Raw genomic sequence first — 49,218 nt, 5'->3', positions numbered from 1 at the left:
TGCCGTGGGTGCGGCGGGGCCGGCGACGGCAGCGATGCGCAGCTGCATGCCGAGCGTCTCGCGGATCGCGAGCTGCAGGTTCTCCGCGTGCTTGCCGCCGTCGAGCATCGCGACCAGGTTCGGGTTGGACACGGCGAGCGACAGGGTGCCGTCCGCCACGGACGCGACCTGCGCGTTCTGGCTGACCAGCGTCCAGGTGACGCGCCACTTCTCGAGAGTGCCCAGCACCTCGGGCCAGCGGCGGCGCACCAGCTCGGTGTCCGCGGCGCCACCTGCGGACGGCGCCGGCTCGGGTGCGGAGGGCACCGACGGCGCGGGAGCGGCGGCTGGGGGTGTCGCAGGCGCGGCCGCGGGGGCCGCACGCGAGACCGTGGGGGCCGCAGGCGCGGGCGCGGGCTGCGCCTCAGGGACCGGCCGTGCGGTCGCGACGGGCTGGGCCGCGACGGGTGCAGGCGCCGCGGGCGCGGCCATGGGCGGGGTGCTCGCGGCAGGCGCAGCAGCCGCCGGAGCCGCCGCAGCCACCGGAGCCGCCGACACCGCCGGCGCGGCGCCGGGGTCCGAGGCGAGCAGCCGTGCGCACAGCAGTTCCAGGTGCAGGCGCGGGGACGTGGCGCCGATCATGTGGGTGAGGGCGTCGTTGACCAGGTCCGCGGCGCCCGAGGCGCGCGCGAGGCCGAGGCGGCGTGCCTGGTCGCGCATCCGGGTCGCCTGGTCCTCGGGCATCGCGCCCAGAGCGCGTGCGCCCGCCTCACCGGCGGCGCACAGGATCAGGAGGTCGCGGAGCCGCTCGAGCAGGTCCTCCACGAACCGGCGGGGCTCGTGACCGGTGGACATGACCCGCTCGACCACGTCGAAGAGCGAGGCGCCGTCCGCGGCCGCGATCGCGTCCACCGCGTCGTCGAGGAGCGTCGCGTCGGTGAAGCCCAGCAGCGCGATCGCGCGGTCGTAGGTCACCCCCGACTCATCGGAGCCCGCCATCAGCTGGTCGAGCACGGACAGGGTGTCGCGCACCGATCCGCCGCCGGCGCGGACCACCAGGTCGAGCACGCCTCCGGCGACGGTGACGTCCTCCGCCTTGCACAGCGTCTGCAGGTACGCGCTCAGGACGGGCGGCGGCACCAGCCGGAACGGGTAGTGGTGCGTCCGCGACCGGATGGTGCCGATCACCTTCTCCGGCTCCGTGGTCGCGAAGATGAAGCGCACGTGCGGCGGCGGCTCCTCGACCAGCTTGAGGAGCGCGTTGAAGCCCTGGGTGGTGACCATGTGGGCCTCGTCCAGGATGAAGATCTTGTAGCGGTCGCGCGCGGGGGCGAAAGCGGCGCGCTCGCGCAGCTCGCGAGCGTCGTCCACGCCGTTGTGCGACGCGGCGTCGATCTCGACCACGTCCACCGAGCCGGCGCCTCCGCGCGCGAGCTCGACGCAGGACGGGCAGGTGCCGCAGGGCGTGTCCGTGGGCCCCTGCTCGCAGTTGAGGCAGCGCGCGAGGATGCGCGCGGAGGTGGTCTTGCCGCAGCCGCGCGGCCCCGAGAACAGGTAGGCGTGGTTGACGCGGTCCGCGCGCAGCGCCTGCATGAGCGGCGTGGTGACGTGCTCCTGACCCACCACGTCCGCGAAGGCGTCGGGACGGTAGCGGCGGTACAGGGCGGTGGTCACGGGTACGACTCTAGTGGGGGGCTCCGACAGCGGGGACAGCGTTGTCCACAGGCCGGGCCCGGGCATGAAAGGACCCCCCACGCACCCGACAGAGCCCGCTTACCCTTGCTTCATTCCTGACCTGGGGGAGTTGGGCGAGGTATCGCCACGTGGAGGGTCGCCGACCAGTGTAGCCCGGCCCGCGCGCGGGCCCGTCCCGGGGGCGTTTCGACCCACCCGCTCGACACGTGTACCATTGCCGGGCCTGGAGGATTCGCCTAGTGGCCTATGGCGCACGCTTGGAAAGCGTGTTGGGTGCAAGCCCTCGGGGGTTCGAATCCCCCATCCTCCGCCAGCACCGCCCCCGGTGGACCGCAAGGTCCGCCGGGGGCGTTCTCGTACGGCGGTGCCGCCGTCGGGTCAGGCCACCGCCCGCAGGTAGAGGGGGCACGCCGCGTTGACGCAGCAGGCGCGGAGCGGTCCGTCGAGGACGGCCTGCCAGCGGCCGCCGTCGGGCCGGCTCTGCGAGACCCTCCGCACCTCGAGCGGCTGCGCGCAGGCGGGGCAGCTCGGCTGGGTGGCCACGTCGCTCCTCGGTCTCGGTCGATGAGGTCGGCGCTCGCCGCACAACTCTGGGGGGCAGACTCAGCGGCGAACGCCGACCGTTCCACCGTAACGACGTCATGCCTGATGGGCGCGCTCTCCGCGTGACGGATTTGTCACATGTCAACCAGGTGGACGCGGTCGCGGAGGCTCGCGCGCGCGATCCGGGGCGGCCGCGAAGGATAGCCGCGCCGCGGCGAGGCGTGCGATACTAGCAGTCGCCGTGCGGCCGGCTCTCGGGTATCCGGGCTGGTAGACGGCGATTGTCCTGGAGGTCGGGGCTGCCTCGTCGCGGTGCGGATCCCCTCCTCCGCCTGTTGACCCGATCCGTGACGGGATGGTGCCTGTGACCGAGCGACCGAACCCGCGTCCGGACGCCCGCCGCGCCAAGGTGCGCCGTCACCGCCGCGAGCGCCAGATCATCGTGTTCGGCGTGCTGCTGGTCCTGGTCGCCTTCGCGGGAGTGTTCGCGGCCGGCGTCTACAAGGGCGACGTCGACGGGCCCTTCTCGCAGGCCTTCGTCACCCCGGCCGGCGCGTTCGAGAGCGACGTCACGCTGGTGTGCCCGCCCAACGGCAAGACGGCCATGCAGCACCGCAAGGTGGGCGTGCGCGTGCTCAACGGCACCGACACCAACGGCCTCGCCGGCAGCGTCACCGACGAGCTCGAGTCCCGCAAGTACGTGGTGGTGAGCACCGAGAACTGGGGCCGCACCTACGGCGACTACGTCCGCCTCTACTTCGGTCCCGAGGGCATCCGCCAGGCCTACACTGTCGCGCTGAATTTCGACGGCGAGGTCGACATGGTGCTCGACACCCGCGAGGGCACGCTGGTCGACATCGTGCTCGGCGCCGGCTTCGCCGAGGACGGCACGCTGCGCTCCACCCTCGACCCCGAGCTCGACCCCGACGCGGTGCTCTCCGCCAACGCCGAGTGCCTGCCCGTCACGTTGGTCAACCCGGAGCCCGCGCCGCGCACGCTGCCGGACAACCCGCTCGACAAGAAGAAGAACAAGCAGAACGCGTAGCCGCGCCGCTCACAGCACGAACGTCGCCGCCAGGAACGCCGCGTACAGCGCCAGCGCGATCCACGCGAGCGCCCCGCTGAGCCGGTTCCACCCGCCCCGCGCCGCCGCGATCCCCAGCGACGCCGCGAGCACCACCCACACGGCAGTGTGGCCGTGATCCGTCACCAGCGCGACGCCGCCGGTGGCCTCGGACGCGGGCACCCCGTCGCCCACGGTCGCGAACACGAGCGCCACCGCGGCCGCCGCCGCCGCGCCCAGCGCGAACCACCCCTGCGTGCGCGTCACGGGACCTCCCGGAAAGAGCCGACCCCCGCATCGTGCCACGGGGGACGATGCGGGGGCCGGGTTGGCGCGGACGTTACGCGAGCGTGCCGTGGAAGGCGGTCCAGGACTCGGGCGCGAGGCGCAGCGTGATGCTCCCGTCGCCGTGCTCGACGGCGAGGGCGTCGACCATCCCGTAGGTCTCGGCCTCCTCACGCGACTCCCGGGCGCCCTCGTGGTCGGCGAGCACCGCGGAGCCGCCGTCGAGGCGTGCGGTCGCGCCGGGGTGGCGCAGGGTCACCGTCTGCTCGGCGTCGGTGCGGTTGGTGACGAACAGCGCCAAGGCGCCCGTCTCCCGGTCCACGGTCGCGGCGGCCGTGACCGCCGGCACGTCGCCGTGCTTGGCGGTGGCGAACGCGGGAGCGTCGACCTGGACCTGGAGCGCCTCGCCCCGCGCGAGGCGGGCGGCGGTGGCGAACGGGTGGAAGGTGGTCTGCCTCCACGCCGCGCCGCCTGGCTCGGTCATGATGGGCGCGATCACGTTGACCAGCTGCGCGAGGCAGCCCACCGCGACGCGGTCCGCGTGCGACAGCAGCGACACGATGAGGTCGCCCACCACCACGGCGTCGAGGCCCGAGTAGCGGTCCTCGATGATGCGGGGCGCGTCGCGCTGGACGGGCAGATTGGTCTCGCCGGGGAAGCGGGAGACCAGGTACCAGACGTTCCATTCGTCGAAGGAGATGGTGATCTCCTTGTCCGAGCGCCGCTGCGCCCCGATCGCGTCCGCCGAGGCCGCGACCCTCTCGATGAACGTCGACATCGCGGTGCCGGAGCCCAGGAAGGACGCGCGGTCCCCGTCGAGCTCCTCGTAGTACGCGTGCATGGAGATGTGGTCGACCACGTCGTAGCAGTAGGACAGCACGGTGCGCTCCCACTCGCCGAACGTGTCCATCATCATCGAGCTCGAGCCGCACGCGACCAGCTCGATGGTGGGGTCGACCTGGCGCATCGCGCGCCCGGTGGCCGCGGCGAGCTTGCCGTACTCGTGGGCGTCCTTGTGGCCGATCTGCCACGGACCGTCCATCTCGTTGCCCAGGCACCACAGCTTGACCCCGTACGGCTTCTCGCGGCCGTTGGCGATGCGCATGTCGGCCCACCTGGTGCCGGCCTCGCCGTTGCAGTACTCGAGCAGCGCGACCGCGGCGTCGACGCCGCGGGTGCCGAGGTTGACGGCCATCATCGGCTCGATCCCCTCACGCTCGCAGTACTGGAGGAACTCGTCGGTGCCCACGGTGTTGGGCTCGACGGTGCGCCACGCCAGGTCGAGGAACGGCTTGCGGTCCTCGACCGGCCCGACCCCGTCCTCCCACGTGTAGTTGGACACGAAGTTCCCGCCGGGGTAGCGCAGCATCGTGACCCCGAGCTCCTTCGTGAGGTCGGCGACGTCGCGGCGGAAGCCGTGATCGTCCGCGGTGTCATGGCCGGGCTCGTAGATGCCGGTGTACACGCACCGGCCCAGGTGCTCCACGAACGACCCGAACACGCGCCGGTCCACGGGACCGACGCGGAAGTCGGGGTGCAGGGTGATGGTGGTCATGCGGGTGTGCTCCTCGTTGAGTAGGGACGATGCGGGGTGTCGGGGGGTCTCAGCCGGCCAGCTCCTCGGCGGTCCAGGCGACGGGCCAGCCGTCCTCGGTCCAGCCGAGCTCGCGGATGGCGAGCTGGAAGTCTCCGCCCAGGTCGGCGTCGTAGTAGTGGAAGGCCAGGTAACCGTCCGAGTATGACTGCCCGCCGGGGCCGATCATGGCGCCGCGCGTGGACAGCAGCTCGTCGCCGCCGTCGTAGCGCATGTCGTTGCCGAGGCTGTCGAGGTACGGACCAGTGATCTCGGTGGAGCGGCCCACCGCGATCGAGTAGGTCGAGTCCGTGCCCTGGCAGCAGCTGTCGCGCGAGACGAACAGGTAGTAGTAGCCGTCGCGGTAGGCGAGGTAGGGCGCCTCGATGGCGTTGGTCGCGTTGTTCCGCGTCGCGACGGAGACGGGTTCGGCGCCGGCGGCCGGCAGGCCGCCGGGCCACTCGAGCTCGACCAGCTGGATGCCGCCCCAGAAGGATCCGAAGCTCATCCAGGGCGTGCCGTCCTGGTCCGTGAGGACGCCCGCGTCGATCGCGTTGTAGTTCGTCTCGCCCGGAGCCGAGCGCCACACCATGCCCTGGTCGGTCCACCCGTAGTCCGGGCTGTCGACGTCGAGCGTGGGGGAGGTCATGAGGCCGATCACGGAGCCGTTGGTGCCGAAGGTCGAGGCCGCGTAGTAGAGGTACCAGGTGCCCTCGTGCTCGACCAGCTCGGGCGCCCAGAAGTTCTGCACGCCGGTGACCTCGTCGTAGACCCAGGCGACGTCCTCGGGCTTGTCCCACGCGGTGCCCACGTACTCCCACGTCGCGCCCTGGTCGCTCGAGCGGCGGATCTGCGGGGATCCGAAGCCCTTCTGGATGTCGCCCGTCGAGTAGACGTACCAGTCCTCGCCGTCGTCGCCCACCACCAGCGCCGGGTCGTGCGTGCGGATGTCACCGTCGAGCTCGAGCGCGGTGGCCGCGACCACGTCCTCGCTCCACGGGCTCCACAGCGCCACGCCTACGGCGGCGGCGATCGCCGTGACGCTCGCGACCGCGCCGACGATCAGGGGCCTGCGCGTGGTCACGCGACCACGTCCAGCGCGACCCACGCGACGCCATGGGCAGGCACGGTCGCGACGAGCTGGTCGCCGTCGACCGCCGTCGACTGGCCCGGCCAGAGGTCCGTCGCCGCGACCCGGGCATGGCCGATCCCGAGGATCGATGCCAGCGCGACCCGCGCATCGTGCCCCTGCTCGCCCGTCCAGAAGATCGCGGCGTACGTGCGCGCGGAGGCGACCGCGCGTGCCGACCACACGATGAGCTCGCCGCCGTCGAGCGGCTCGCGCAGCAGCTCACGGCCGTCGGTGGAGCCCTGGAGCACCTCGGACACGGCGGGCGCGGCGAGCAGGTCGAGCGTCTCGGGGGTGCTGGTGGGGAGGTCGCCGCCCACCATGAGGGGCGAGCGGCCCATGCACCACAGGCTCAGCATGGTGCGCTGCTCGTCGAGCGTGAGGCGGCAGTCGCGGGGCTCGCCGCGCTCGGCGCGGATGCCGATGCGGCCGAGCGGGAGCATGTCCGCGTCGGCCCAGCCGCCGGGCCGCTGGAAAGGCGCCCAGCGCGCGAGGCGCGCGAACTGGGCATGCACGTCCTCCCAGCGGTCCCACAGGTCGTCGGAGATGCGCCACATCTGCGCGTGGTCGCGCAGGTGGTCGACGTGCGCGGTGGAGAGGTGGGTGCCCGGGGAGAGCGACAGCGCGATCGCGCGGCCCGAGCGCTCGATCGCGAGCGCGTAGGCGGCGATCTCGCGGTCGTAGTACGGCGCCTGCATGTCGTCGGCCTTGATGAAGTCGACGCCCCACGCGGCGAACTGCGCGACCTGCGCGTCGTAGTACGCCTGCGCGCCGGGGTGGTCGTGGTTCAGGCCGTAGTTGTCGGGGTTCCAGGCGCACACGTGGTCGAGGTCGGCGACCTGGGCGGCCGTGTAGCCGGTGCCGTGCACGGGCAGGTCGAGCTCGACCGCGCGGCGCGGGATCCCGCGCATGATGTGCAGCCCGAACTTGAGGCCGAGCGCGTGCACCTGCGCGGCGAGCGGCCCGAACCCGGCGCCGTCCGCGGCGGACGGGAAGCGGTTCGGGGCGGGCATCTGGCGCCCGTACGCGTCGAGCTCGAGCGGCGCGCCCTCGTTGTAGCCGTGCGAGCGGGCGGTCGGGTCGTACCACGCGATGTCCACCACCACGGTGTCCCATCCGGCCGGTAGCAGGCGTGATGCCATGACGCGCGCGTTGGCGAGGACCTCGTCCTCCGTCACCGTGGTGCCGTAGCTGTCCCAGCTGTTCCAGCCCATGGGGGGTGTGGTGGCAAGCATTCCGAGGCCTCTCATGTCTACATCGTTGTAACGCAATCGTGCCCATGCGGGCCCGTGCGAGTCAACTCGACCCTGCCATGGACCGGTCCCAGCCGCCTTCGCTGCCAGTCCCGGAAATGGCGCCAAAACGCCCACGCGAGCCGGCCTGCGCATCGTCCCTCCTGGTAAATGGCCTTTCAGGGGAGGTGTTTCGGAATTGTGACCTGACCGACTTGACCCGAGGGGCTGCCGCGTGTCATGGTTCCATCGTTGTAAAGAAGCCGGCACGGGGTCGGCTTCAGAACCTGGGGTCAAGGACGACCAGGATGCGACACTGAACCCCCGACAAGGGGAGACGTGTCTCATCGGGAGCGACCTCACTCTTCAACGACGAACAGGGAGGCAGGACGATGCGAAGGATGAAGACCGCGGCATTCGCGGCAACCGTGGTGGGCGCGCTGACGCTCGCCGCGTGCAGCTCGGGCGGGTCGAGCGACAACGCGAGCGAGGAGCCGGACACCTCCGGCGGTACCGCGGCCAACGAGCTCACGTTCATGTTCCGTGGCGGCGACTACGACAAGCTCGCCTACGAGACCGCGATCGAGGCCTTCGAGGCGGAGACCGGCGCCAAGGTGAAGATGATCATCACCGACGCGGACCAGTACGCGACCAAGCTGCAGGCGGCCATCGCCGGCAACAAGGTCCCCGACGTCTTCTACATCGAGCCCGGCAAGATGATGGGCTACGTGTACGCCGGCGTGCTCGCGGACCTGACCGACTACGTCGACCAGGCCACCATCGACAACATCTGGGACTTCGGTACCGACGCGTACCGCTTCAACACCGAGACCGGCGCGCGCGGCCAGGACGGCGACCCGCTGTACGGCCTTCCCAAGGACGTGGGCCCGTTCGGCTTCGGCTACAACACGGTCCTGTTCGAGAAGCTCGGCCTCGAGGCCCCGCCGGCCGACGAGCCGCTGACGTTCGACGAGTTCGTGGACCTCGCCAAGCAGCTCACGGTCGACATGGACGGCGACGGCGAGCTCGACCACTGGGGCACGGGCCTCAACGTCACCTGGAACTCGCAGGCCTTCATCTGGGGCGCGGGCGCGGACTGGATCTCCGAGGACCAGAAGACCGTCACGGTCGACACCCCGGAGTTCGCCGACGCGCTGCAGTGGTTCGCGGACCTCGGCCTGGTCGAGGGCGTCACCCCGTCCGCCGAGCAGGCGCAGACGCTCGACACCTACCAGCGCTGGATGGCCGGCGAGATCGGGTTCTTCCCCGTCGCCCCGTGGGACATCGCGACCTACAACGAGAAGGCCGCGTCCGACCCGGAGAACTTCGGCTACGACGTGATCCCCTACCCCGTCGCGAACGAGGGTGACGACTGGTCGACCTGGCTCGGCTCGCTCGGCATCGCCGTGTCGGAGAACTCCGCCAACAAGGAGCTCGCGGCCCAGCTCGCGACCTACCTCTCCACCGACCTCGAGGCGCAGAAGATCCTCGCCGAGAACAAGGTGCAGATCCCGAACCTGATCGACTACGCCACCGGCGAGTGGATCGAGACCGACGCGCCGGCCGCCGGCTGGCCGGCCAACACCAAGATCTTCCTCGAGATCGCGGAGGAGAAGGGTCGCCCGCTGCCCGGCATCTGGACCTACACGCCGGAGTGGTACGACAACTTCTGGATCGGCATCGAGAACGTCGTCGACAACGGCTCCCAGACCGCGGCGGACTTCCTCGCGGCCAAGCAGCCCGAGATGCAGATGCTCCTCGACCAGTCGTGGGTCAGCGCCGACCAGGCGAAGGCTCAGGGCTAACCAGCACGAAGCCGGGCGGGGGCCGGCGCTCAGGCGCCGGCCCCCTGCCCCGGTAGAGAGAGGAACCGATCATGGCGACCACGGCACCCCCCGCCGCACCGACCACGACCAGCTGGTCGAAGGAGGACGCGAAGGCGGCCCGCAAGGCCAACCGCAAGCGTCACCGCAACGAGAACGCCTGGGCCGCGGCCTTCATGGCGGCGCCCGTGATCGGGTGGGTGGCGTTCCTGCTGTTCCCGATGGGCTTCTCCATCTACGCGTCCATGACCAACTGGAACGGTCTGGGCAACATGACGTTCGTCGGCTTCGACAACTACGTCCGCCTGGTCCAGGACCCGTACTTCTGGAAGGCCCTGTGGAACACGGTCTTCTACATGATCGGCATCCCGATCGGCCTCGCGATCTCGCTCGCGCTCGCGCTCGCGCTGAGCCGCAAGATCCGCGGCCGCACGTTCTTCCGCACCGTCTACTACATCCCCGTCATCTCCTCGCTGGCCGCGGTCGCGATCCTGTGGCAGTGGGCCTACAACGGTGACTTCGGGCTGGTGAACCAGGCGCTCGCGCTGGTGGGCATCGAGGGTCCGAACTGGCTGATGGACCCGACGTGGTCCAAGCCCGCGCTGATCATCATGGCGGTGTGGAAGGGCCTCGGCTACTCCACGCTGCTGTACCTGGCCGCCGTCCAGGCGGTGCCGCGCTCGCTTTACGAGGCGGCCGCGCTCGACGGCGCCAGCGGCTGGAAGCGGTTCACCAAGATCACGTGGCCCATGGTGCAGCCGGTCACCTTCTTCCTGGTGGTGACCAACATCATCGGCGGCTCGATGATCTTCACCGAGATCAACATCATGACCCCGACGGGCGGCCCCTCGTGGAGCACCGCGTCCCTGGTCTGGTACGTGTGGAACCAGGCGTTCCGCAACCTCCAGATGGGCTATGCGACCGCGATGGCGCTGGTGCTGGGAATCCTGGTCCTGATCGTGACGATCATCCAGTTCCGCATCAACCGTGCCAACGACTTCTCGATCGACTGAGGCGAAGGAGAACGCTATGAGCCTCAACGCACAGACCGCCCGCGCCGCCTCCGGCGCGATCCGCGACACGGCGGCGGACACCGGTCGCCAGCTGCCCCAGCAGCGTCCGAACATCTTCCAGCGCCGCAAGGGCGCGACCCAGGAGAGCCCGGCCGTCAACGCGATCCTGACGATCGTCCTCTCGATCGGCGCGATAGTCATGGCCGCCCCGCTGGTGTGGATGGTGTCCACCTCGCTCAAGACCAAGGACGGCGTCTACGCCCTCCCCCCGGAGTGGATCCCCGACCCGTTCGTGTGGGACACCTACGCCCGCGTCTTCAACGACACGTACGTGCTGTCCGGCATCAAGAACTCGCTGATCGTGTCGCTGAGCGTCACCATCATCGGCACGGTGTTCTCGTCGCTCGCGGCCTTCGCCCTCGCGAAGCTCCGCCTGCCGGGCAAGAACGCGATCTTCATCATGCTGCTGTCCGGCATGATGGTGCCCTTCCCGACGCTGATGATCCCGCAGTTCGTGATGTTCTCGCGGATCGGCTGGGTGGACACCCTGCTGCCGCTGATCGTCCCGGTGATCCTGGGCAACGTCATCATGATCTTCTTCCTGCGCCAGTACCTGCAGAACGTGCCCGACTCCCTGGTCGAGGCCGCGCAGATCGACGGCGCCTCCTACTGGAAGATCTTCTGGACCATGATCCTGCCGCTCATCCGGCCGGCGATCGCGGCGCAGTTCATCCTGTGGTTCATGGCGGTGTGGAACGACTACCTCGCGCCCATCCTGTACCTCAACACCCCCGAGCGTCAGACGCTGCAGGTGGTGATCGCGAACATGAACGTGCAGTACGCCACGCAGCGCGACTACCCGCTGATCATGGCCGCGTCCGTCATCTCGGTGATCCCGATCCTGGTGGTGTTCCTGGTGTTCCAGCGCCAGATCATCGAGTCGATCGCGCTGACCGGATCGAAGACCTGACATGACCTCCTCCTCGCAAGCGGCCCCGGCGATCGCCGGGGCCGCGGTCCCAGCACGGCCGGAACCGTCCACCTGGGGCGCACGGAACTCGCACGACCCGACCGCGGTGCGCGACGACGACGGCGTCTACTGGCTGTTCTCCACCGACGCCGACGCGGACGGCCCGCTGCGCGCCTCCGGCGCCCAGATCCGCCGCTCGACGGACCTGGTGAGCTGGGAGTTCGTGGGCTGCGCGCTCGACGGCGTGCCCGGTCCGGCCCGCGCCCACTCCGGAGCGGACGGCCTGTGGGCACCCGACGTGGTCCGCGTCGACACCGTGGACGGCCCCGAGTGGCGGATGTACTACTCGGCCTCCACCTTCGGGTCCCGCACCTCGGCGATCGGTCTCGCCGTGGCCCCGCACCCGCGCGGCCCGTGGACCGACCGCGGGATCGTGGTCGCCACCGACCACGAGCGCGACGGCCACAACGCGATCGACGCGCAGCTCGTCGTCGACGGCGACCGCCACCACCTGGTCTACGGCTCCTTCTTCGGAGGCCTGCACCTGTTCGAGGTGGACCCGGCCACGGGCTTCGCCCTGGACGCGCCGACGCCCGGTGCCCCCGCATCGTCCCCCGGCACCCTGATCGCGCGGCGGCCACGGGCCGTCGACACCGCGATCGAGGGGCCGTTCCTCCTGCCGCGGCCCGGCGGCGGGTGGGCGCTGATCGTGTCCTACGACTCGCTGGTGAGCACGTACCACGTGCGCGTCGCGGTCGCGGACGACCTCTACGGGCCCTACGTGGACCCCGAGGGGCGCGTGATGACGGACCTCGACGCGGACCCGCTGGCGGTGGGGCTGACGGTGCTGGCGAGCCACCGGCTCGAGGGTGCGCGCGGCATCCTCGCGCCCGGCCACGCGTCGGTGCTCACCGAGGCCGACCACCAGGTGCTGGTCCACCACACGCGCTTCGAGGAGACCCCCCGCCAGCACGAGGTGCAGGTCCGCCGGCTGGTGTGGACCCACCAGGGCTGGCCGCTGGTGTCGGTGCAGCCGTGGGGCGGGCCTCGGGAGGGCTCCGACGAGTCCGCATGGCCGTCCACCGTGGGCGAGCTGGCCGGCGAGTGGGAGGTCGTGGACTACGCGGCGCCCACGGACGCCGTCGCGCCGTCCCGCCGGATCACGGTGGGGGACGATGCGCTGGCCGGGTTGGTCGCGCACGGCTCCGGCCGCTTCACCCGGGACGGCGACGCGCCGGTCGACGCTGTGGTGTTCCCCGCGTGGGACGCGGTGCGCGGGCGCGCGACCCTGAGCTTCGCCGCCAGGACCTCGGGACGGGTGGTCGTGGGGACCCGGGTGGGATGATGGCTGCTGTGGAGGCCAGGGACGAGCGGAGGGTCGAGCGCGACAAGGCGCGCATGCGGCTCGAGGGCTCGCCCACCGACGCCGGCGAGATGCCGGGCTGGTCGGGCCGCATCATGGTGTGGCTGCGCGTGCTCGCCCAGCTGATCGCCGTGCAGCTGCTCATGGTCCTCGGCACGGTGCTCGGGCTGTTCGTGGTGGGCCTCGGGCCCGCGGCGACGTCGGGATCCGCGCTGCTGCGCCGCATCGTCGACGGCGACCCGTCCGACGCGGTGTGGCGCGACTTCTGGCGCGGCTACGCGACGCACCTCCGCCGCGCGGCCCTGGTGGTCGCGCCGCTGGTGCTCGTGGTCGCGCTCGCGGTCTACGAGGTGCTGGTGCTGCTCGCGAACGCGTCGGGGCCGCTTGCGGCCGTGATGATCGGCGCGGTCGGCGCCATGGGCGCCTACGCGATCGCGGCGCTCGCCTACGCGCCGCACGTGCTCCGGCGCTACACGGACGGCCCGGGCGCCACCCTGCGCTTCGTGGCGGTCGCGCCGCTGCTGTCCCCGCTCACGGCGATCGGTTCCGTGGTCACCACGGTGACGCTGACGATCGTGGGGCTCAAGTGGCCGTTCGTGCTGGTGCTCGCCGGGCTGTCGATCCCGCTGCTCCTCGTGGGGCTGCTGGTCGACGCGTGGCTCGACAAGGTCGACCGCCGGGCGGACGCCTCCTAGACCGCGGTCGACTCCCGCGGCATCACCTCGAAGTCGGTGATGACGCGGCGGAACGGCTGCTCCTCGCCGGCGATGCGCGCGAGCAGCAGGTCCACCGCCATGGACGCGATCTGCTCGCGGCCGGGGGAGATCGACGAGAGGGTCGGGGAGGCGTACGCGGCGTCCTCGATGTCGTCGAACCCGATCACCGCGATGTCGCCCGGCACGTCCACGTCGCGCGCGTGGAGGACGTGCAGCGCGCCCAGCGCGAGAGCGTCGTTGAGCCCGAAGACCGCATCGACCTTCACGCCGGAGTCGAGCAGCCGGTTGGTGCAGTCCGCGCCGGTGGCGCGGTGCCACAGGCCGCCCTCGATCACCAGCTCGGGGTCGAACGGGATGCCGTTGGCGGCCAGCGCCGCCTGGTAGCCGAGCACGCGCAGCGCCGCGGAGCCCATGGTCTCGCCGGCGTGCGCGCCGATCACGGCGATCCGGCGGCGGCCCTGGTCGATCAGGTGCTGCGTCGCGGCGCGCGCGGCATCGACGTTGTTCATGGTGACGTGGTCCCACTCGCCGCCGAAGATGCGCTCGCCCAGCACCACCAGCGGGTAGTCGACCTTGAGCGCGTCCGCGTCGTCCGGGCCCAGCTCGAGCGGGGAGAAGATGAGGCCGTCCGTGAGCTGGCGGCGGTCGGAGGTGAGGACCTCGAGCTCGTGCTGGCGGTCGGCGCTGGTCTGCTCGATGAGCACCACCACGCCGCGCGCCTCCGCCGCACGGATCACGGAATCCGCGAGCTCCGCGAAGTACGGCAGGGAGAGCTCCGGCAGCGCGAGCCCGATGATGCCGGTGCGGCCCTGGCGCAGGCTGCGCGCGGACAGGTTCATGCGGTAGCCGAGCTCGTCGATCGCGCGCTGCACCTTCTCACGCGTGGCCGGCCGGATGTGCGGGTAGTCGTTGACCACGTTGGAGACGGTCTTGATCGACACCCCGGCGCGCGCCGCGACGTCATGCATGGTGACCGTGCCGCGCACGCCCGATCCGTTCACTCCGGCCCTCCTCATCGACGGCACCCTCGTGCGATCCTCCCAGGAAGCATGCCAGAACGGGCGTGAGCGCGCGAGGACCGGGATGCGCCGGCGCGGGTGCGGGACATTGGCGCGGCTCCTCCCCTGCGGGCGCGGCGATCGCGCTTCTGCAACGTTGTAAAGCCTAGCGCGCCGTGTCGGGGCCGCACCACCGTTGACCTGTCACCCATCCCGGGTGACGATGCGGGCATGGACACCTCCGACCTGCGCCTCGCCGTCATCCTCGCCAGCACCCGCCCGCGCCGCCGCGGCGCCTCCGTGGCCGCCTGGGTGATGGACCAGACCCGCACGCGCGACGCGCGCTACGAGCTGATCGACCTCAAGGACCATCCCCTCCCGATCCTCGACGAGCCCGCCGCGGCGAGCACCGGCGAGTACGCGCACGAGCACACCCGCGCCTGGGCCGCCGTCATCGAGCCCTACGACGGCTTCGTCTTCGTGACCCCCGAGTACAACCACTCGCTCCCCGCCGGGCTCAAGAACGCGATCGACTACCTGTGGGCCGAGTGGCTCGACAAGGCCGGCGCGCTCGTCACGTACGGCAACGGCGGCGGCCTGCGCTCCGGCGAGCAGCTCCGCACCGTCCTCAGCGCGGTGGGGATCGCGCACGTGCGCCCGCAGGTGGTCCTCATGAACCGCACCGACTTCGACGGCTACGCCGCCACCCCGAGCGTCCACCACGAGCACGGCCTGACCGGCATGCTCGCCGACCTCGAGCTGTGGGCGGCGGCCATGCGCGGGGTGCGCGCCGCCCGCTGACGCGCGGGACGATGCGGCGGTCGGGGGCCGCGCCTCACCTCCGCGGGCGGTGGATCAGCCCCGTCGCCGCGCCCAGCAGGGCTCCCACGACAGTGTCGAGCACCCGTTCCATCACCACCACCGAGGTCGGCTCGGTGCCTCGTGCCGCCCCGGCCAGGATCAGCACCATCGGGGTGATGCAGACGAGCGCCAGCGCGTAGTGCCGGACCACCAGCATCTGCGCCCCGAACTGGAGCGTCCCGAGGATGAGCGCGAGCACCAGCGGCGGCGGCGAGATCGCGCCCGCGACCACCACGAACACGGCCGCACCCGCCGCGGTGCCCACGATCCGGTGGAGGCCTCGCTCCACGGCGTGCGCGCGGCCGGCGCGGGCGCCGATCACCGCGAGCCCCGCGCCCACGGTCCAGTACGCGCGCTCGGGATCGACCGCGGCGACGCTCACGGCCGTCCCGACCACCGCGACGATCATCGCGCGCACGAACAGCTCCGTGGAGACGCGGTCCCAGCGCGGTCCCGCGATCAGCACCCGCAGCGGCGCCGCCGCCTCCCGCCGGATCGCCGGTCGCAGCAGCGAGGTGGCGGCCACCAGGCAGGAGAACGCGGTGCCGGCGGCGAAGGCGGCGACCACCGTCCCGAACGGCAGGTGGCGCGCGCCGTCCTCGAGCACGCTCACGTGCGCGGCCAGGCCGAAAGCGATCATCGGGAACAGCGGGCCGGGCGGCCCGATCGCGAACGCGTACGTGAGCGCGGTGGCGGCGGCCGTGACGGTCACCAGGCCCGCCGCCGTCGCGAGCGGCCACGGGCCGGTCGCCGCCCCGGCGGCGGCGCACAGCGTGAGCACCAGCGCGACGACCGGCAGGACCTTGACGCGGTCGACAGGCCGTCGCGCCGCGGCGTACAGGCACGTGAACGCGCCGCTCGAGGCAAGCGTGCCGAGGTTCGGCTCACCGAGGGCGACCCCCACGATCACGGGAACGGCCATCGACACCGCCGCTTGCAGCGCGACCGGCCAGCGGGGGCCGTCGAACCGCCGGATGGTGCCCAGGCTCGCCACCGCCCGCCCGGCCCCGCCCGCCCAGGCGCGCCCGACCGCCCGAGCCGACCGCGCATCGTCCGCCATGCGTCCTCCGTGATGTCCCTGCCAGCCTGCCACGCGCACCCCGGCGCTCCCAGCGCTCGCGGGCCAGGATGGGGGGAGGGGGTGAGGATGGCGACGTCGGCGGTGGACAGGTGGCTGCCCGGGCTCGCGGTGGCGCGCGGCTACCGGCGCGCATGGCTGTGGCCGGACGTGCGCGCCGGGATCGTGGTGACCGCGCTGCTCATCCCGGCCGGCATGGCGTACGCCCAGGTGGCGGGGCTGCCTCCCGAGACGGGCCTGTACGCGACCATCGTGCCGCTGGTGGTCTACGCGCTCGTCGGGCCGTCCCGGATCCTGGTGCTCGGCCCGGATTCGGCGCTCGCGCCCATCATCGCCGTCGCGATCCTGCCGCTCGCCGCGGGCGACGAGGCCCGCGCGGTGGCGCTCGCCGGGCTCCTGGGGATCCTGGTGGGCGTGCTCATGCTGCTGGGCGGGATCCTGCGCCTGGGATTCGTGACGGACCTGCTGTCCAAGCCCGTCCGGGTGGGCTACCTCAACGCGATCGCGCTCATCGTGATCGTGTCTCAGCTGCCCAAGCTGCTCGGATTCTCGACGGACGCGGACGGCATCTGGGCGGAGGTGGTCGCTTTCGGACGCGGCATCGCGGCGGGGGAGACGGTGCCCGCGGCGGCGGTCATGGGTGTCGCGTCGCTCGCGATCATCGTGGTCCTCAAGCGCCTCCGGTCACCGGTGCCGGGGGTGCTGGTCGCGGTGGTGCTCGGCACCGTGGCGACGTGGGCGTTCGGGTTCGACGACCGGCTGCCGGTGGTCGGCGCGCTGCCCCAGGGGCTGCCCGCGCCGGCGCTCGAGGGGCTGCGCTGGTCCGACGCCGGGGCGCTGCTCGCGCCGGCCGCGGCCATCGCGCTGGTCGCCTTCACCGACAGCGCGGTGCTGTCGCGGTCGCTCGCCGCGCGCCGCGGGGAGACGGTGAGCGGCAGCGCTGAGCTCACCGGGATCGGCGCCGCGAACGTCGCGGGAGGGCTCCTGGGCGGCTTCCCGATATCCGCGTCCTCCTCGCGCACGCCCGTCGCGGAGCAGGCGGGCTCGCGGTCGCAGCTCACCGGGGTGGTCGGGGCCCTGCTGATCCTGGGCTTCATCCTGCTGCTGCCCGGGCTGACCGCGTACCTGCCCGACACCGTGCTCGCGGCGGTGGTGATCGCCGCGGTGCTGTCGCTCATCGACGTGCCCGCGCTCCTCGCGTTGTGGCGCATGAACCGCCTCGACGCGGCGCTGTCGCTGGCCGCGACGGCGGGCGTGCTGATCGTGGGGGTGCTCGGCGGGATCGTGGTCGCGATCGTGCTGTCGCTGCTTGCGTTCGTCGACCGGTCCTGGCGGCCCTACCGGGCGGAGCTGGGCAGGGTGCCCGGGCTGCGCGGCTACCACGACCTGTCGCGCTACCCCGAGGAGGGTGAACGGCTGCCCGGCATCGTGCTGGTGCGGTTCGACGCGCCGCTGTTCTTCGCCAACGGTGAGGCGTTCAACGACTGGGTGCGCGAGCGCGTCCGCCACGCGGGCAAGGAGGTCCACCATGTGATCCTCGCCGCGGAGCCCATCACCGGGATCGACACCACCGCGGTCGACGAGCTGGTCGAGCTCGACGACTACCTCCAGGCCCACGGCGCCCGCCTGGTCTTCGCCGAGATGAAGGACCCGGTGGTGGACCAGCTTCGCCGCTACGGGCTGGCCGAGCGGTTCGGCCCCGGCCGCTTCTGGCCTACGGTGGGCGCCGCCGTCGACGACCTCACCGGGACGCTCCGGCGCGACCTCGAGGGGACGCGGTGGGAGGCGCCTGCCCGGGACGAGCGCCCGGGGGACGATGCGACGGCCGGGTGACCGCCGCATCGTCCCTCCGCGCTACCGGGCCGTCAGGCCGCGGCGCGCACGCCGGTGGCGTGCTCCAGCGCCCAGTCGAGGGCGAGGTCCGCGACGGCCTCCCAGCCGGGTGCCGCGCAGGTCCAGTGGTCGCGGCCGGGGAACTCGTGGAAATCGGTCACCGCGGGCGACTTCCGCCAATGCTTCGCGTTGGACCTGTTCACGGCAGGCGGCATGATGTGGTCCTTCTCACCGGCGATGAACAGCAGCGGGGCGCGGTCCACGGAGTAGTCGACCCACGTCTCCTGGTGACCGGGGCGCCAGTTGGCGAGCAGGCCGTACGCCCACACCCAGTTGCCCGGCGCGGCGATCGCGTAGCGCTCCCACGCCTTGTCCGACTCCTCGCGCGTGAGCGTGTTGGTGAAGGCGTAGTGGAACTCCTCCTGGGTGAAGCCCACGGCGCGGCGGAAGTTCGCGGGGTTCTTGAGCGCGGGGAACAGCGAGCGCGCCTGCGACAGCGGGGTGACGCGGACGCCCTCGGGGGGCGCGGAGTCGATCGCGACGCCGGCGGCTCCCAGGCCGCGCGCGAGCAGGAGCTGGGTGAGCGCCCCGCCGAACGAGTGGCCCATGAGGATCGGCGGCGTCGGCAGCGCCTCGATCACGCTCGCGAGGTGGTCGACGGTGGCCGGCACGGACGCGGTCGCGATCGGGGTGTCGTCGGCGCGCAGCGCCTCCACCTCGACCTCGAAGCCGGGGTAGGCGGGCGTGACCACGGTGAGGCCGCGCCGCTCGAAGCGGTCGCGCCAGTGCTCCCAGCTGCGGGGGGTCATCCAGAGCCCGTGGATGAGGACCACGGTGTCAGGGGTGGCGGTCATGGCGGTGTCCTTGTCTGTGCGGGGATTCAGGAGTCGATGAACGCGAGCAGGTCCGCGTGGAGGCGCTCGCGATCCAGGTCGGGCAGGCCGTGGCTGCGGCCCTCGTAGACCAGGAGGGTGGCGTCCGCGATCAGCTCCGCGGACAGGCGTCCGCTGATGTCGATGGGGACGATCTGGTCGTCGTCGCCGTGGATGACCAGCGCGGGCACGTCGATCGCGGCGAGGTCGGGGTGGAAGTCCGTCGCCGAGAACGCGGCGATGCATTCGTACGCGTTGCGGGTGCCCGAGGCGAGGCCCTGGAGCCAGAAGGCGTCGCGGACGCCCTGCGGCACGTCGCCGGCGCGGTTGTGCCCGAAGAACGGGCCGTCGGCGAGGTCGCGGTACAGCTGCGAGCGGCTCGCGAGCTCGCCGGCGCGGATGCCGTCGAACACGTCGATGGGGAGCCCGCCCGGGTTGTCCTCGGTGCGGAGCATCAGCGGCGGCACCGCGGACACGAGCACCACCCTGGCCACGCGGGCGGAGCCGTGACGGCCCACGTAGCGCGCCACCTCGCCCCCGCCGGTCGAGTGGCCCACCAGCGTGAGATCGGTGAGGTCGAGATGGTCGATCAGGCACGCGAGGTCGTCGGCGTAGGTGTCCATCTCGTTGCCGTCCCACGTCTGGGTGGAGCGGCCGTGGCCGCGGCGATCGTGCGCGATGGCCCGGTGACCGTGCGAGGCGAGGAACAGCGCGGTCGCCTCCCACGCGTCGGCGTTGAGCGGCCAGCCGTGGCTGAGGAGCACCGGCGAGCCGCCGGCGCCCCAGTCCTTGTAGAAGATCTGCGCCCCGTCCTCGGTGGTGACGTACGGCATGGTGGCCTCCCTGGGTGTGGTGGGACCCCGTCAGGCTCGCGCCGGCGGGCGGCCGCGCGCACCACGCGTCGCGCGTAGTCCTGCGGGGGACGATGCGCGGGCGGACTACGCGTGGACGTCGCGGCCGGCGTCGGGAAGGCGCTCGGCGAGCTGGCGTCGGGACGTGACGCCCAGCTTCCTGAACACCTTGCGCAGGTGGTAGTCGACGGTGTTGGCGCTGATGAACAGGGCGGCGCCGATGTCCGCGTTGGTCGCGCCGCCGGCCGCCATGCGGGCGATGTGCGCCTCCTGCGCGCTCAGCGGGCCGTGGTCCCTGGGCTCGCCCGCGTCGACCGCCGCGCCGAGCGCGGCGAGCTCGCGGCGGGCCCGCTCCGCGAAGGCGTGGGCGTCGACGGCGGTGAAGCCGGCGAGCGCGAGGCGGAGCTGGTCGCGGGCGTCCGCGCGACGCCTCGCACGGCGCAGCCACTCGCCGTACAGGAGCTCGCCGCGCGCGCGGTCGCCGCGGTAGCCCTCCGCCGTAAGCAGCGCGAGCGAGGCGCGGTGGCGGGCCTCGGCGTGCGCGTCGTCGGCGAGCAGCGCCTCCGCGCGCAGAGCCATCGCGCGGATCCAGTCGCCCCCCGCGGCGTCCGCCACGCGGGCGAGCCACGCCCCGGCGCCGCGCGCCGCGGCGTCCTCCCCGCAGCGCGCTGCGGCCTCGACCAGCTCGGGCACGTGGTGGTGGCTGGCCTGGAGGTAGGGGCGCGACACCAGCTCGGCGAGGCGTGCGTACGCGGTCGCGTACTCGCCCGCCGCGATCTCCTGGATGGCGCGGGCGCCCGCCGTCATGCGGGCCACCCCGCCGAACCCTGCCGCGCGCATGCCCTGCTCCAGCTGCTCCGCCGCCTCGGCGGGCACCCCCTGCCAGACCAGCAGCGCGGCGTTCACCGTCTGCTCGTCGGCGTAGCCCAGCGATCGGCGCAGCTCCTGCGACTGCGCCATGTAGTCCGCAGCGAGGCGCGGGTTGGTGCGCGACAGCTCGAGCGCGCTCAGCACCCACAGCATCCCGTCGACGCTGCGCAGGTCCCCGCGCGCGCGGCAGGCGCGTGCGATGCGCCGCATCAGCGCGGAGGCGGCCTCGAAGTCGCACAGCCCGACGGCCGGGACCACCGCGTAGAACGCGAAGTCCGCGACCTCCCCGTCGGGCATCTCCTGGAGGCGCGTGAGCACGCTCCGGAGCCGCGGCGCGGCCGTCTCGTAGTCGTCGAGGGCCAGCGAGGCCGCGGCATCGAGCGCCGCGGCGACGGGTCCGGGTGCGTCGGCGGCGGCGCGCATGCGCGCCGCGAGCGCGGGGAGCGGCCACCCGGCGGCGCCGTCCTCGGTGCTGAGCGCGGAGTTGATCGCCTGCAGCAGCGCGCCCTGCTCCAGCCCGGGCGCGGCGCCCGCGAAGTCGTCGGCGGCGCCCACGTAGGTGGCCACCACCGCGTGCATGCGTGAGAGGTCCGTCAGGTACGCGGTGCACGCGGCCTCGGTCATGCGCATGACGCCGCGGGTGTGCGGGTCGAGCGCCCGCGCGTCGACGCGCGCGAGCAGCTGGCGCGTGAGGAGCCCGGCGCCCGCGCCGATCGCGGCCTGCGCCGCCATCACCAGGCGCCGCGCCTGGTCGCCCGGATCCGTGGACAGCTCGGCCGCGCGCGCGAGCAGGTGGGCCCGCGACGTCAGGCCGCCGCGCGCGCCCGCGGCGTCGGCGACGTGCTCGAGCTCCCCGGCCAGCGCATCGTCCATGCCCGCGCTCGCGGCGGCGCCGTGCCAGGCCGCGATCTCGGGGCGGCCCTGTGCCGCCGCCTGCGCGCGCAGAGCGGCGTGCGCCGCCCGGCGGTCGGCGTCGGGCGCGCCCGCGTAGACGGCCGAGCGGACCAGCGGGTGCCGGAAGCGCACGGCGTCGCGCACCTCGACCAGGCCCGCCAGCTCGGCGGGCGTCGAGGCGTCGCCCGCGAGCCCCGTCGCGGTCGCCGCTCCCCAGATCGCGGCGACGTCGCCGGTGGTCTCGGCGGCGGCGATCAGCAGCCACGTGCGGGCGGCCGGCGGCAGGGCGGCCGCGGCTTGCGAGTAGTGCGCCTCGAGCCGGTCGCCGACGGGGAGCGGCACGTGACCGAGCGCCGCGCTCGTGATCGCCTCGGCGGTCCACTGGGCGCCGAGGTCCGTCAGCGCGAGCGGGTTGCCGCCGGTGGCCGCGACCACGTCCGCCACCACGGTCGGGTCGATGTCGCCGTCGCGCGCGAGGAGCACGGCGGCATGGTTCTCGGCGAGGCCCGCGAGGGCGAGCGCGGGCACCCCGGCCAGCGCGCGCATCGTCTCCTCCTCGGGCCGCGCCGCGAAGATCAGGGCCACCGCCTCCGCGGACAGCCGCCTGGCGACGAATCCGAGGACGGCGAGCGACTCGCGATCCAGCCGGTGGGCGTCGTCGACGACGGCGACGGTGGGCTGCTCGTCGCCTGCGGCCGCGAGCATCGAGAGCATGCCCAGCCCCACCAGCGCGGGCTCCGGCGGCGGGCCCTGGTCCACGCCCGCGGCGGTGAGCAGCGCCGCGCGCTGCGCCGGGGGCAGCGCGTCGACCAGGTGGGCGAGCGGCCGGCTCAAACGCTGGAGGCCGGCGTACGGCATGGTGCTCTCCGCGGCGTACCCCGCCGCGCGCAGCACGCGCAGGCCGCGAGGCTCCGCGAGAGCCTCCTCGAGCAGCGTGGTCTTGCCCATGCCGGGGTCGCCGTGGACCACCAGCGCGGCGCCGTCCGCGTTGCGGGCGCGGGTGAGCAGCGCGTGGAGAGCCTCGAGCTCAGCCTCGCGCCCCAGCACCCTCCCCGATGCGTCGATGGCGCCACTGTAACCGAACCGTACAAATGGGAATAGTGCCTGGTGTGAAGGCGGCTACTCCTGCAGCGGCTGTGCCAGGGCGACGATGATCCCCTCGGGTCCGTGCAGGTAGCACAGGCGGTACGAATCGCCGTAGGTGACCACCTCGCGCACCACCGTCGCGCCCAGCTCCGCGAGGTCCGCGACGGTGGCGTCGACGTCGTCCACCGCGAACATCATGTTCGTGTAGCCGAGCGCGTTCGCGGGCGCCGGGTGCGGGTCCGGGCGGAGCGGCGCGGGGGTGTGGAAGCGCGCCAGCTCGACGCGGCCGTGGCCGTCGGGCGTGACCAGCACCGCGATCTCGCTCACGGTGCCGTCGAAGCCGACCACGCGGTCGACCCACCCGCCCTCCACCGTCTGGCGACCCTCCAGCGTCATGCCGAGCCGCTCGAAGAACACGATCGCGGCGTCGAGGTCCTCGACGTTGATGTTGACGTGGTCCAGGCGGATGATTGCCACGGTGCGCCGCGCCTACCCGACGGGTGCGCGCAGGATGGACGTCATCCGCTTGCCGCGCGCGACCTCGTCGACCAGCTTGTCCATCCAGCGGATCTGCTGCATGAGCGGGTCCTCGATCTCCTCGACGCGGATGCCGCAGATCACGCCCGTGATGAGGTCCGTGTGCGCGTTCATCGCGGGCGCCTGCGCGAAGAACTCCTCGAGCGTGCGCTCGTCCGCGATCGCCGCCGCGAGGCCCTCGTCCGTGTAGCCCGTCAGCCAGGTGAGGACGGTGTGGAGCTCCTCGACGGTGTGGCCCTTGCGCTCCACCTTGTTCACGTACTCGGGGTAGATGCGCGCGAACGGGAACGCGAAGATCCGGTGGCCGGCCACGTTGCCTCCTGGGGACGATGCGGGGGTGGGGTTCCCAGCCTGCGAGGGCTGGGCGGGGGTTGCGGTCGGGACGCCGGCGTGCGCGCCCGCCTGTGCCGTGTCCGCGTCGAGGGCGCCCACGTTGCGCTGGAACAGGATGATCCACGTGAACACCAGGACGCCGGCGACCAGTTCGACGGCCGTGAGCGTGTAGAAGCCCACCGCGAAGAAGACGGCGAGCACCGCGATCACGGCGACGAAGGCCCAGCCGACGGGGAGGAAGGCGCGCGAGATCCCCGGCACCCAGGTGCGCAGCTTGAACACCAGGACGCCGAACGCGACCGCCATGCCGCTGGCGACGCCCGTGTGGATCCAGAACATGTCGTCGACGTGGAAGATCCCGACGCAGGCGAGGAACACCCCTACGATCACGAGCGACAGCAGGACCCGGCGGCGGCCGTGCTCGGTGGCGGTGGGGATGCTGCGGGTCGCGGCGCGGGCGAGCACGGTCACCAGGAAGCCGGCGATGATCAGCGTGAGGTTGAACGCGAGCGAGGAGATGTCGGAGGAGATCCCGAGCGTGCTGAGGTTCTGCTCCCACCAGGCGGGATCGTTCGCGGTGAGCGCGCTCGCCAGGATCCCCTCGACCAGGAAGACGGCGAGGATGACCGCGAGCAGCTGCGGGCTCATCTGTGCGGCCGAGAGGAAGGAGACGTAGACGGTCACCGCGGCGGCGGCGCCGCTGAGTGCGAGGACCGGCAGCGGGAACACCGTTGCGCCCACGAACGCGTCCGAGAGGATCACCGCCACGAGCGTCCAGCTGAGCATCGCGATGATGCCGTGCGCCAAAGCGAGCGCGATCACGTCCAGCACGTCGAGCGTCCCGCGGATGCGCGGCTGCGCCCGCAGGTGGAGGACGTAGCGGCCGGCCGCGAAGGCGAGGGCGCCGGCGACGGCGCAGGCGAGCGCCGCGAACTGCCCCACCGAGCCGGGGCCGGAGATCGGAGCGTCGTCGAAGCCGAACACGGCGAGCGCGAGGAGGGCCACCGCCCCGAACGCCAGGGCGCCCAGCGCCGTGGCGGTGAGCTCGATCGAGGTGTTGAACCGCGAGCGCAGCGGGCCCCTCGGGCCGGTGTCCGTCATGCCTGCTTCCCTCCGCATCGCCGATACCTCGGAGACTACCCGCGGCGGTGCCGCCCGCGATGGGGTTCGTGGTCAGCGGCGTCGGTAGACGTCGCGGCGGTGCTCGATGGTGACGATCTCGATGATGATGCGGCCGTCATCGATCCGGTAGAGGACGCGGTAGTCGCCTCGGCGGGCCGAGTACAACGGTGCGAGCGGCTCCCGAAGCGGCTTGCCGACACGCCGGGGGTTGCTGGCGAGCGGCCCGACGATGAACTCGAATGCCGCCGCCGCGACCGCTTCGGGAAGGCCCGTCTCAAGGGCTCGTCGAGCCGTGCCGGTGAAGACGACCTGGTAAGCGCCGCTCACTCCGCGAGCCGGCCGCGCGCGACCATCGCCGCGCGCACCTCGTCGGCCGACGAGACGTCGCCGGCCTCGAGTTCGGCGAGCGCCGTGCGCAGCGCCGCCACCTCATCGGGGCTGCTGAGGACGTCCACCGTCTCGATCAGCGAGTCGTAGTCCTCCGCGCTCAGCAGCACCGCGACGCGTGACCCGTTGCGGGTGATCTCGAAGCGCTCGTGAGTGGTCGCAGCCGAGTCGATGTGCTTGCTCAATCCCGCGCGCGCGTCAGCAACCGAGAGAACCGTCATGTACCGAATTGTAGCGCGAATTGGGCGGTTCGCGGCGGTGTGGCCTGGGCGTGCCGCGAGCACAGCAAAAAGGGCCTGTTCCCCTGGATCTACCAGGAGGAACAGGCGCTCTTGTGTGGCGGTGACGGTGGGATTTGAACCCACGGTACGGGGTTACCGTACACAGCATTTCGAGTGCTGCACCTTCGGCCGCTCGGACACGTCACCGCGGAAGAGATTACCGGTAGGTGAACCGAAAAACCTAATCGGCCCTGTGGGGAGGGGCATGCCGGCCGGCCGCATCGGGCGGTGCCGGCGCGTGTAGCAGGGCCGTCGCTACCGCGAGGCCGGCGCCCAGGAGCGTGTCGAGGATCCTCTCGCCGGTCACGGCCAGGTCGCCCAGCTCCCCGGCGCTCGCGGTGACGATCACGAGGGCCATCGGGGTGACCGCGGTGACCGCGATCGCGTAGTGGCGGGAGATCGCGAGCTCGGTGATGAACTGAAGCGTGCCCAGCGTGAGAGCCAGCGCGAGCGGCGGCATGCCGGAGTAGGCGATCGCGAGGTAGACGCCCACGCCCGCGACCGTGCCCACGGCCCGGTGCAGACCCCGGGTGAGCGCGGGACCGCGCCCGGGCACCACCCCGATCACCACGACGCCCGCCGCGACGGTCCAGTACGCGCGGTCGGGGTCGACGTAGAGCAGGCTGAGCGCCGTGCCGAGCACCGCGACGATGGCGGTGCGCCACACCAGCTCGCGCGCCCCGCGATCCCAGTCCGGGCGGGCGAGCAGCACCGACAGCGGCCTCGGCCTCACCTGCCAGTGGACGCGCCTGATCAGCGGCGCGATGCTCGCCACCACGGCCCACGCGCAGCCCGCCGCGACCGTGAGCACCAGTGTCGTGGGTGGCAGCCCGCCGTTCACGGCGTGACCCGACATGCCGTAGACCAGGATGGGGAACAGCGGCCCCGGAGGGCCCAGGCGGTAGCCGTGCACCGCGATGCCGATCGCGACCGTGACGGCCACGAGCCCGAGCGCCGAGAGCCACGGGTACGGCGCGAGCGCCGCGCCGAGCAGGCTCGTCAGCACCAGCACCAGGCCCGCGATCGGGCGCAGCCGCAGCCGCTCGAGCCGCGGCAGGGCCGCGAAGTAGGGCACTGTGAACGCGCCGGTCGCCGCGATCAGCCCCAGGTCCATCCGGCCCGCGGCGATGCCGATCACGATCGGCACGGTCATCACGATCGCGGCCTGCAGGGCGATGGGCCAGCGAGGCTCCTTCGCGGGGACGATGGTGCCGAGGCTCACCACCGCGCGCTTCATACCGTGGCGCCACACGTCGCGCCGGCGAGGTTCCTCGGTCATCTAGCGCCGGGCCTCGAAGAAATCGGTGAGCACCGCCGCGCATTCACGGCCGCGCACGCCAGACACCACCTCCACCTTCGAGCCGATCCGCGCGTCGCGCACCACGTCCCATTGCGACCCCGTCGCGCCCGCCTTCGCGTCCCATGCACCCAGCACCAGCCGCGTGATCCGCGCCTGCAGGATGGCCCCGGCGCACATGAGGCACGGCTCGAGGGTCACCACCAGGGTGCAGCCGTCGAGGCGCCAGGTCCCGAGGGACGATGCGGCGGCCCGGATCGCGACGATCTCGGCGTGGGCGCTGGGATCGCCGTCGACCTCGCGCAGGTTCCGGCCCTCGCCCAGGATGTCGCCGGCGGGGGACAGCACCACCGCGCCGACCGGCACGTCGCCGGCCCCGCCCGCCAGGCGGGCCTGCACGATCGCCCGTCCCATCGCATCGTCCCACCGGCCTGTCACCAGGCCAGGCTACCGGCGCATCGTCCCAGGCCCGAGGCCTGCGAAGGCGATACGCTCGGAGCATGCATCTGCACGTCGCGGACCACCCGCTCATCCGTCACAAGGTCACCGTGCTGCGCGACAAGCGCACCCCGTCGCCCACGTTCCGCCTGCTGGTGGACGAGCTCGTGACGCTGCTCGCGTACGAGGCGACGCGCGAGGTGCGCGTGGTCGAGTGCGAGGTCGAGACGCCGCTGGTCAAGGCGACGGGCACCAAGATCGCGGACCCGGCGCCGATCATCGTGCCGATCCTGCGCGCCGGCCTGGGCATGCTCGACGGCATGACCCGCCTGCTGCCGAGTGCCGAGGTGGGCTTCCTGGGCCTCAAGCGCGACGAGGAGACCCTCGAGGCGATCACGTACGCGAACCGCCTGCCCGACGACCTCACGGGCCGTCAGGTGTTCCTCATCGACCCGATGCTCGCGACCGGCGGCTCGCTGGTGGCCGCGATCGAGTACGTGCTCGAGCGCGGCGCGACCGACGTCACCTGCGTGTGCCTCCTGGCCGCGCCCGAGGGCATCCAGCACGTCCAGGACAAGGTGGGCGACCGCGCCGACGTGTCCGTGGTGGTCGCGCAGGTCGACGAGCGGCTCAACGAGAACGGGTACATCGTGCCGGGCCTGGGCGACGCGGGCGACCGGCTCTACGGGATCGTCGACCTGTAGGGCGGCCCGCGATCGGGCGGGGAACCTTGACGCGCGGCGAGGCGTTCGGACCCTGCCCGCCGTACCTCCACGTCAGGAGTCGCCCCATGACAGCATCGTCGCTCGCCTTCGGCCCGTCCCTGCCGGCGCTGACGCGCCAGGCCGAGATCCTCATCGACCGGGGCCTCGCGGCTCAGGCGGGGATCTCGCCCGACCTGCTGCGCTCCATCGCGCGGGACGATGCGTGAGAGGGCCTGCTGGTGCTGTCGCCCGTCGCGCTCCCCCCGTCGGCGCTCGCCCCGCACCTGCGTCTCGGTGACCGCTTCGGCTTCGTGGTGGCCGACATGACGGACGTCGACGAGTTCGCGCCCATCGACGGCCTCGAGGTCCCCGAGGCGAACGCGTACGTGGTGCGTGGGATCGAGCGCGGCGACCGCATGGCGAACTGGTCGCCCGACGAGGCGCTGCCCGACATTCTCGCCGCGGGCCGCACTCCGCTCACGCTCACCGAGGGGATCCACTGGGTCCTGCAGCAGCCGGCCGCGCTCGAGCGCAACCGGTGCTTCATGACCATCGGCTCGCGCAAGGCGAAGGCGCGTGGCGGGCTGGACTCGCGCACGCCTGCCTTGTGGATCGGCAACGGCACGGGGCGGGACGGAGTCGCCAACCGGCACGCGCCCAAGGTGGGCTGGTGCTGGGCGGGCAACCGCCACACGTGGCTCGGGTTCGCGTCGGCGCTCTCCCGCGAGCCGCTGGGCTGACGGCCCGGGCGGCCGCGTTGTCAGACCCCGGTGAGATGCTCGAGAAGTGGTCCCGAACCGGCGGTCCCACAGTGTTCAACAGGCTGCGGCCGCTCGTCCACACGACACGCCGGTGAGTCCACAGGCTTTACACAAGGTTCTCCACAGAACCACAAGATGTAGCGGACAACGCAATAAGACGCCCCAATATCTTGTTGCACACGGGTGTAATTCGGCGTTATGTTCGAGGGGCGCCTCGAGCGACGACGCGGGTGGATCTTCCCGGAATCCGCCGCCACCCGAGCGCCACGTTCGACCATCCGGCGGGGTCCCCCACGAGGCCCGTCCGGAGACCATCGAGGGGAGCATCGTGACGATCACCGAGAACACCACGGGGGCCCTGACGGGCGGCACCGGCGCCGTCCCCGTCGTCGCTACCGGCATCCAGGTCACCAAGCGCGACGGCACGCGCGAGCCGTACAACGCGGACCGCATCAACAAGGCCATCGAGCGCGCCGCGGAAGGCCTGCCCGACCAGATCTCGATGACCACCCAGATCGCGACCGAGCTCGCGATCACGCTGTTCGACGGCATCACCACCGAGCAGCTCGACGAGGCCGCGATCGGCGTCGCCGTCCAGAACGTCAAGGACGACCCTCAGTTCGACATCGTCGCCTCGCGGCTGCTGCGCAAGGTGATCTACAAGCGCGTGCTCGGCGGCTACGACACCGAGCTCGAGCTCGCGCTGCTCCACCAGGCGCGCTTCCCCGGCTACATCCGCGACGCCGTCGAGGACGGACTGCTCGACACGCGCCTCACCGAGCTGTTCGACCTCGACGCCCTCGCGGCCGCGCTCGACCACACGCGTGACGACCTCATGAAGTACATCGGCACCGTCACCATGCGGAACCGCTACATGATCACGGACCGCCACGGCAAGGCGCTCGAGGTGCCTCAGTACTTCTGGATGCGCGTGTCCATGGGCCTCGCGCTCAACGAGGCGAACCCCACCGAGAAGGCGCTCGAGTTCTACGAGAAGATCTCGCGCCTCGACTACCTTCCGGCCGGCTCCACGCTGGTGAACGCCGGCACCTCCTACCCGCAGCTCTCCAACTGCTTCGTGATGCAGATGGAGGACGACATCGAGCACATCGCCAAGTCGGTGCGCGACGTCATGTGGCTGACCAAGGGCACCGGCGGCATCGGCCTGTCCGTCACCAAGCTGCGCTCCGAGGGCTCGCCCATCCGCTCGAACAACACCACGTCGACGGGCCCGATCCCGTTCATGCACACCATCGACTCGACGCTGCGCGCGGTCAGCCGCGGCGGCAAGAAGTTCGGCGCCTTGTGCTTCTACATGGAGAACTGGCACCTCGACTTCCACCAGTTCCTCGACCTGCGCCAGAACTCGGGCGACCCGTACCGCCGCACCCGCACCGCGAACACGGCCGTGTGGATCTCCGACGAGTTCATGAAGCGCGTCGAGGCGGACGCCGACTGGTACCTGTTCGACCCCGCCGAGACGCCAGACCTGGTCGAGCTCACCGGCTCCGCGTTCTCGGCGCGCTACGCCGAGTACGTCGCGCTCGCGGAGGCGGGCCGCATGCGCAGCTTCAAGAGGATGAAGGCGCGCGAGCAGTACAAGTCGATCCTCATCATGCTGCAGACCACGTCCCACCCGTGGCTCACGTGGAAGGACACCATCAACAACCGCGCCCTCAACACCAACACGGGCACCATCCACCTGTCGAACCTCTGCACCGAGATCTGCCTGCCGCAGGACCGCGAGAACATCGCCGTCTGCAACCTCGCCTCGGTCAACCTGCCCCAGCACCTCGTCGACGGCCGGATCGACTGGGACCGCATGAAGGACTCGGTGCGCCTCGCGGTCCGCCAGCTCGACAACCTCGTCGACATCACGCTGTCCTCGGTGCCCGAGTCGGAGTTCGCGAACCGCGAGAACCGCGCCATCGGCCTCGGCGTCATGGGCTTCACCGACATCACCGAGCGCCTGGGCCTGGCGTACGAGTCGGAGGAGGCGTACGAGCTCATCGACGAGATCGTCGAGTTCGTGTCCTTCCACGCGATCGACGCGTCCGCCGACCTCGCACGCGAGCGCGGCTCCTACAGCAACTTCGCCGGCTCCGGTTGGTCGCAGGGCAAGGTGCCGTTCGACACCATCGCCGAGACCGAGGCGGACCGCGGCGTCCCGATCGAGGTCGACCGCACCACGCGCCAGGACTGGGACACGCTGCGCGAGAAGGTGCGCGGCGGCATCCGCAACGCCACCCTCATGGCGGTCGCGCCCACCGCGTCGATCGGCCTCGTCGCCGGCGTCACCCCGGGCTTCGACCCGCAGTTCTCGCAGATCTTCTCCCGCGCCACCAGCTCGGGCAAGTTCCTCGAGGTCAACCGCAACCTGGTGAAGGACCTCCAGGAGCTCGGACTGTGGGAGGCCGTCCGCGACCGCCTGCTCGAGGTGCAGGGCGACCTGTCCCAGATCGACGAGGTCCCCCAGCACCTCAAGGACGTCTACAAGACGTCCTTCCAGCTCTCGCCGTACGCCTTCATCGAGGTCGCCGCGCGCGCCCAGAAGTGGATCGACCAGGCCATCAGCCGGAACATCTACCTCGAGGACCGCGACGTCGACAACATGATGGAGCTCTACGCCGCGGCGTGGAAGCGCGGCGTCAAGACCACCTACTACCTCCACATGAAGCCGCGCCACACCGCCGAGCAGTCGACCGTGCGCGTCAACAAGACCGAGAAGATCAACAGCACCGGCAACGCGTCCGGACGGCCCGCCGCCGGCGGATCCGCGGGCCCCGCCCGCAAGGGGTTCGGCGCGGCACGTCGCGGCTTCGGCGCCGCCAAGGCCATGGCCCCGGCAGTCCAGGGGGACGATGCCCCGGTGGCCTCTCCCGTCGAGCCGCCGGCCGCTGCGGTCGCCGCGCACGTCGCGATCCCCGCCGCCACCCCGCCGGCACCGGCGGAGTCCGCGGAGGCGCGACCCGTGACCCGCGGCTTCGGCGCGGTGAAGAAGTCCGAGCCGGCGGCGGTCACCACGCCGATCGCGACCGTCGAGACTGCCCCTGCCGCCCCCGTGACGGGTGCGGTCGCAGCGCCCGCGTCGGTGCTGTCCCAGGTCGCCGCCACGGCGTTCGCGTCCGCACCGCAGCGTCAGCCCGAGGTGCCGCCGGCCTCGCTTCCCGAGACCGCGGACGCCCCGACGTCGGCGGCCTTCGAGCCGGCCGCGGCCGCACCCGCGGGCGCGCCGCTGCTCAACGTCCTGGAGAGCATCGACGGGGACACCGAGATGGTGGGCGGCGTCGCTTGCCCGGTGGACCCGATGGAGCGCCTCCAGTGCGAGTCCTGCCAGTAAGCGCGTAGCAAGAGGAGATCTCTCAACGATGGGCATTCTCGGAAGCGGCGTGCAGGACGGCCTCCTGCTCAAGCCGATCACCTACCCCTGGGCCTACGACCTGTACAACCAGGCCGTCGCCAACACGTGGTTCCCCAATGAGATCCAGCTGGGCGAGGACCTCGCGGACTTCAAGAAGATGACCGACGAGGAGAAGCACGCCATCACCTACCTGATGTCGTACTTCAACCCGAACGAGCTGCTGGTGAACAAGGCGCTCGCGTTCGGCGTCTACCCCTACATCAACGCGCCGGAGGGCCACCTCTACCTCGCGAAGCAGATGTGGGAGGAGGCCAACCACTGCATGTCGTTCGAGTACGTCCTCGAGACGTTCCCGATCGACCGCGAGGCGGCCTACGAGTCCCACGTGACGGTGCCGTCCATGGCCGCCAAGGAGGAGTTCGAGGTGAAGTTCATCCGTCGCATGACGGAGGAGACCCTCGACATCACCACCACCGAGGGCAAGAAGGACTTCATCCGCAACCTCGTGGCGTACAACATCATCCTCGAGGGGATCTGGTTCTACTCCGGCTTCATGGTGGCGCTGAGCTTCCGCCAGCGGAACCTGCTGCGCAACTTCGGCTCTCTCATGGACTGGATCATCCGCGACGAGTCGCTGCACCTGCAGTTCGGCATCAACCTCATCCTCACCGTGCTCGAGGAGAACGAGGACCTGCAGGACCCGGAGTTCGCCGAGGAGATCCGCCAGATGATCCTGGGCGCCGTCGCGATGGAGGAGCAGTACAACCGCGACCTCCTGCCGAAGGGCATCCTGGGCCTCAACGCCGACTACGTGAACCAGTACGTCAAGTACCTGGCGGACCGTCGGCTCGAGGAGCTCGGCTTCGACGCGCACTACAACGTGTCGAACCCCGCCAAGTGGATGGCCACGGCCAACGACACCCTCCAGCTGGTCAACTTCTTCGAGGCCACCAACACCTCCTACGAGGTCAACGCGCAGGCGACCAAGAAGCAGTAGGAGACCGCACAACACCGCTATAGACACCTGTCCAGCAGCGGTTACCATTGCTGTAGACACACGAGACGCCCGGCGCTGAGCGATCGCTCAGCGCCGGGCGTCTCGTCGTGACCCACCCCCACACACCCCCCACCGCGCGCAGCCGCGCGCCTTCACAGAATGCAGGTCACCACGTGAGCGCCCCCGTCGACACCAAGCCGGTCATCGCCCCGAGCCCCGGGCTCGCGATGTCGCGCCGCCAGAAGCTGCTCTACGTGGTGGTGCTCGGCGCGCTGGTGGCCCTGGGCCCGTTCACCGTCGACATGTACCTGCCGGCGTTCCCCACGGTGGCGGCCGACCTCCAGGCGTCCGACGCCGCGATCCAGCTCACGCTCACCGCGACCACCATCGGCTTCGCCCTCGGCCAGCTGGTCGTGGGCCCGCTGTCCGACTCTCTCGGCCGCAAGCGCCCGCTCATCATCGCCACGGTGCTGCACATCCTCGCCTCGGTCGCGGTGGTGTTCGCGCCCACCGTCGAGTGGGTGATGGTCGGCCGCGTGCTCCAGGGCATCGGCGCCGCCGGCGGCGCGGTGGTCGCCATGGCGATGGTCCGCGACCTCTTCGCCGGGCAGGCGCTCATCCGCATGCTCGCGCGCATGGCGCTTGTGACGGGCCTCGCGCCCGTCATCGCGCCCGTCATCGGCTCCCAGCTGCTCAACTTCGTCGACTGGCGCGGCCTGTTCGTCGCGCTCGCGCTGTACGGCACCGCGGTGGTGCTGGTGGTCGGCGGCGTGATCAAGGAGACCATGCCCGTCGAGCGCCGTGGCGTCGCGTCGCTCAGCGCGACCCGTGCCCGCTACGCCCACCTGCTCGGCGACGCCTCGTTCGTCGGCATCGCCCTAGTCGGCGCGCTCACCTTCTCGGCGCTGTTCGCCTACCTGTCCGCGTCGTCGTTCGTGCTCCAGGACATCTTCGGCCTGAGCGCCCAGGAGTACGGCGTGGTGTTCGGCGTGAACTCGATCGGCCTCGTGATCGCGAACCAGGCCTCCGCGCGCCTCATGCGCGTCCTCGCTCCCCGCGCGGTCGCGACCGCCGGCCTCGCGATCATGCTCACCGGTGCGGTGCTGCTCATCGGCGGCGACCTGCTCGACCTGGGCCTGATCGGCGTGCTCGTGCCGCTGTTCTTCATCGTCGCGTCCGTCGGCATCATCATGCCCACGGTCCAGATCACCGCGCTCGCCAACCACGGCGCGGAGGCGGGCACCGCGGCGTCGCTCATCGGCGCGCTCAACTTCGGCATCGCGGGCGTGGTGTCTCCGATCGTGGGCGCGATGGGCGTCTCCGTCATGTCGATGGCGATCGTCATGATCGCGTGCCTCATCGCGGCGAACGCGATCTTCTGGATCGTGGTGCGCCCGCGTGTCCAGGCGACCGTCATCGTCTGATCACGGCCCCGCCGCGGGCGACCCCCGCATCGTCCTCGCTACCGTGAGGGTATGGCCACGCGCGCGCTCATCCTGCTGTACGACGGCTTCGACCTGATCGACGCCGGCGGCCCCTACGAGGTGCTCCTCACGGCGTCGCGGCTGCTGCAGCGGGAGGGCCGCGCGCCCGAGTTCGAGGTCACGCTCGCGACGCCCGGCGGCGGCGACGTCACCGCGTTCGGCGGGATGACGCTGACCCGGCTCGCGGACTCCGACGCCATCGACGCATGCGACATCCTGCTGGTGCCCGGCACCATCGACGTCGCCTGTGCGGTGGGGGACGGGGTGCTCATCGAGACCGTCGAGCGCCTCTCGAAGCGCGCGGGCATGGTCGCCTCGGTCTGCACGGGCGCCTTCCTGCTGGCCCGGGCGGGCCTGCTGGACGATGCGCCGGCCACCACCCACTTTGAGGACCTGGGCGACCTGGCGTCCTGCGGGGAGGTGGGTTCCGTGATCGCGGGCGTCCGGTGGGTGGACAACGGCCGGGTCCTCACGAGCGGCGGGCTCACGTCCGGCATGCACCTGGCGCTGCACCTGGTGGCGCGGATCGCATCGCCGGACCTCGCCGCCCGTACGGCGCACCAGCTCGACATGGACTGGAGCCCGAACCCCACGCGGTGAGCGCGGGTCGCCCCTACTTGTCCGGCGTGATGGTGAGCACGATCGAGTTCACCAGGATCGCGTCCGCCCGCCCGCTGTAGAGCTGCACGGTGTGGTCGCCCGCGCCCACCTTCTTGGACTTGAAGAGCTTCGCGTCGGTGCCCAGCGAGTTGCCGAACGCCGAGCCGAACGCCGTGGAGTCCGCGGCGTTACCGGAGTTGGCGCCCACGATGTTCTTGCCGTTCCAGCCCTGCGGCAGGAGGGTGTCGCCGTCGATCGAGATGCGGTTGTCGTGCTTTCCGCGGTCGCCCTCGAAGGCCACCAGGCCGAGGCTCACGCGAGCGCCGCCGTCGGTGTGGAACGGGATGTCGACCTGCGAGTCGAACAGCCAGTGCGAGCCGTCGAGGACCACGACCTCGGACTCGGGGAGGTCCTCGTTCTCGTAGACGATGGTGATCGCGAAGCCCGCGTAGTAGTTGCCCCAGAGCGACCAGTAGTTGGCGGGCAGGGCGATGTCGGCGAGCGCGTAGCCGCCGTTGCCGCCGGCAGCGACCAGGTCGGTGATGTCGGCGCTCGCCTGGTAGTAGAGGTAGCCGAGGTCCGTGCTGGTCTCGACCTCGTCCGCGGTGATGTCGACGTAGTCGCCGCCCGGTGCGCGGAGGCGGGCATCGGCGAGGTCGCCGGTCCAGCCGTTGAGGAAGCTGCGGTTCGCGGACCACGTGAGGGTCGCGCTCAGCACGTTCGAGCCCGCGGGCATGAGGTCGGTGTCGAGCACCGTCTCCGCCGAGCTGGTGGCCCCTCCCGCGAGGTTCAGCGGGCGCATCACCTGGGTGTCGTTGTCGTAGCGGTCGTTCGCGTCGGAGCCGGTGAAGGACATCACCTGCTGGCACTCGCGCACCGCGAGGTCGCAGCCGAGCAGCGGGGAGCCGACCACGGTCGCGGCCACCCGGCCCGTGCCCTCCCAGTCGGGGTCGAGGTCCGGGTCATCCGCCGCCTCGAGCGCGGTGCGGACACTGAAGGTCACCGAGTCGTCGCCCGACGAGGCGCTGAACACGGTCACGGCGTCGTCCGCGAGCTCCTGCGCCGCGGTGATCGCGCTGAGGTCGAGGTCGATCGCGGTGGAGGAGCCGGCGCCGAGCGAGTCGAGCGTGCACTCGACCTCGCGGCGGTCGTTCGAGACCTCGCAGGTCCAGTCGCCGACGGTCACCGCGGACGCGAAGGCGAACTCGAGGTACGCGTTCAACGCGTCGGTGCTCAGCGGCGTCGATCCGCCACCGCCGCCCGCGGGGGCGGAGAACGTGAGGCCCTCGGGCAGCACGATGCTCGCGGTCACGTCCTCGGCCGCGTCCTCGCCGCCGTTGCTCAGGTCCATGGAGACCGCGGGAGCGTTGCGGGAGATCGTCAGGAAGTTGAGCGGGGGAGCGGCGATCGAGAGAGCCGTGCGCGGGGTGGGGTCGCCGCCACCGTCGCCGCCACCGTCGCCGCCACCGTCGCCGCCACCGTCGCCGCCACCGTCACCGCCACCGTCACCGCCACCGTCGCCACCGTCACCGCCACCGTCACCGCCACCGTCGCCGCCGCCACCGTCGCCACCGTCGCCGCCGTTGGAACCGCCACCACCGTTGGAACCGCCGCCACCGTTGGAACCGCCGCCACCGTTGGAACCGCCGCCACCGTTGGAACCGCCACCGGCGGAACCGTCCGGGTCCTGACCGTCGGTGCCGGTCGCCCCCTCGTCCGTCCCAGCGTCGTCGACCACCGGCGGCGCGTACACAGGCAGCCCTGCGAGATCGTCGACCGGGGCCTCGGAGGCGTCACCCGCAGGGATCTCGCTCGTCTCGTCGACGGGCTCCTCGCCCGGCGCTCCGGCGTCCTCGCCCGACTCGTCCGACGGGCTCGGTGAGGCGGTCGCGCCGCCGGCCGCCGCATCGTCCCCGGTGTCGGAGGGGGTGAGCTCGGCAGCCTGCGTGCCGGCGTCTCCGCTGTCGGACTCGCCGATGATCCCGAAGACGCTGGCGCCGGTCGCGATGAGCGACACCACGCCGATGGTCGCGGCGGCGGGCAGAGCGATCGCCGCGACGGCGTTCGCGATCGCCGCGATGCCTCCCGCGGCGGCGCCTCCGCCGATGCTGGTGACCGAGGCGCCACCGGCCGCGGTCGCGGTGCCCGCGGCGCTCGCGGTGGAGGAGGCGGCGACGGCGCCCTCGCCGAGCGCGCCGCCCACGGGCAGACCGCCCTCGAGCGCCTTGACGCCGAGCAGGCCCAGGAACAGCGGCGCGACCACGGCCCGCAGGCCACGGTTGACGTCCTCGAGCTCCGCCACGAGCGCGGCGCACTTGTCGCAGTTGCGCACGTGGTCATCGACGCGCGTGTGCTCGCGCTTGCTCAGCCCGCCGCGCACGTACGAGCCGAGCTGCGCGTTCGCCTCGAGGCAGTTCACGGTGTCGGCGACGTTGAGGTGCTGCTGGAGGTAGGCCTGGCGGAGGGCCTCACGGGCGCGGTACGCGAGGGCGGCCACGCCGTTGGCGGACAGACCCAGCAGCGGCGCGATGTCCTTGGGGCTCTTCTTCTCGATCTCCGTGTACCAGAGCACCGCGCGCCAGCGCTCGGGGAGCGACCGGAACGCGTCCGCGACCATGGACTGCTCGAACGACTCGAGAGCGGGCTCGTCCGAACCCGCCTCGTATCCGATCGCGGACTCGAACGGCGACATGTCGTCGCGCGGGCGCGCGCGATTCGCCTTCTCGATGATGTCGAGGCCCGTGCGGCGCACGATGGTGAACAGGTACGCGCGGAAGGCCAGGTCCGGACCGTCGCCCTGCTGGAGCGCACGGAGGATCCGCGAGAACGCCTCGGAGACCACGTCTTCCGCGTCCGCCGCGGTGTTCGTGTACTGGAACGCGACCTTGCGCGCGGCGTCAGCGTGACGCTCGTAGAGCACGCCGAAGGCAGCCGGGTCGCCCGCGCGTACGCCGGCGATCAGCTCTGGGTCGCTGGACGTCTCCGTCCAGAGCGACAGCGCCTCCTGCGACATTCCGTGCTCACTCCTGTAGCCGGATCAGTAGGGGCATTCTTCCTGGTGCGGTGGGGGCGTACAAGCACCGTGAGGGGTTTGTCACACTTCGAGATCCGGGTTCTCAGAAAAAAAGTTCCGGAAGTCGCGTCATCACACCGTCATGGCCCCCTCTCATGGGGCATGACAAGCGAGGTGAACGTCCCGGGTGCAGCTCCCGCCATGCCGCTGCTGCGCCGTTGGGAGGCCGCGAGCATCGGGACGGTGTGGCGCCGTCCCGGCGACTGGTTCACCCCCGCCGCGGAGGCGCTCGCCGAGGCCCTCGAGGGCCGGCTCGACACGTCGCCCGCCGCGTACCGCCTGGGCCACGCCCGTGCGCTCGCCGGCGTGGGCATCACCGAGGCCATCGACGACATGGCGGTGCTGTTCCGCGCCGCCGGCTACGAGGCCGCTCCCATCCGCTCCATCCGCGCGCTGTGCGAGGGCTGGACCGAGGGCGACGCCGCCGCGCGCGTCGAGCCCGTCATGAACGACCCGGAGTCGGGGCTCGGCAGCAACGACTACCTGGTCGCCCGCCTGGGCGAGGTGTACGGCACGGCCGAGCGTGACGGGATGACCGTGAGCGGCACCCACGCGCTGGTGCTGGTCGACGTCGCCGCGGCGGACACCGACCCGTGGCAGCGGATGGCCAGGAACGCCGCCATCGGCCAGTCGCTCCGCGACGCCTACGGCAAGGGCCACCCGATGGCCCGCCTCGCCGATGGCCTGTACGCGGTGCTCGTCGAGCGCGGTCCCGACATGGGCCGCGGCGTCGCCGAGCTCCGCGACCACATCTCCCGACGCGCCGTGCAGATGCGCGTCGGCAACCTCATGCGGCAGCCGCCGCGCGTGTGGATCGAGTCCCTTCCGGACCTCCACGAGTACGCGGTCGAGCTGGTGGATTCACTCCACCGCTGAGGGGGGAACGAGGGGCCGGTACCGAGCTGAGGGCGGTGCCGGCCCCTCGTCGCACGTGGCCGGCCTTCGCGTGACGTCTGAGGGACGATGCGCGGGGGCCGGCCGCAGTCGGCTCACCCGAGCAACGGGTTCGGTTTGAGGGTCACCGAATGTACGCCGTTCACTTATCATTTAACCCATGCTCGAAGCCCCTGTCACCGACCTCCGCGCCCGACTCCTTGGGAGCGCTCTCACGATCATCGCGGAGCAGGGCGCGAGCGCGCTGACGGTGAGGGCCGTCGCGAAGGCCGCCGGGTGCTCCACCATGGGCGTGTACACCCACTTCAGCGGCAAGTCGGGACTCATCGACGCCGTGGTCGAATCCGGCTTCGACGCGCTCGACCAGTCGCTGGCGGCGGCGTGGGACGCCAGCGGCGGAGGCCGCGACGGACTGGTGGCGACCGCCGAGGCCTACCAGGCGTGGGCCTTCGCCTCTCCTGCGCAGTTCCAGACCATGTTCGCTCCCGCGATCGCCGGCTACGAGCCGTCGGAGAGCACCCGCGAGCGCACCTGGGAGACCTTCTACGCACATCGTGCCCGCGTGGCCTCCGCGCTCGACTCGGCCGACGCGGACCCGACGGCGTGGCACGACTCGGCGACGCGCCTGTGGGCGTTCACCCACGGTCACGTCGCGGTCGAGCTGCTGCGCCAGGCGTACGCGACCGCCGACATCGCGGCGTTCGACGCCTCCGAGGTGTCCGTGGTGATCGACCACGAGCTGGCGCGCGCCAGCATGGACATCGCCGGCTAGGAGACCCGAGCGGGGTCCGCTACTCGCGCACCCCGGTCCACACGACCACCGCGCGGCCCTCGTCGCGCCGCACGCGACGCCCGCGCTCCACGATCACCACGTTGCCCGTGGGGCCCGTGGTGAAGATGCGGGACCCCGTGTCGGCGCGCGGGCGCAGGCGCTCGACCTCGCGCTCGAGCCGCTGAACCTCGTGGGACAGGTGCAGGATCCGCTTGATGCCGGCGAGGTTGATGCCCTCGTCCTGGCTCATGCGCTGGATCTCGCGCAGCGTCGCGACGTCGCGCAGCGAGTAGCGGCGGCCGCCGCCGGGGCGACGGCGGGGGACCACCAGGCCCAGGCGGTCGTACTGCCGGAGCGTCTGGGCGTGCATGCCCGCGAGCTCCGCGGCAGCGGAGATGAGGAACACCGGCTCGTCGACATCTGGCTGCTCCATGGTCCACCTCCCTCGCGCCCACGCTAGCGGGCGTGCGTTCTCCCTGGTGTGAGGCCTACCGTGCGGCGTCCTTGTAGAGGTGCTCGCGCGGGTCCTGCTCGCCCAGCTGCTCGGCGAGCGCCTCGACCGCCTTCTTCGCGTGGCGCGACAGCTTGTGCGGCACGGCGACCTCGACGGTGACCAGCAGGTCGCCGGTGCCCTTCTTCGAGGTGAGGCCGCGGCCCTTCACGCGGAGCGTGGTGCCGGACTGCGTGCCCTGCGGCACCTTCACCTTGACGGTGTCGCCGGTGAGCGTGGGGACCTCGACCTGCGCGCCGAGCGCGGCCTCGTCGAACCGCACCGGCAGCTTCATGCGCAGGTTGAGCCCGTCGGTGGTGAACACCGGGTGGGGCTGCACGTGCACCGTGAGGAGCAGGTCGCCGTTGGGTCCGCCGTTGGTACCCGGGCGGCCCTTGCCGGGCACCCGGATCCGCTGGCCGTCCTTCACGCCCACGGGGAGGCGGGTGGAGAGGCGTCCGCCGTCGGTGCCGAGCGTCACGGTCGCGCCCTCGGCCGCCTGGCGGAAGGACACCTCGACCGCGGCGGCGAGGTCGCCGCCCTTCTGCGGGCCGCGGTTGAAGCCGCCGCCACCGAAGATGCCGCCGAGGATGTCCTCGAAGCCGCCGCCACCGCCGGTCTGGAAGCGGACGTTGCCGCCGCCGGGGGCGCCGCCGCCGAACATCCCGCCGAACATGTCCTCGAAGCTGCCCGAGCCGCCGCCGGGGCCGCCGGCCTGGAAGCGGGCGCCGCCGCCCATCGCGCGGATCTGGTCGTACTGGCGGCGGTCGTCCTCGTTCGAGAGGACGGCGTACGCCTCGCCCACGTCCTTGAACCGCTGCTCCGCCGATGAGTCGTCGGGATTGCGGTCCGGGTGCAGGTCGCGGGCGAGGCGGCGGTACGCCTTCTTGATGTCGTCCTGGGTGGCGTCCTTGGAGACGCCCAGCGCCTTATAGAAGTCCTTGTTGAACCAGTCCTGGCTGGCCATGGCGTCCCCCTCCGTCCCTACTCGGGCTGCGCGACGATCACGCGGGCGGGGCGGAGCACGCGCTCGCCCACCTTGTGACCCGGCTGCGCGACGTGCTGGACGGTGGGCTCCGCCACCTCGGTGCTGGGCTGCGACATCAGCGCCTCGTGGAGCTGCGGGTCGAACACGTCGCCCGCGGCGCCGTAGGCGGACCAGCCGAGGCCACCGAGCGCGGCCTCGAGCTTCGCGGCGATGGCCGCGAACGGGCCGTCGACAAGGTCGCCGTGCTCGCGCGCGGCGGCGATGTCGTCGAGCGCCGGGATGAGCGCCTCGATGGCCTTCGCGGTCGCGTTGGTGCCGATCAGCTCGCGGTCGCGGTCCACGCGCTTGCGGTAGTTGACGTACTCGGCCTGCAGCCGCTGCAGGTCCGCGAGGTGCTCGGCGGCCTTGAGCTCCGCCTGGTCGAGCGCGGTGTCCGCGCCCTGCTCGTCGGCCTCGATGTCGGACGCCGCCTCGTTGAGGATGCGCTCGGCCTGCGCCATCGCGTCGTCCTGAGGCTCGTCGGGGGTGGGGTTCTGGTTCTCGGTCATGCTCGCCTCCATGCGGAGACGGCGGGCGGCGGTGCGGTGTCCTGCGACCCCGCTCCGCACGCCCGCCGTCGTGCCGTTACTTCTTCTCGTCCTCGTCGTCGACGATCTCGGCGTCGACCACGTCGTCGTCCGACGCGGCCTGCTCCGAGGCGCCCTCGCCGGCAGCGGCCTCGGCCTGCTGCGACGCGTAGACGGCCTCGCCGATCTTCTGCGCCTTCTCGACGAGCGTCTCGTGCTTCGCCTTGATGTCTTCGACGTCGTCGCCCTCGAGCGCGGTCTTCACGTCGGCGATCGCGGACTTGACGTCCTCGGTCACCTCGGCGGGGACCTTGTGCTCGTTCTCGGACAGGATCTTCTCGGTCGAGTAGGCGAAGGTCTCGGCGTTGTTGCGGACCTCGGCCTCCTCGCGGCGCTTCTTGTCCTCCTCCGCGTGCTCCTCCGCGTCCTTGACCATGCGCTCGATGTCCTCCTTGGAGAGGGCCGAGCCGCCGGACACCGTGATGGACTGCTCCTTGCCGGTGCCGCGGTCCTTCGCGTGGACGTGGACGATGCCGTTAGCGTCGATGTCGAACGTCACCTCGATCTGCGGGACGCCGCGCGGGGCCGGCGCGATGCCCGACAGCTCGAACGTGCCGAGCATCTTGTTGTCGCGGGCGAACTGACGCTCGCCCTGGTAGACCTGGATCAGCACGGAGGGCTGGTTGTCCTCGGCGGTCGAGAAGACCTCCGACGACTTGGTCGGGATCGCGGTGTTGCGCTCGATCAGGGTGGTCATGACGCCGCCCTTGGTCTCGATGCCCAGGCTCAGCGGCGTGACGTCGATGAGCAGGACGTCCTTGCGCTCGCCCTTGATGACGCCGGCCTGGAGCGCGGCGCCCACGGCCACGACCTCGTCGGGGTTGACGCCCTTGTTGGGCTCCTGGCCGCCGGTGAGCTCGCGCACCACGTCCGCCACGGCGGGCATGCGGGTCGAGCCGCCGACGAGTACCACGTGGTCGATGTCCGCGAGCTTGATGCCCGCGTCCTTGATGACCTGCTGGAACGGCGCCTTGGTGCGGTCGAGCAGGTCGGACGTCATCTGCTGGAACTGCGCGCGGGTGAGCTTGGTGTCGAGGTGGACGGGGCCGTTCTCGCCGATGCTGAGGTACTGCAGCGAGATCTGGGTCTGCTGCGCGGAGCTCAGCTCCTTCTTGGCCTGCTCGGCGGCCTCGCGGAGGCGCTGGAGCGCGGACTTGTCCTTCGACAGGTCGACGCCCTCGGTGTTCTTGACCTCCTTGACCAGGTGGTCCACGATCCGCTGGTCCCAGTCGTCGCCGCCCAGGCGGTTGTCGCCCGCGGTGGCCTTGACCTGGATGGTCGAGAAGTCGTCCTCGTCCTTGCCCACCTCGAGGAGGGACACGTCGAACGTGCCGCCGCCGAGGTCGAAGACCAGGATGAGCTCGTCCTCCTTGCCCTTGTCGAGGCCGTACGCGAGGGCCGCGGCGGTGGGCTCGTTGACGATGCGCAGGACGTTGAGGCCCGCGATCTCGCCGGCCTCCTTGGTGGCCTGGCGCTCGTGGTCGTTGAAGTACGCGGGGACGGTGACGACGGCGTCGGTCACCTTCTCGCCCAGGTACTCCTCCGCGTCGCGCTTGAGCTTGCCGAGGATGCGGGCCGAGATCTCCTGCGGCGTGTACTTCTTGTCGTCGATCTCCGTCGACCAGTCGGTGCCCATGTGGCGCTTGACCGATGCGATGGTGCGATCGACGTTGGTGACCGCCTGGCGCTTCGCGATCTCGCCGACGAGGACCTCGCCGGTCTTCGAGAACGCGACCACCGACGGGGTGGTGCGAGCGCCCTCGGCGTTCGCGATGACGGTGGGCTCGCCACCCTCGAGGACCGACACCACCGAGTTGGTGGTGCCGAGGTCGATGCCAACTGCACGTGCCATGTCTGTCTCTTCCTCCAGTAGTTGAGCGACTGAGACTCAACTTATGTCGCGCCCCGGGGCGTGTCAAGCCGGGCGGGCGAAAGTTGAGCGAACTCTGCTCAAGTTCTCAGGAGGTGCCGCCGGGATCTCGACTGGACCCGCGCATCGTCCCTAGGCTCGCCGCATGGATCTCGCCGCCGCCCGCGCCCACTTCGCCGCCAAGCTCGCGTTCGAGACGGACGTCTCGGACGTCCACGCGGCGCTCGACGGCGGCGACCCGGGGTTCGTGCTCATCGACACGCGCAGCCAGGAGGCGTGGGATCAGGGCCACGCGCGCGGCGCGATCCACCTGCCCAAGCCCGACATGCCCGCGCGGATCCCGGCGGAGTATGCGGCGGACACCAGGTTCGTCGTGTACTGCTGGGGACCCGGGTGCAACGGCGCGACGCGCGCGGGGCTGATCATCACCGAACTCGGCTACGCGGTGCAGGAGATGATCGGCGGCTTCGAGTACTGGGCGCGCGAGGGCCTGCCCGTCGACGCGGTCGGGACGGACGGTGAGGCCGTCGACGCGACCTATCCCGTGGACCCGCTCACGTCTCCGCTGCCCGCGGCGGGCGCGAGGATCGCCTGCGACTGCTGACGGGCGTGTGCGCGGCTACCTTGCGACCCGCACCCGCTGCACCACGTTGGCGGTCTCGCGGCGCGTGAAGCCCAGGTGCTCGTACAGGCGGAGCGCCGTCGTGTTGCCCGCGCCCGTGTGGAGGAACGGGCGTCGCCCCGCCTCGTGGACGCCGTGCGCCACCGCCTCCATGAGGCGCGTCGCGAGGCCGCGGCCGCGATGCGTGTCGCGCGTGCACACGGCGCTGATCTCGGTCCAGCCGGGCGTGGTGAGCCGCTCGCCGGCCATCGCGACCAGCCGTCCGTCCTCCTTGACGCCGTAGTAGGCGCCCGTGAGGTGGGTCTCGGAGGAGAAGGGGCCGGGCTGCGCCTCCGCCACCAGGTCGACCATCGCGGACGCGTCCTCCGCGGTGAGGCGGACCACGTCCGGGTGGGCGCGCCCGAAGCCGTCGGGCGCGGTCATCTGCACCACGTCGAAGCGCCCGAGCTCCTCCCAGCCGTCCGCGACCTCGACCGGGAGCCCGAAGAGGATGAGCTCGTCATCCCCGGCGACTGCGGCGAGGTCCTCCCAGTCCGCGGCGGTGGGCTCGGGAGGCAGCGCGCCGAACGGGGCGACGGTGGGGCGGTAGCGCGCGGCCTCGCCGCGGCGGATCGCGAGGGGACGGTGCGCGCCGGACAGCGCGTGGAAGGCCGGGTTGTCGAGCTCGTGGGGGGACATGCAGCCATTCTCGGGCCTCGCGCCGCGGGCGCCGGACCGCTCAGACCAGCAGCCCGTCCTCCATGCGCAGCACGCGGTCGGCCATGACGTCCGCCTCGGCCGGGTCGTGGGTCACCACCAGCCCCGTGGTCCCGGTGGCGCGCAGCAGGTCGCGGACGTCGACCGCGAGGCGGCCGCGGAGGTCCGCGTCGAGCGAGGACAGGGGCTCGTCGAGGGCGAGCAGGCGAGGGCGCGGCGCGAGCGACCGCGCCAGGGCCACGCGCTGACGCTGCCCGCCGCTGAGCTCCGTCACGGCGCGTCCGCCAAGCTCTTCGAGCCCGACCATCGCGAGCAGCTCCGCGACCCGCGCCTCCCGGGATGCCCGCGGCACGCCCGCCATCTCCAGCCCGAACGCGACGTTCGCGGCCACCGTGAGGTGGGGGAACAGCTGGCCGTCCTGGAACACCAGCCCGAAACCGCGCCGGTGCACCGGCACGCGCGCGAGGTCCTCGCCGTCCCAGGCGACGGTCCCGCCGGCGAGCGGCGTCACCCCCACCACGGCGGACAGCAGGGAGGACTTGCCGCAGCCGGACGGGCCCAGCAGCGCCACGATCTCGCCCGGGCCCACGTCGAAGGACACGCCCCGCACCGCCTCGACCGGCGGGGTGCCGGGGTAGGTGACGCGCGCATCGTCCACGCGCAGCCCGCTCATATCTCCGCCCCCACGGTGGTGCGCAGCCGCTCGGAGGCGAGCATGACGGCCGCGGTGACGGCGGCGAGCAGGACGGATGCGGCGAAGGCCATGCCCACATTTTCGATGCCCGGCCGCGACAGCAGGCGCGCGATGGCGGTCGGCAGGGTGGGCACGTCGGGGCGCGCGACAAAGGCGGTCGCCCCGAACTCGCCCATCGCGATCGCGAAGGCGAAGGCCACGGACGCGCCGGCCGCGGAGCGCAGCAGCGGCGCGTCGACCCGCCACAGCACCCGCCACGGGGAGGCGCCCAGCGTCGCGGCGGCGGCGCGCAGCCGCGGGTCGATCGCGCGGGCGGCGGGAAGCAGCGCGCGCACCATCAGCGGCAGCGCCACCACCGCCTGCGCGATCGGCACCAGCCACCAGGACCCGCGCAGGTCGACGCCCAGCACCGAGCGGTTGAGCGTGAGCAGAACGCCCAGGCCCACCACCACCGCCGACACCCCGAGCGGCAGCATCACCAACGACTCGAGCCACGAGGCCCGCCGCGACCGCCGCGCGACCAGCTGCGCCGTCACGATCCCGACCACCCCCGCGATCGCGGTGGCCGCCGCCGCGGTGAGCAGCGACGTCACCATCGCCTCCCACACGGGGGCGGACAGCGTCGAGCGCAGGGGCGGCTCCCCGAACAGCGCCGCGTAGTGGTCGAGCCCGTACCCCCCGACCACGCGCAGCGACCGCTCGATCAGAGCGAGAGCCGGCAGCACCAGCAGCACCAGCGTGGGAGCCAGGGCCGCCGCGACGGCGAGCCTCTCGCGCCCGCCCGGCCGGCGCATCGTCTCCACGGACGCCGGCGGCCGCGGCGACCGTGCCCGCGCGCTCACCCACAGCGCGATCCCGACGAACACCACCTGCACCAGCGCGAGCACCGCGGCCGCGCGCAGGTTGAGGAACTGGTTGACCTGCACGTAGATCTCGGTCTCGACGGTGCGGATGCGGGACCCGCCCAGGACCAGCACCAGCGCGAAGGACGTCGAGCAGAACAGCATGACCACCGCGGCGGACGATGCGATGGCCGGCTTCAGCGCCGGCAGCGTCACCCGGGCGAAGGCCCGGGCGGGCGAGGCGCCCAGGGTGCGCGCCGCATCGTTCAGGCGCGGGGACAGCGACTCCCACGCGCCGCCCACGATGCGCACCACCACCGACACGTTGAAGAACACGAGCGCGAGGATGATCGCCGCCATCGACTGGTCGAGGCCCAGGAAGCCCAGCAGGCCCGAGGCGGAGAACAGGGCGGAGAAGGCGGCGGCGACCACGATGGTCGGCAGCACGAACGGCACCGTGACGAGCGCCCGCACCGCACGGCGCCCCCGCCACTCGTAGCGGGACAGCGCCCACGCGGCGGGGATGCCGAGCGCGAGGGAGCCGGCCGTGCCGCCGAGCGCGAGCACCACGGTGGTGCCGATCGCGCGCAGCGTGCGCTCGGAGGAGAGCACGGCGATCGCGCCGGCGAGGTCGCCGCGGCCGAGCCCGTCCTCGCCGAACAGCCCGCGCACGATCACCGTGCCCGCGGGCCACAGGAAGAACAGCCCCAGGAACACCAGGGGGATGCCCGCGAGCACCCACCAGAGGCGGGCGCTCGCGGGCCAGGGGATCATCGGGGCGTGCTCAGTCGAGGACCGCGGCGGTCCACTCGGCGATCCACGCGTCGCGGTTCGCGTCGATCTCCGCGGCGTCGAGGGTGAACGGCGCGTCCGCGAGGGGGGCGAACTCGACCCACTCGGCGGGCAGCTCGACCGCGGTCGACACGGGGTAGACGTACATGCTCTCGGGGAGCGTCACCTGGAAGTCGTCCGAGAGCAGCCAGTCGACCACGGCCTGCGCGCCGGCCGGGTTCTCCGCGCCCTCGAGGACGCCCGCGTACTCGACCTGGCGGAAGCAGGTGTCGAGCATCGCGGCGGTGGTGGGCTCGCCGTCGATGACCTCCGACGGCGGCGAGGACGCGTAGCTCAGCACCACCGGGTAGTCGCCGCCGTAGTTCGGGGCCGAGAAGTCGGTGAAGTAGCTGTCCGACCACGAGGCCGTCACGCGCAGGTCGTTGGCGCGCATCGCCTCCCACCAGTCGAGCCACGAGTCGCCCATCGCCGCCTTGGTCGCGAGCATGAACGCGAGGCCGGGGGAGGAGGTCGCGGGATTGGTGACGGACACCTGGCCGGCGTGGCTCGCGTCGGTGAGCTGGTCCAGCGTGGGCGCGCCGTCGGGGAAGGCCGCGAGGTCGTAGTTGAGGCACACGTCGGAGAAGTCGACCGCGGTGAGGAGGTCCTCGGCGCCGGGGATCGCGTACGCCGCGGCGTCGCTGGCCGCGGGCGCCGCGCTCGCGTACGGGGCGAGGACGCCGCCGTCGATCGCGCGCGAGGCGAACGTGTTGTCGATGCCGTAGACGGCGTCGCCCAGCGGCGCGTCCTTGGTGAGCACCAGCTGGTTCACCAGCGTGCCCGCGTCGCCGGGCTGCACCAGCTCGACGTCCAGGCCGGTCTCGGCCTCGAAGGCGGCCAGCGCCTCGTCCGGGACGTAGAAGCTGTCGTGGGTGACGAGGCGGACGGTGCCGCCCAGGGGCGCCTCAGCCGGCGCGCTCGCGGTCGCGTCCGCGGTCTCCGCGGTGGACGATGCGCCGGGCTCGGTCGCCTGCGAGCAGGCGGCCAGGGCGAGGGTCAGGCTGGCGAAGGCGGCCGTCGTGGCCGCGGTGCGCGTCATGCGCATGGGTTTTCCTCCCGGAATAGGAGGGGACGAGACTCGACTCCCTACGCCGGTGCGAGCCGGATCAGGTTCGAGGGTCTGCGGCGTTCCGCACTCTCAGCGCCCTGGTTCCGTCCGGTGTCCCGGCGGAGGCGCTCCCCTGTCGTGTCCGGCCAGGATAGCGCGGGTTGCATCGCGCTCAGTGCGCGGGTGGGACCGCCTCCAGGCTGTCCCGCACGCCCCACGCGGCCATGATGGCTGCGTTCTCGTTGGCCGAGACCGCGGTGCCCACCGCGAAGGAGTTGCCCAGACGCTTGAGCGTGAAGACCTCGTAGACGACGTCGCCGTCCTTGCTGATCTCGATCGGCATGGTGGCCTCCAGCGTGTCCGCGGCGGTGCTCTGGTACCAGTCGATCGGTGACGGCGTCACATCGAGGCCGGAGGCGCGCAACGCCTCCACCTCAGTGTCGAGGAAGGCCTGGAAGTCCCCGTCGGTCGGAGGGCCGTTGGAGGTGAGGTGGATGACGTACACCAGTTCGTCGTCGCGGCCCCGGGTGTTCCATGCGCCGACGAGATCCACGTCGACCGAGGCGTAGGAGGCCGCCATCGCGGACACGTACGCTTCGAGGTCCGCAGTGTCGGCGATGGGCTCCCACGAGGGCAGCGGGGTCAGTTGCCACTGACTCCGACCGAAGACCACCGGTTCCATGCGCTCGAAGCCCTCGAACGTCTGCGAGGGCCGAGGCGCGGCGCTCGTGCTGGGCGCGGCC

General features: G+C 71.9%; 45 protein-coding genes, 2 tRNA genes, 1 other RNA gene, 1 pseudogene and 1 riboswitch (1 of these 50 running past the window's edge). Of the genes and pseudogenes, 19 read left to right on the top strand and 30 right to left on the bottom strand.

Annotated features, from left to right (window positions below):
• Both AOM05_RS01850 and ffs read right to left on the bottom strand, forming a co-directional pair.
• A partial coding sequence (locus AOM05_RS01850) for a DNA polymerase III subunit gamma and tau (RefSeq protein WP_228373178.1) occupies window positions 1–1,653 on the bottom strand: 1,653 nt, incomplete at its 3' end.
• Window positions 1,654–1,718: 65 nt separating this feature from the next.
• Window positions 1,719–1,815: signal recognition particle sRNA small type (gene ffs, locus AOM05_RS01845), an RNA gene on the bottom strand.
• Window positions 1,816–1,899: 84 nt separating this feature from the next.
• Here ffs and AOM05_RS01840 point away from each other — a divergent pair.
• A tRNA-Ser gene (locus AOM05_RS01840) sits at window positions 1,900–1,987 on the top strand.
• Between the two features lie 65 nt (window positions 1,988–2,052).
• On the opposite strand, the gene AOM05_RS14090 is transcribed toward AOM05_RS01840, so the two are convergent.
• Window positions 2,053–2,217, bottom strand: a complete 165-nt coding sequence (locus AOM05_RS14090) for a hypothetical protein (protein WP_156164990.1) — start codon at window positions 2,215–2,217, stop codon at window positions 2,053–2,055.
• A 364-nt stretch (window positions 2,218–2,581) separates the two neighbouring features.
• On the opposite strand from AOM05_RS14090, the gene AOM05_RS01835 reads away from it, so the two are divergent.
• The gene (locus AOM05_RS01835) at window positions 2,582–3,262 is read left to right on the top strand and encodes a LytR C-terminal domain-containing protein (RefSeq protein WP_062518936.1); all 681 of its coding nucleotides are present in this window, start codon (window positions 2,582–2,584) and stop codon (window positions 3,260–3,262) included.
• A 9-nt stretch (window positions 3,263–3,271) separates the two neighbouring features.
• Here AOM05_RS01835 and AOM05_RS01830 read toward each other — a convergent pair whose 3' ends face one another.
• The 4 genes from AOM05_RS01830 to AOM05_RS01815 form a co-directional block, all read right to left on the bottom strand.
• Window positions 3,272–3,547: a hypothetical protein gene (locus AOM05_RS01830; protein ID WP_062518934.1), complete on the bottom strand. Its 276-nt coding sequence runs from the start codon at window positions 3,545–3,547 to the stop codon at window positions 3,272–3,274.
• Between the two features lie 73 nt (window positions 3,548–3,620).
• Window positions 3,621–5,120 (bottom strand): arabinosylfuranosidase ArfA, encoded by a 1,500-nt coding sequence (gene arfA / locus AOM05_RS01825; protein ID WP_062518932.1) that lies wholly within the window; start codon window positions 5,118–5,120, stop codon window positions 3,621–3,623.
• Window positions 5,121–5,169: 49 nt separating this feature from the next.
• The gene (locus AOM05_RS01820; protein ID WP_062518930.1) at window positions 5,170–6,222 is read right to left on the bottom strand and encodes an arabinan endo-1,5-alpha-L-arabinosidase; all 1,053 of its coding nucleotides are present in this window, start codon (window positions 6,220–6,222) and stop codon (window positions 5,170–5,172) included.
• On the bottom strand, window positions 6,219–7,517 hold the full coding sequence (locus AOM05_RS01815; RefSeq protein ID WP_228373177.1) for a glycoside hydrolase family 27 protein: 1,299 nt from the start codon (window positions 7,515–7,517) through the stop codon (window positions 6,219–6,221). The genes AOM05_RS01820 and AOM05_RS01815 overlap by 4 nt, the downstream gene beginning before the upstream one ends.
• 383 nt (window positions 7,518–7,900) lie before the next feature.
• Between AOM05_RS01815 and AOM05_RS01810 the strand changes: the two genes are divergently transcribed.
• The 5 genes from AOM05_RS01810 to AOM05_RS01790 all read left to right on the top strand — a co-directional run bounded on the left by AOM05_RS01810 (window position 7,901) and on the right by AOM05_RS01790 (window position 13,363).
• Window positions 7,901–9,304 carry an ABC transporter substrate-binding protein gene (locus AOM05_RS01810; protein WP_228373176.1) on the top strand — a complete coding sequence of 468 codons (1,404 nt, stop codon included), beginning with the start codon at window positions 7,901–7,903 and terminating at the stop codon, window positions 9,302–9,304.
• Between the two features lie 71 nt (window positions 9,305–9,375).
• Entirely contained in the window at window positions 9,376–10,335 is a 960-nt protein-coding gene (locus AOM05_RS01805; protein WP_082097177.1) for a carbohydrate ABC transporter permease, read from the top strand.
• Between the two features lie 16 nt (window positions 10,336–10,351).
• The gene (locus AOM05_RS01800; RefSeq protein WP_082097176.1) at window positions 10,352–11,305 is read left to right on the top strand and encodes a carbohydrate ABC transporter permease; all 954 of its coding nucleotides are present in this window, start codon (window positions 10,352–10,354) and stop codon (window positions 11,303–11,305) included.
• A 1-nt stretch (window position 11,306) separates the two neighbouring features.
• Window positions 11,307–12,650: an arabinan endo-1,5-alpha-L-arabinosidase gene (locus AOM05_RS01795; RefSeq protein WP_062518925.1), complete on the top strand. Its 1,344-nt coding sequence runs from the start codon at window positions 11,307–11,309 to the stop codon at window positions 12,648–12,650.
• On the top strand, window positions 12,650–13,363 hold the full coding sequence (locus tag AOM05_RS01790; protein WP_169746708.1) for a YesL family protein: 714 nt from the start codon (window positions 12,650–12,652) through the stop codon (window positions 13,361–13,363). Before AOM05_RS01795 ends, AOM05_RS01790 begins: the two co-directional genes overlap by 1 nt.
• Here AOM05_RS01790 and AOM05_RS01785 read toward each other — a convergent pair.
• Window positions 13,360–14,352 (bottom strand): LacI family DNA-binding transcriptional regulator, encoded by a 993-nt coding sequence (locus tag AOM05_RS01785; protein WP_062519610.1) that lies wholly within the window; start codon window positions 14,350–14,352, stop codon window positions 13,360–13,362. The genes AOM05_RS01790 and AOM05_RS01785 overlap by 4 nt on opposite strands.
• Before the next feature lie 261 nt (window positions 14,353–14,613).
• On the opposite strand from AOM05_RS01785, the gene AOM05_RS01780 reads away from it, so the two are divergent.
• Window positions 14,614–15,183 (top strand): NADPH-dependent FMN reductase, encoded by a 570-nt coding sequence (locus AOM05_RS01780; RefSeq protein WP_062518922.1) that lies wholly within the window; start codon window positions 14,614–14,616, stop codon window positions 15,181–15,183.
• 34 nt (window positions 15,184–15,217) lie between these two features.
• On the opposite strand, the gene AOM05_RS01775 is transcribed toward AOM05_RS01780, so the two are convergent.
• Window positions 15,218–16,303: an FUSC family protein gene (locus AOM05_RS01775; RefSeq protein WP_062518920.1), complete on the bottom strand. Its 1,086-nt coding sequence runs from the start codon at window positions 16,301–16,303 to the stop codon at window positions 15,218–15,220.
• An 87-nt stretch (window positions 16,304–16,390) separates the two neighbouring features.
• Here AOM05_RS01775 and AOM05_RS01770 point away from each other — a divergent pair, with 87 nt between their 5' ends.
• Entirely contained in the window at window positions 16,391–18,154 is a 1,764-nt protein-coding gene (locus AOM05_RS01770) for a SulP family inorganic anion transporter (RefSeq protein WP_062518918.1), read from the top strand.
• A 32-nt stretch (window positions 18,155–18,186) separates the two neighbouring features.
• On the opposite strand, the gene AOM05_RS01765 is transcribed toward AOM05_RS01770, so the two are convergent.
• The 11 genes and pseudogenes from AOM05_RS01765 to AOM05_RS01720 all read right to left on the bottom strand — a co-directional run bounded on the left by AOM05_RS01765 (window position 18,187) and on the right by AOM05_RS01720 (window position 27,122).
• A complete protein-coding gene (locus tag AOM05_RS01765; protein ID WP_062518916.1) occupies window positions 18,187–19,008 on the bottom strand; it encodes an alpha/beta hydrolase in 822 nt (273 codons plus the stop codon).
• A 26-nt stretch (window positions 19,009–19,034) separates the two neighbouring features.
• Window positions 19,035–19,859 carry an alpha/beta fold hydrolase gene (locus AOM05_RS01760; protein WP_062518914.1) on the bottom strand — a complete coding sequence of 275 codons (825 nt, stop codon included), beginning with the start codon at window positions 19,857–19,859 and terminating at the stop codon, window positions 19,035–19,037.
• A gap of 105 nt (window positions 19,860–19,964) precedes the next feature.
• Complete coding sequence (locus AOM05_RS01755; protein ID WP_082097174.1) at window positions 19,965–22,688, bottom strand: helix-turn-helix transcriptional regulator; 2,724 nt, start codon at window positions 22,686–22,688, stop codon at window positions 19,965–19,967.
• A 72-nt stretch (window positions 22,689–22,760) separates the two neighbouring features.
• Window positions 22,761–23,204, bottom strand: coding sequence for a VOC family protein (locus AOM05_RS01750; protein ID WP_062518910.1), 444 nt, complete (start codon window positions 23,202–23,204; stop codon window positions 22,761–22,763).
• A gap of 12 nt (window positions 23,205–23,216) precedes the next feature.
• Window positions 23,217–23,576, bottom strand: coding sequence for a DUF2200 domain-containing protein (locus AOM05_RS14525; RefSeq protein WP_062519609.1), 360 nt, complete (start codon window positions 23,574–23,576; stop codon window positions 23,217–23,219).
• A 141-nt stretch (window positions 23,577–23,717) separates the two neighbouring features.
• Window positions 23,718–24,245: pseudogene (locus AOM05_RS14520) on the bottom strand (DUF998 domain-containing protein); the annotation flags it as partial.
• A gap of 525 nt (window positions 24,246–24,770) precedes the next feature.
• On the bottom strand, window positions 24,771–25,046 hold the full coding sequence (locus AOM05_RS01740) for a type II toxin-antitoxin system RelE family toxin (RefSeq protein ID WP_062518908.1): 276 nt from the start codon (window positions 25,044–25,046) through the stop codon (window positions 24,771–24,773).
• Window positions 25,043–25,327 carry a type II toxin-antitoxin system Phd/YefM family antitoxin gene (locus tag AOM05_RS01735; protein WP_062518905.1) on the bottom strand — a complete coding sequence of 95 codons (285 nt, stop codon included), beginning with the start codon at window positions 25,325–25,327 and terminating at the stop codon, window positions 25,043–25,045. Before AOM05_RS01735 ends, AOM05_RS01740 begins: the two co-directional genes overlap by 4 nt.
• Window positions 25,328–25,443: 116 nt before the next feature.
• Window positions 25,444–25,534: transfer RNA gene (locus AOM05_RS01730), tRNA-Ser, on the bottom strand.
• Window positions 25,535–25,568: 34 nt separating this feature from the next.
• A complete protein-coding gene (locus tag AOM05_RS01725) occupies window positions 25,569–26,666 on the bottom strand; it encodes an FUSC family protein (RefSeq protein ID WP_156164988.1) in 1,098 nt (365 codons plus the stop codon).
• A complete protein-coding gene (locus AOM05_RS01720; protein WP_369401108.1) occupies window positions 26,667–27,122 on the bottom strand; it encodes a nucleoside deaminase in 456 nt (151 codons plus the stop codon). It lies immediately after the preceding gene.
• A gap of 62 nt (window positions 27,123–27,184) precedes the next feature.
• Here AOM05_RS01720 and upp point away from each other — a divergent pair, with 62 nt between their 5' ends.
• The 7 genes from upp to AOM05_RS01690 all read left to right on the top strand — a co-directional run bounded on the left by upp (window position 27,185) and on the right by AOM05_RS01690 (window position 35,029).
• Window positions 27,185–27,826, top strand: coding sequence for a uracil phosphoribosyltransferase (gene upp / locus AOM05_RS01715; RefSeq protein ID WP_062518898.1), 642 nt, complete (start codon window positions 27,185–27,187; stop codon window positions 27,824–27,826).
• A gap of 86 nt (window positions 27,827–27,912) precedes the next feature.
• A complete protein-coding gene (locus AOM05_RS14515) occupies window positions 27,913–28,053 on the top strand; it encodes a hypothetical protein (protein WP_228373175.1) in 141 nt (46 codons plus the stop codon).
• Between the two features lie 12 nt (window positions 28,054–28,065).
• Window positions 28,066–28,566 carry a DUF5701 family protein gene (locus tag AOM05_RS01710; RefSeq protein WP_228373174.1) on the top strand — a complete coding sequence of 167 codons (501 nt, stop codon included), beginning with the start codon at window positions 28,066–28,068 and terminating at the stop codon, window positions 28,564–28,566.
• Window positions 28,567–28,915: 349 nt separating this feature from the next.
• Window positions 28,916–31,927 carry a ribonucleoside-diphosphate reductase subunit alpha gene (locus tag AOM05_RS01705; protein WP_228373173.1) on the top strand — a complete coding sequence of 1,004 codons (3,012 nt, stop codon included), beginning with the start codon at window positions 28,916–28,918 and terminating at the stop codon, window positions 31,925–31,927.
• A 28-nt stretch (window positions 31,928–31,955) separates the two neighbouring features.
• Window positions 31,956–32,945 carry a ribonucleotide-diphosphate reductase subunit beta gene (locus AOM05_RS01700; protein WP_062518896.1) on the top strand — a complete coding sequence of 330 codons (990 nt, stop codon included), beginning with the start codon at window positions 31,956–31,958 and terminating at the stop codon, window positions 32,943–32,945.
• A 173-nt stretch (window positions 32,946–33,118) separates the two neighbouring features.
• On the top strand, window positions 33,119–34,369 hold the full coding sequence (locus tag AOM05_RS01695; protein ID WP_369401107.1) for a multidrug effflux MFS transporter: 1,251 nt from the start codon (window positions 33,119–33,121) through the stop codon (window positions 34,367–34,369).
• A 51-nt stretch (window positions 34,370–34,420) separates the two neighbouring features.
• Complete coding sequence (locus tag AOM05_RS01690) at window positions 34,421–35,029, top strand: DJ-1/PfpI family protein (protein ID WP_062518895.1); 609 nt, start codon at window positions 34,421–34,423, stop codon at window positions 35,027–35,029.
• Between the two features lie 13 nt (window positions 35,030–35,042).
• Here the strand turns inward: AOM05_RS01690 and AOM05_RS01685 are convergent, their stop codons facing one another.
• Entirely contained in the window at window positions 35,043–38,042 is a 3,000-nt protein-coding gene (locus AOM05_RS01685; protein WP_062518893.1) for a sigma-70 family RNA polymerase sigma factor, read from the bottom strand.
• Between the two features lie 162 nt (window positions 38,043–38,204).
• On the opposite strand from AOM05_RS01685, the gene AOM05_RS01680 reads away from it, so the two are divergent.
• Complete coding sequence (locus AOM05_RS01680; RefSeq protein ID WP_156164987.1) at window positions 38,205–38,978, top strand: hypothetical protein; 774 nt, start codon at window positions 38,205–38,207, stop codon at window positions 38,976–38,978.
• A gap of 178 nt (window positions 38,979–39,156) precedes the next feature.
• On the top strand, window positions 39,157–39,768 hold the full coding sequence (locus tag AOM05_RS01675; RefSeq protein ID WP_062518890.1) for a TetR/AcrR family transcriptional regulator: 612 nt from the start codon (window positions 39,157–39,159) through the stop codon (window positions 39,766–39,768).
• Between the two features lie 19 nt (window positions 39,769–39,787).
• On the opposite strand, the gene AOM05_RS01670 is transcribed toward AOM05_RS01675, so the two are convergent.
• The 4 genes from AOM05_RS01670 to dnaK all read right to left on the bottom strand — a co-directional run bounded on the left by AOM05_RS01670 (window position 39,788) and on the right by dnaK (window position 43,724).
• A complete protein-coding gene (locus AOM05_RS01670) occupies window positions 39,788–40,201 on the bottom strand; it encodes a heat shock protein transcriptional repressor HspR (RefSeq protein ID WP_062518888.1) in 414 nt (137 codons plus the stop codon).
• 55 nt (window positions 40,202–40,256) lie between these two features.
• Entirely contained in the window at window positions 40,257–41,225 is a 969-nt protein-coding gene (locus tag AOM05_RS01665; protein WP_062518886.1) for a DnaJ C-terminal domain-containing protein, read from the bottom strand.
• Between the two features lie 17 nt (window positions 41,226–41,242).
• Window positions 41,243–41,794, bottom strand: a complete 552-nt coding sequence (gene grpE / locus AOM05_RS01660; RefSeq protein WP_228373172.1) for a nucleotide exchange factor GrpE — start codon at window positions 41,792–41,794, stop codon at window positions 41,243–41,245.
• Window positions 41,795–41,870: 76 nt separating this feature from the next.
• Complete coding sequence (dnaK, locus tag AOM05_RS01655; RefSeq protein ID WP_062518881.1) at window positions 41,871–43,724, bottom strand: molecular chaperone DnaK; 1,854 nt, start codon at window positions 43,722–43,724, stop codon at window positions 41,871–41,873.
• A gap of 163 nt (window positions 43,725–43,887) precedes the next feature.
• On the opposite strand from dnaK, the gene AOM05_RS01650 reads away from it, so the two are divergent.
• Window positions 43,888–44,346: a rhodanese-like domain-containing protein gene (locus AOM05_RS01650; protein ID WP_062518879.1), complete on the top strand. Its 459-nt coding sequence runs from the start codon at window positions 43,888–43,890 to the stop codon at window positions 44,344–44,346.
• A 15-nt stretch (window positions 44,347–44,361) separates the two neighbouring features.
• On the opposite strand, the gene AOM05_RS01645 is transcribed toward AOM05_RS01650, so the two are convergent.
• From AOM05_RS01645 to AOM05_RS01625, 5 genes are all read right to left on the bottom strand, one after another.
• Window positions 44,362–45,042, bottom strand: a complete 681-nt coding sequence (locus AOM05_RS01645) for a GNAT family N-acetyltransferase (RefSeq protein WP_062518877.1) — start codon at window positions 45,040–45,042, stop codon at window positions 44,362–44,364.
• A gap of 40 nt (window positions 45,043–45,082) precedes the next feature.
• Window positions 45,083–45,733: an ABC transporter ATP-binding protein gene (locus tag AOM05_RS01640; protein ID WP_082097173.1), complete on the bottom strand. Its 651-nt coding sequence runs from the start codon at window positions 45,731–45,733 to the stop codon at window positions 45,083–45,085.
• Window positions 45,730–47,370: an ABC transporter permease gene (locus AOM05_RS01635; protein ID WP_062518875.1), complete on the bottom strand. Its 1,641-nt coding sequence runs from the start codon at window positions 47,368–47,370 to the stop codon at window positions 45,730–45,732. The genes AOM05_RS01640 and AOM05_RS01635 overlap by 4 nt, the downstream gene beginning before the upstream one ends.
• A gap of 10 nt (window positions 47,371–47,380) precedes the next feature.
• Window positions 47,381–48,472, bottom strand: coding sequence for a thiamine ABC transporter substrate-binding protein (locus AOM05_RS01630; RefSeq protein ID WP_156164986.1), 1,092 nt, complete (start codon window positions 48,470–48,472; stop codon window positions 47,381–47,383).
• Window positions 48,473–48,493: 21 nt separating this feature from the next.
• Window positions 48,494–48,620, bottom strand: a riboswitch (TPP riboswitch).
• 27 nt (window positions 48,621–48,647) lie between these two features.
• On the bottom strand, window positions 48,648–49,218 hold the 3' portion of the coding sequence (locus AOM05_RS01625) for a hypothetical protein (protein WP_156164985.1). Its footprint extends 155 nt past the window's final position; only the last 571 of its 726 coding nucleotides appear in the window; the start codon falls outside the window, past its right edge; its stop codon occupies window positions 48,648–48,650.

The sequence above is a fragment of the Demequina silvatica genome, from assembly GCF_000971215.1.
Classification (GTDB): Bacteria; Actinomycetota; Actinomycetes; order Actinomycetales; family Demequinaceae; genus Demequina; species Demequina silvatica.
The sequence above is the reverse complement of the archived record's forward strand: the minus strand, read 5'-3'. Positions and strand labels throughout refer to the sequence as shown.

Bases quoted from the DNA above. Each gene is read 5' to 3' on its own strand.
- AOM05_RS01690 (WP_062518895.1), top strand. From the start codon at position 34,421: ATGGCCACGCGCGCGCTCATCCTGCTGTACGACGGCTTCGACCTGATC.
- AOM05_RS01650 (WP_062518879.1), top strand. From the start codon at position 43,888: ATGGATCTCGCCGCCGCCCGCGCCCACTTCGCCGCCAAGCTCGCGTTC.
- grpE (WP_228373172.1), bottom strand. From the start codon at position 41,794: ATGACCGAGAACCAGAACCCCACCCCCGACGAGCCTCAGGACGACGCG.
- arfA (WP_062518932.1), bottom strand. From the start codon at position 5,120: ATGACCACCATCACCCTGCACCCCGACTTCCGCGTCGGTCCCGTGGAC.
- AOM05_RS01635 (WP_062518875.1), bottom strand. From the start codon at position 47,370: ATGATCCCCTGGCCCGCGAGCGCCCGCCTCTGGTGGGTGCTCGCGGGC.
- AOM05_RS01770 (WP_062518918.1), top strand. From the start codon at position 16,391: ATGGCGACGTCGGCGGTGGACAGGTGGCTGCCCGGGCTCGCGGTGGCG.
- AOM05_RS01785 (WP_062519610.1), bottom strand. From the start codon at position 14,352: ATGCATGACGTCGCGGCGCGCGCCGGGGTGTCGATCAAGACCGTCTCC.
- AOM05_RS14515 (WP_228373175.1), top strand. From the start codon at position 27,913: ATGACAGCATCGTCGCTCGCCTTCGGCCCGTCCCTGCCGGCGCTGACG.
- AOM05_RS01780 (WP_062518922.1), top strand. From the start codon at position 14,614: ATGGACACCTCCGACCTGCGCCTCGCCGTCATCCTCGCCAGCACCCGC.
- AOM05_RS01775 (WP_062518920.1), bottom strand. From the start codon at position 16,303: ATGGCGGACGATGCGCGGTCGGCTCGGGCGGTCGGGCGCGCCTGGGCG.
- AOM05_RS01815 (WP_228373177.1), bottom strand. From the start codon at position 7,517: ATGAGAGGCCTCGGAATGCTTGCCACCACACCCCCCATGGGCTGGAAC.
- AOM05_RS01735 (WP_062518905.1), bottom strand. From the start codon at position 25,327: ATGACGGTTCTCTCGGTTGCTGACGCGCGCGCGGGATTGAGCAAGCAC.
- AOM05_RS01765 (WP_062518916.1), bottom strand. From the start codon at position 19,008: ATGACCGCCACCCCTGACACCGTGGTCCTCATCCACGGGCTCTGGATG.
- AOM05_RS01630 (WP_156164986.1), bottom strand. From the start codon at position 48,472: ATGCGCATGACGCGCACCGCGGCCACGACGGCCGCCTTCGCCAGCCTG.
- AOM05_RS01810 (WP_228373176.1), top strand. From the start codon at position 7,901: ATGAAGACCGCGGCATTCGCGGCAACCGTGGTGGGCGCGCTGACGCTC.
- AOM05_RS01760 (WP_062518914.1), bottom strand. From the start codon at position 19,859: ATGCCGTACGTCACCACCGAGGACGGGGCGCAGATCTTCTACAAGGAC.
- AOM05_RS01645 (WP_062518877.1), bottom strand. From the start codon at position 45,042: ATGTCCCCCCACGAGCTCGACAACCCGGCCTTCCACGCGCTGTCCGGC.
- dnaK (WP_062518881.1), bottom strand. From the start codon at position 43,724: ATGGCACGTGCAGTTGGCATCGACCTCGGCACCACCAACTCGGTGGTG.
- AOM05_RS01700 (WP_062518896.1), top strand. From the start codon at position 31,956: ATGGGCATTCTCGGAAGCGGCGTGCAGGACGGCCTCCTGCTCAAGCCG.
- AOM05_RS01665 (WP_062518886.1), bottom strand. From the start codon at position 41,225: ATGGCCAGCCAGGACTGGTTCAACAAGGACTTCTATAAGGCGCTGGGC.
- AOM05_RS01670 (WP_062518888.1), bottom strand. From the start codon at position 40,201: ATGGAGCAGCCAGATGTCGACGAGCCGGTGTTCCTCATCTCCGCTGCC.
- AOM05_RS01805 (WP_082097177.1), top strand. From the start codon at position 9,376: ATGGCGACCACGGCACCCCCCGCCGCACCGACCACGACCAGCTGGTCG.
- AOM05_RS01675 (WP_062518890.1), top strand. From the start codon at position 39,157: ATGCTCGAAGCCCCTGTCACCGACCTCCGCGCCCGACTCCTTGGGAGC.
- AOM05_RS01640 (WP_082097173.1), bottom strand. From the start codon at position 45,733: ATGAGCGGGCTGCGCGTGGACGATGCGCGCGTCACCTACCCCGGCACC.
- AOM05_RS01685 (WP_062518893.1), bottom strand. From the start codon at position 38,042: ATGTCGCAGGAGGCGCTGTCGCTCTGGACGGAGACGTCCAGCGACCCA.
- AOM05_RS01725 (WP_156164988.1), bottom strand. From the start codon at position 26,666: ATGACCGAGGAACCTCGCCGGCGCGACGTGTGGCGCCACGGTATGAAG.
- AOM05_RS01800 (WP_082097176.1), top strand. From the start codon at position 10,352: ATGAGCCTCAACGCACAGACCGCCCGCGCCGCCTCCGGCGCGATCCGC.
- AOM05_RS01790 (WP_169746708.1), top strand. From the start codon at position 12,650: ATGGCTGCTGTGGAGGCCAGGGACGAGCGGAGGGTCGAGCGCGACAAG.
- AOM05_RS01680 (WP_156164987.1), top strand. From the start codon at position 38,205: ATGACAAGCGAGGTGAACGTCCCGGGTGCAGCTCCCGCCATGCCGCTG.
- AOM05_RS01795 (WP_062518925.1), top strand. From the start codon at position 11,307: ATGACCTCCTCCTCGCAAGCGGCCCCGGCGATCGCCGGGGCCGCGGTC.
- upp (WP_062518898.1), top strand. From the start codon at position 27,185: ATGCATCTGCACGTCGCGGACCACCCGCTCATCCGTCACAAGGTCACC.